45 protein-coding genes and 2 pseudogenes (1 of these 47 cut by a window edge) are annotated in these 57,671 nt (G+C 70.8%); 26 read left to right on the forward strand and 21 right to left on the reverse strand.

Annotated elements, in window-relative coordinates; translation table 11 throughout:
• Window positions 1–1,544, forward strand: partial view of an ATP-binding protein gene (locus ACZ7LU_RS10320; RefSeq protein ID WP_471916526.1) — the final stretch only. Its footprint begins 1,594 nt before the window's first position; 1,544 of the gene's 3,138 nt are visible here — the last part of the coding sequence; its start codon lies off the left edge, out of view; its stop codon occupies window positions 1,542–1,544.
• Here ACZ7LU_RS10320 and ACZ7LU_RS10325 read toward each other — a convergent pair.
• Together ACZ7LU_RS10325 and ACZ7LU_RS10330 are read right to left on the reverse strand one after the other, a co-directional pair.
• Entirely contained in the window at window positions 1,525–2,316 is a 792-nt protein-coding gene (locus ACZ7LU_RS10325) for an ABC transporter permease (protein WP_471916377.1), read from the reverse strand. The genes ACZ7LU_RS10320 and ACZ7LU_RS10325 overlap by 20 nt on opposite strands.
• Complete coding sequence (locus tag ACZ7LU_RS10330) at window positions 2,313–3,317, reverse strand: ATP-binding cassette domain-containing protein (RefSeq protein WP_471916378.1); 1,005 nt, start codon at window positions 3,315–3,317, stop codon at window positions 2,313–2,315. The genes ACZ7LU_RS10325 and ACZ7LU_RS10330 overlap by 4 nt, the downstream gene beginning before the upstream one ends.
• Before the next feature lie 395 nt (window positions 3,318–3,712).
• Between ACZ7LU_RS10330 and ACZ7LU_RS10335 the strand changes: the two genes are divergently transcribed.
• Both ACZ7LU_RS10335 and ACZ7LU_RS10340 read left to right on the forward strand, forming a co-directional pair.
• Entirely contained in the window at window positions 3,713–4,297 is a 585-nt protein-coding gene (locus ACZ7LU_RS10335) for a TetR/AcrR family transcriptional regulator (RefSeq protein WP_398311437.1), read from the forward strand.
• 43 nt (window positions 4,298–4,340) lie between these two features.
• Complete coding sequence (locus ACZ7LU_RS10340) at window positions 4,341–4,820, forward strand: diadenosine tetraphosphate hydrolase (protein WP_398311440.1); 480 nt, start codon at window positions 4,341–4,343, stop codon at window positions 4,818–4,820.
• A 92-nt stretch (window positions 4,821–4,912) separates the two neighbouring features.
• On the opposite strand, the gene ACZ7LU_RS10345 is transcribed toward ACZ7LU_RS10340, so the two are convergent.
• Window positions 4,913–5,740 (reverse strand): esterase/lipase family protein, encoded by an 828-nt coding sequence (locus ACZ7LU_RS10345; protein ID WP_471916379.1) that lies wholly within the window; start codon window positions 5,738–5,740, stop codon window positions 4,913–4,915.
• A 392-nt stretch (window positions 5,741–6,132) separates the two neighbouring features.
• Between ACZ7LU_RS10345 and ACZ7LU_RS10350 the strand changes: the two genes are divergently transcribed.
• The 7 genes and pseudogenes from ACZ7LU_RS10350 to ACZ7LU_RS10380 form a co-directional block, all read left to right on the forward strand.
• Entirely contained in the window at window positions 6,133–7,062 is a 930-nt protein-coding gene (locus ACZ7LU_RS10350) for a 3-hydroxyacyl-CoA dehydrogenase family protein (protein WP_471916380.1), read from the forward strand.
• Between the two features lie 18 nt (window positions 7,063–7,080).
• Window positions 7,081–8,961, forward strand: a complete 1,881-nt coding sequence (locus ACZ7LU_RS10355; protein WP_471916381.1) for a helix-turn-helix domain-containing protein — start codon at window positions 7,081–7,083, stop codon at window positions 8,959–8,961.
• A gap of 157 nt (window positions 8,962–9,118) precedes the next feature.
• A complete protein-coding gene (locus tag ACZ7LU_RS10360) occupies window positions 9,119–10,777 on the forward strand; it encodes a tannase/feruloyl esterase family alpha/beta hydrolase (RefSeq protein WP_471916382.1) in 1,659 nt (552 codons plus the stop codon).
• Between the two features lie 141 nt (window positions 10,778–10,918).
• Window positions 10,919–12,295 (forward strand): MFS transporter, encoded by a 1,377-nt coding sequence (locus ACZ7LU_RS10365; RefSeq protein WP_471916383.1) that lies wholly within the window; start codon window positions 10,919–10,921, stop codon window positions 12,293–12,295.
• 211 nt (window positions 12,296–12,506) lie between these two features.
• Entirely contained in the window at window positions 12,507–15,212 is a 2,706-nt protein-coding gene (locus ACZ7LU_RS10370) for an ATP-binding protein (protein ID WP_471916384.1), read from the forward strand.
• 4 nt (window positions 15,213–15,216) lie between these two features.
• Window positions 15,217–15,576: an ArsR/SmtB family transcription factor gene (locus tag ACZ7LU_RS10375; protein WP_471916385.1), complete on the forward strand. Its 360-nt coding sequence runs from the start codon at window positions 15,217–15,219 to the stop codon at window positions 15,574–15,576.
• A 109-nt stretch (window positions 15,577–15,685) separates the two neighbouring features.
• Window positions 15,686–17,008, forward strand: a pseudogene (locus ACZ7LU_RS10380) (MFS transporter); the annotation flags it as partial.
• Here the strand turns inward: ACZ7LU_RS10380 and ACZ7LU_RS10385 are convergent.
• On the reverse strand, window positions 16,986–19,007 hold the full coding sequence (locus ACZ7LU_RS10385) for a hypothetical protein (protein WP_471916386.1): 2,022 nt from the start codon (window positions 19,005–19,007) through the stop codon (window positions 16,986–16,988). The pseudogene ACZ7LU_RS10380 and the gene ACZ7LU_RS10385 overlap by 23 nt on opposite strands.
• 131 nt (window positions 19,008–19,138) lie before the next feature.
• Here ACZ7LU_RS10385 and ACZ7LU_RS10390 point away from each other — a divergent pair, with 131 nt between their 5' ends.
• The 9 genes from ACZ7LU_RS10390 (at window position 19,139) to ACZ7LU_RS10430 (ending at window position 27,190) form a co-directional block, all read left to right on the forward strand.
• Window positions 19,139–19,660 carry an HAD domain-containing protein gene (locus tag ACZ7LU_RS10390; protein ID WP_471916387.1) on the forward strand — a complete coding sequence of 174 codons (522 nt, stop codon included), beginning with the start codon at window positions 19,139–19,141 and terminating at the stop codon, window positions 19,658–19,660.
• A gap of 181 nt (window positions 19,661–19,841) precedes the next feature.
• Window positions 19,842–20,447 carry a hypothetical protein gene (locus ACZ7LU_RS10395; protein WP_398311692.1) on the forward strand — a complete coding sequence of 202 codons (606 nt, stop codon included), beginning with the start codon at window positions 19,842–19,844 and terminating at the stop codon, window positions 20,445–20,447.
• 281 nt (window positions 20,448–20,728) lie between these two features.
• Window positions 20,729–21,088, forward strand: a complete 360-nt coding sequence (locus tag ACZ7LU_RS10400) for a hypothetical protein (RefSeq protein WP_398311465.1) — start codon at window positions 20,729–20,731, stop codon at window positions 21,086–21,088.
• An 88-nt stretch (window positions 21,089–21,176) separates the two neighbouring features.
• A complete protein-coding gene (argG, locus tag ACZ7LU_RS10405) occupies window positions 21,177–22,634 on the forward strand; it encodes an argininosuccinate synthase (protein ID WP_398311467.1) in 1,458 nt (485 codons plus the stop codon).
• 305 nt (window positions 22,635–22,939) lie between these two features.
• Window positions 22,940–24,133: an acyltransferase family protein gene (locus tag ACZ7LU_RS10410; RefSeq protein ID WP_471916527.1), complete on the forward strand. Its 1,194-nt coding sequence runs from the start codon at window positions 22,940–22,942 to the stop codon at window positions 24,131–24,133.
• Window positions 24,130–24,579: a GNAT family N-acetyltransferase gene (locus ACZ7LU_RS10415; RefSeq protein ID WP_471916388.1), complete on the forward strand. Its 450-nt coding sequence runs from the start codon at window positions 24,130–24,132 to the stop codon at window positions 24,577–24,579. The genes ACZ7LU_RS10410 and ACZ7LU_RS10415 overlap by 4 nt, the downstream gene beginning before the upstream one ends.
• A gap of 53 nt (window positions 24,580–24,632) precedes the next feature.
• Window positions 24,633–25,751 (forward strand): winged helix DNA-binding domain-containing protein, encoded by a 1,119-nt coding sequence (locus ACZ7LU_RS10420; RefSeq protein ID WP_471916389.1) that lies wholly within the window; start codon window positions 24,633–24,635, stop codon window positions 25,749–25,751.
• A gap of 125 nt (window positions 25,752–25,876) precedes the next feature.
• On the forward strand, window positions 25,877–26,716 hold the full coding sequence (locus tag ACZ7LU_RS10425; protein WP_471916390.1) for a class I SAM-dependent methyltransferase: 840 nt from the start codon (window positions 25,877–25,879) through the stop codon (window positions 26,714–26,716).
• 168 nt (window positions 26,717–26,884) lie between these two features.
• On the forward strand, window positions 26,885–27,190 hold the full coding sequence (locus tag ACZ7LU_RS10430) for a DUF1330 domain-containing protein (protein ID WP_468084922.1): 306 nt from the start codon (window positions 26,885–26,887) through the stop codon (window positions 27,188–27,190).
• Window positions 27,191–27,267: 77 nt separating this feature from the next.
• On the opposite strand, the pseudogene ACZ7LU_RS10435 reads toward ACZ7LU_RS10430, so the two are convergent.
• A pseudogene (locus ACZ7LU_RS10435) lies at window positions 27,268–27,961 on the reverse strand (aldo/keto reductase).
• A 386-nt stretch (window positions 27,962–28,347) separates the two neighbouring features.
• Here ACZ7LU_RS10435 and ACZ7LU_RS10440 point away from each other — a divergent pair.
• Window positions 28,348–28,908, forward strand: coding sequence for an ArsR/SmtB family transcription factor (locus ACZ7LU_RS10440; protein ID WP_471916528.1), 561 nt, complete (start codon window positions 28,348–28,350; stop codon window positions 28,906–28,908).
• 20 nt (window positions 28,909–28,928) lie between these two features.
• On the opposite strand, the gene ACZ7LU_RS10445 is transcribed toward ACZ7LU_RS10440, so the two are convergent.
• On the reverse strand, window positions 28,929–29,315 hold the full coding sequence (locus ACZ7LU_RS10445; RefSeq protein WP_468315472.1) for a nuclear transport factor 2 family protein: 387 nt from the start codon (window positions 29,313–29,315) through the stop codon (window positions 28,929–28,931).
• Between the two features lie 99 nt (window positions 29,316–29,414).
• Here ACZ7LU_RS10445 and ACZ7LU_RS10450 point away from each other — a divergent pair, with 99 nt between their 5' ends.
• Window positions 29,415–29,993 (forward strand): TetR/AcrR family transcriptional regulator, encoded by a 579-nt coding sequence (locus tag ACZ7LU_RS10450; RefSeq protein WP_471151962.1) that lies wholly within the window; start codon window positions 29,415–29,417, stop codon window positions 29,991–29,993.
• A 12-nt stretch (window positions 29,994–30,005) separates the two neighbouring features.
• Here ACZ7LU_RS10450 and ACZ7LU_RS10455 read toward each other — a convergent pair whose 3' ends face one another.
• The 9 genes from ACZ7LU_RS10455 to ACZ7LU_RS10495 form a co-directional block, all read right to left on the reverse strand.
• Window positions 30,006–31,058 (reverse strand): hypothetical protein, encoded by a 1,053-nt coding sequence (locus ACZ7LU_RS10455; RefSeq protein ID WP_471916391.1) that lies wholly within the window; start codon window positions 31,056–31,058, stop codon window positions 30,006–30,008.
• 81 nt (window positions 31,059–31,139) lie between these two features.
• Window positions 31,140–33,323 carry a hypothetical protein gene (locus ACZ7LU_RS10460; protein ID WP_471916392.1) on the reverse strand — a complete coding sequence of 728 codons (2,184 nt, stop codon included), beginning with the start codon at window positions 33,321–33,323 and terminating at the stop codon, window positions 31,140–31,142.
• 167 nt (window positions 33,324–33,490) lie between these two features.
• Window positions 33,491–33,904 (reverse strand): hypothetical protein, encoded by a 414-nt coding sequence (locus ACZ7LU_RS10465; RefSeq protein WP_471916393.1) that lies wholly within the window; start codon window positions 33,902–33,904, stop codon window positions 33,491–33,493.
• Window positions 33,905–33,959: 55 nt separating this feature from the next.
• Window positions 33,960–35,288 (reverse strand): NAD(P)-binding domain-containing protein, encoded by a 1,329-nt coding sequence (locus tag ACZ7LU_RS10470; protein WP_471916529.1) that lies wholly within the window; start codon window positions 35,286–35,288, stop codon window positions 33,960–33,962.
• A 117-nt stretch (window positions 35,289–35,405) separates the two neighbouring features.
• Window positions 35,406–36,230 carry a TSUP family transporter gene (locus ACZ7LU_RS10475; RefSeq protein WP_471916394.1) on the reverse strand — a complete coding sequence of 275 codons (825 nt, stop codon included), beginning with the start codon at window positions 36,228–36,230 and terminating at the stop codon, window positions 35,406–35,408.
• Between the two features lie 154 nt (window positions 36,231–36,384).
• Window positions 36,385–36,729 (reverse strand): hypothetical protein, encoded by a 345-nt coding sequence (locus ACZ7LU_RS10480; protein ID WP_471916395.1) that lies wholly within the window; start codon window positions 36,727–36,729, stop codon window positions 36,385–36,387.
• Window positions 36,730–36,788: 59 nt separating this feature from the next.
• Window positions 36,789–37,655, reverse strand: coding sequence for a chymotrypsin family serine protease (locus tag ACZ7LU_RS10485; protein ID WP_471916396.1), 867 nt, complete (start codon window positions 37,653–37,655; stop codon window positions 36,789–36,791).
• A gap of 29 nt (window positions 37,656–37,684) precedes the next feature.
• Window positions 37,685–41,827 (reverse strand): hypothetical protein, encoded by a 4,143-nt coding sequence (locus ACZ7LU_RS10490; protein WP_471916397.1) that lies wholly within the window; start codon window positions 41,825–41,827, stop codon window positions 37,685–37,687.
• Between the two features lie 2 nt (window positions 41,828–41,829).
• Complete coding sequence (locus tag ACZ7LU_RS10495; protein WP_471916398.1) at window positions 41,830–45,537, reverse strand: hypothetical protein; 3,708 nt, start codon at window positions 45,535–45,537, stop codon at window positions 41,830–41,832.
• Between the two features lie 232 nt (window positions 45,538–45,769).
• Here ACZ7LU_RS10495 and ACZ7LU_RS10500 point away from each other — a divergent pair, with 232 nt between their 5' ends.
• Window positions 45,770–46,195 (forward strand): pyridoxamine 5'-phosphate oxidase family protein, encoded by a 426-nt coding sequence (locus tag ACZ7LU_RS10500; protein WP_471916399.1) that lies wholly within the window; start codon window positions 45,770–45,772, stop codon window positions 46,193–46,195.
• A gap of 41 nt (window positions 46,196–46,236) precedes the next feature.
• On the opposite strand, the gene ACZ7LU_RS10505 is transcribed toward ACZ7LU_RS10500, so the two are convergent.
• Both ACZ7LU_RS10505 and ACZ7LU_RS10510 read right to left on the reverse strand, forming a co-directional pair.
• Complete coding sequence (locus ACZ7LU_RS10505) at window positions 46,237–47,052, reverse strand: SAM-dependent methyltransferase (protein WP_471916400.1); 816 nt, start codon at window positions 47,050–47,052, stop codon at window positions 46,237–46,239.
• 94 nt (window positions 47,053–47,146) lie between these two features.
• The gene (locus tag ACZ7LU_RS10510) at window positions 47,147–47,896 is read right to left on the reverse strand and encodes an SDR family NAD(P)-dependent oxidoreductase (protein WP_471916401.1); all 750 of its coding nucleotides are present in this window, start codon (window positions 47,894–47,896) and stop codon (window positions 47,147–47,149) included.
• Window positions 47,897–48,068: 172 nt separating this feature from the next.
• Here ACZ7LU_RS10510 and ACZ7LU_RS10515 point away from each other — a divergent pair, with 172 nt between their 5' ends.
• Window positions 48,069–48,611: a MarR family winged helix-turn-helix transcriptional regulator gene (locus ACZ7LU_RS10515; protein WP_471916402.1), complete on the forward strand. Its 543-nt coding sequence runs from the start codon at window positions 48,069–48,071 to the stop codon at window positions 48,609–48,611.
• Between the two features lie 284 nt (window positions 48,612–48,895).
• Here the strand turns inward: ACZ7LU_RS10515 and ACZ7LU_RS10520 are convergent, their stop codons facing one another.
• Together ACZ7LU_RS10520 and ACZ7LU_RS10525 are read right to left on the reverse strand one after the other, a co-directional pair.
• The gene (locus ACZ7LU_RS10520; RefSeq protein ID WP_471916403.1) at window positions 48,896–49,366 is read right to left on the reverse strand and encodes a DIP1984 family protein; all 471 of its coding nucleotides are present in this window, start codon (window positions 49,364–49,366) and stop codon (window positions 48,896–48,898) included.
• A 95-nt stretch (window positions 49,367–49,461) separates the two neighbouring features.
• Complete coding sequence (locus ACZ7LU_RS10525) at window positions 49,462–50,613, reverse strand: hypothetical protein (RefSeq protein ID WP_398311529.1); 1,152 nt, start codon at window positions 50,611–50,613, stop codon at window positions 49,462–49,464.
• 235 nt (window positions 50,614–50,848) lie between these two features.
• On the opposite strand from ACZ7LU_RS10525, the gene ACZ7LU_RS10530 reads away from it, so the two are divergent.
• Window positions 50,849–52,801 (forward strand): ABC transporter ATP-binding protein, encoded by a 1,953-nt coding sequence (locus ACZ7LU_RS10530; protein ID WP_471916404.1) that lies wholly within the window; start codon window positions 50,849–50,851, stop codon window positions 52,799–52,801.
• Entirely contained in the window at window positions 52,798–54,504 is a 1,707-nt protein-coding gene (locus ACZ7LU_RS10535) for an ABC transporter ATP-binding protein (protein ID WP_471916405.1), read from the forward strand. The genes ACZ7LU_RS10530 and ACZ7LU_RS10535 overlap by 4 nt, the downstream gene beginning before the upstream one ends.
• Before the next feature lie 27 nt (window positions 54,505–54,531).
• Here ACZ7LU_RS10535 and ACZ7LU_RS10540 read toward each other — a convergent pair whose 3' ends face one another.
• The gene (locus ACZ7LU_RS10540) at window positions 54,532–54,915 is read right to left on the reverse strand and encodes a VOC family protein (protein ID WP_471916406.1); all 384 of its coding nucleotides are present in this window, start codon (window positions 54,913–54,915) and stop codon (window positions 54,532–54,534) included.
• 141 nt (window positions 54,916–55,056) lie between these two features.
• Here ACZ7LU_RS10540 and ACZ7LU_RS10545 point away from each other — a divergent pair, with 141 nt between their 5' ends.
• Window positions 55,057–55,857 carry a 2-phosphosulfolactate phosphatase gene (locus ACZ7LU_RS10545; protein ID WP_471916407.1) on the forward strand — a complete coding sequence of 267 codons (801 nt, stop codon included), beginning with the start codon at window positions 55,057–55,059 and terminating at the stop codon, window positions 55,855–55,857.
• Window positions 55,858–55,924: 67 nt separating this feature from the next.
• On the opposite strand, the gene ACZ7LU_RS10550 is transcribed toward ACZ7LU_RS10545, so the two are convergent.
• Window positions 55,925–57,478, reverse strand: coding sequence for an MFS transporter (locus tag ACZ7LU_RS10550; RefSeq protein ID WP_471916408.1), 1,554 nt, complete (start codon window positions 57,476–57,478; stop codon window positions 55,925–55,927).
• Window positions 57,479–57,671: the final 193 nt, after the last annotated feature.

Raw genomic sequence — 57,671 nt, forward strand, 5'->3', positions numbered from 1 at the left:
TGGAACAGCTGGCCGGTCAGTCGCTGCTCACCGTCGCCGACACCCCGACCGGCGTACGGTTCCGCATGCTGGAGACCGTACGGGAGTTCAGCGCGGCCCGGCGCGCGGCGGCGGGCGAGGAAGAAGCGGCCGTCGGACGGCTCCTCGCCTGGGCTCGGGACTTCGGAGTCGCGTACCACGACGTGCTCGCCGGCCCCGCGCCCCTGGCGGCCAGGGAACTCGTCAAGGCCGAGCAGGACAACCTCGTCGCCGCGCTGCGGCACGCCCTGTCCCGTACGGACGGCCCCACCACCGCCGCCGTCACCGCCGTCCTCGCCGCCCTGTGGTCGACCGACTCCAACTTCCCTCGCCTCACCGCCCTGGCCGCCGAGACCGGCCCACCGCTGTCGCACTACCACCCCGAACCGGAATACGTCGAAGTCACCCGCGCCGCCGCCGTGTTGTGCACACCCAGCCTGTTCACGGGCCATGGCGCGCACGTCGCACGGCAGCTCGTCATCCTGCGTCGCCTGCCCCCGGCCCCGCCCGACACCCTGCTGCGCGCCACCGCCGTCGTGCTGAGCGCGATCCCCGACATGCTCCCTCCGCACCACGAAGTTCTGCGTCGGCTCTGCGAGAGCGAACAGCCGCTCGTCGCCGCCGTCGCCGAGTGCGTCGCCACGTACGTCTGGGAGTACGAGCACGACATCGACCGCGCGCTGTCATCGGCTCGACGGATGAACACCGCACTGGAGCGGATCGACAATCCGTCCCTGCGGCTCTTGTGCCACTCCCGGCTGAGTGAGCTGTGCCTGAAGACGGGGCGGGGCGACGCCGCGTACGGATATCTCAAGGCCGCGCTCGCGCTGCTGCCGCGGCTCGGTGACGAGAACGACTACATCGGTATCCGCTCCGCCCTCGTCCTCGCCTGTCTGCAGCGCGGCGACCCCGACGAGGCCGAGTACTGGCTGCGGCAGGCCGAGGGCGACCGCACGCCGCGGCAGGACGCCTTCTACAGCCCCGACCTCGGCGGACGCGCCGAGATCGCACTCGCCCGCGGACACACGGAGGCCGGGCTCGGCCTGTGGCGGCGCGCCATGGAGCGGCTGCCGGAGGCCCGCCCACCGGGAGACGGAGACCCGTGGACCGACCCGTGGGCGCTGGTGATCCAGTCGGCGGCGGTGACGGCACACGCCCACGCCGGCCGCCTCGAACCGGTCACGGAACCGGTCGGCCGACTGCGACGGCTGCTGCGGACGCTGGTCGGCGACCCGTCCGGCTCGCCCATGGACCTCCCCGTGATCGGAACGGTCCTGCATGCCCTCGGCATGGCGGGTATCGCGTCCGGCGACGCCTCCGCCGTACGGATGATCGCGCTGGCCGAAAGGCTGCGGGTGCTGCGCGAGTTCCAGCCGACGATGTCGGAGCCCCGTGCCCGGCAGGCGGCCGAGGACGCCGGCAGGGCGGCGTACACCGACGCGGTGTCGGAGTACGCCGCCCTGGGGCGGGACGAGTTGCGGGCGGCGGCCCGCGCGCTCGTGCCGGCTACTTCAGTTCGCGGTTGAACAACGACGTCGACCAGAGGTAGCCGAGTCCGGCCAGGCCGAGGCACCAGCCGACGGCGAACCACCCGCTGTCCCCGATCGCGCTGCCGAGCAGCAGGCCGCGCAGGGTCTCGATGGCGGGGGTGAACGGCTGGTACTCGGCGATCGGCTGGAACCAGCCTGGCATCGCGTCGACGGGCACGAAGGCGCTGGAGATGAGCGGGAGGATCATCAGCGGCATCGCGTTGTTGCTGGCCGCCTCGGGGTGAGGGCTGGCCATACCCATCCCGACCGCGATCCAGGTGAACGCCAGGGCGACCAGCGTCATCAGCCCGAACGCCGCCAGCCACTCCACGACGGTGGCGTCCGTGGACCGGAAGCCGATGGCCACGGCGACCGCGCCGACGAGGGCCACGCTGAGGATCGTCTGGAGCACGCTGCCGACGACGTGCCCGATGAGCACGGAGCCGCGGTGGATCGCCATCGTGCGGAAGCGGGCGATGATGCCCTCGGTCATGTCCATCGAGACGGACACCGCGGTACCGGCCGGAGTGGCACCGATGGTCATCAGCAGGATGCCCGGGACGAGGTAGGCGATGTAGTCCGAGCGATCGGCGCTGCCGCCACCGATGCCGGCGCTCATCACGTCCCCGAAGACGTAGACGAAGAGCAGGAGCAGGACGATGGGCGTCAGCAGGATGTTCAGGGTGAGGGACGGGTAGCGGCGGGCGTGCAGGAGGTTGCGGCGGAGCATCGTGGACGAGTCGCGCACGGCGAGGGAGAGGGAGGTCATCGGGCGGCTTCCAGGTTCTGGTCGGATGCGGGGTTGCCGGTGAGGGCGAAGAAGACGTCGTCGAGGTCGGGGGTGTGGACGGTCAGTTCGTCGGCTTCGATGCCGGCTGCGTCGAGGCGGTCGAGGATGGCGCGCAGGGCGCGCTGGCTGCCGTCGCTGGGAATCCGGAGTGCCAGTGCCTTGTCGTCGCCGGTGACTTGGTCGAGGGTGCGGGCGGCGGTGCGGTAGGCGTCCGGATTGGTGAAGCGGAGCCGGACGTGTCCGCCCGGGACGAGCCGCTTCAGTTCCTCGGCGCTGCCTTGGGCGGCGATGGTGCCGTTGTGCAGGACGGCGATGCGGTCGGCGAGCTGGTCGGCTTCTTCGAGGTATTGGGTGGTGAGGAAGACGGTGACGCCGTCGGCGACGAGGCCGCGAATGATCTGCCACATGGTGTGGCGGGAGCGCGGGTCGAGGCCGGTGGTGGGTTCGTCGAGGAAGATGATGCGCGGGCTGCCGACGAGGGTCATGGCGATGTCGAGGCGGCGCTTCATGCCGCCGGAGTAGGTGGCGGCAGGCTTGTGGGCGGCTTCGGTGAGGCCGAAGCGCTCCAGCAGCTCGGCGGCGGTCCTCCGTCCTTCCTGCTTGGGGAGGTGGTGCAGGTCGGCCATGAGGAGCATGTTCTCCTCGCCGGTGATGAGGCCGTCGACGGCGGAGAACTGGCCGGTGACGCCGATGGTGGCGCGGACGGCCTGCGGGTCGGCGGTGACGTCGTGGCCGGCGATCCTGACCCGGCCGTCATCGGCTCTGATGAGGGTGGAGAGGATCTTGACGGCGGTGGTCTTGCCGGCGCCGTTGGGGCCGAGCAGGGAGAAGACGCTGCCGGTGGGCACGGTCAGGTCGATGCCGTCGAGGACGGTCTTGTCCCCGTACGCCTTGCGCAATCCGTACGCCGCGATGGCGAGCGAGTGCGAAGCGGTACGAGTCGTGGTGGATGGACTGGCAGTTCTCGTCGTAGGACTCATGCGGCAGAGGCTGCGGCACACCGCGTTCAGCGCGGTTTCACACCGGTTTCAGGACACCGGAACTCGCCGGAACCTCCGGAACCTGCCGGAACCCCCGGCACCTGCCGGAACCGTCTGGGCGCGTTCCCATCCGACGGATGGGGGCGATTCACCTGGCGGGAGGGGCGCGCCAGGGAACCCGCGCCCCCATCCGTCGGTCGGGTCCCGGTGGGGGCAGGCGCCGGTCTCTCCCGCGTTCGGCTGTCCTGCCGGTCGGTGCGTACACCGGAACCTGTGGTGGTGGTCGGGCCGGAATGCCACGGATCAGAAGGGGCAGAAAGACCAGTCTGTCTCGTGGCTTCTGCCTAGACCATGGCAGCGGGCGGGTGCTCTGTCCAGGGCTATTCTGGACGGTGATGGACAGTGAATCGCCGACTGGGACGGGCCAACTGACGCCTCGTGAACGGATATTGAGGACCGCGTACGAGCTCTTCTCGCGACGCGGTGTTCGCGATGTCGGCGTCGAGGAGGTCATCGCGCGGTCCGGCGTCGCCAAGGCGACTCTCTACCGGCACTTCCCGTCGAAGAACGAGCTCGTGCTCGCCTTCCTCGCCCTCCGGGAGCGGCAGTGGACGCTGGGCCTCGTCGCGGCGGGCGCCCGCAGCAGAGGGGGCACACCCGAAGAGCAACTCCTTGCCATCTTCGACGTCTTCGACGAGTGGTTCCGCAGCGACGAGTTCGACGCCTGCACGTTCATCAACGTCCTGCTGGAGATGGGCTGGGAGCACCCGCTGGGACTGGCCTGCATCAAGTACCTGCAGAACATCCGCTCTTTCGTACGCGGCATGGCCGAGGAGGCCGAGCTGCGCGACGCCGACTCGTTCGCCCGGTCGTGGCACATCCTGATGAAGGGCGCGATCATCTCGGCGGCCGAAGGCGACCCCGACGCGGCCCTCCGGGCCCAGTCGATGGCGCGCATGCTGATCGCGCACCACCGCTGACCGCGGTGGTCGGCCGGATGCCGCGATCACATAGGTTGCCGTCATGACGGGTGACTGGCGTACGGACCGCATCGGAAGTGCCCTGCGTGGCGAAAACCCCACCGTGCTGCGGCGGTTGACGGCGGGATTCGCGGCGATCGGGGACGTCCAGTTCCTGCCGGGCTACTCCGTGCTCCTGGTCGACGACCCGCGGGTGGAGCGGCTCTCCGATCTCCCGAAGGCGAAACGGCTGGCGTTCCTCTCCGACATGGACGTGCTCGGAGAGGCCGTCGAGCGGGCGTGCCGGCGCCTCGACCCGGAGTTCCGCAGGGTGAACCTGGAGATCCTCGGCAACACCGACGGGTTTCTCCACGCGCACGTGTGGCCGCGCTTCGCGTGGGAACCGGCCGACCTGGTGCGGATGCCGGTCTGGCTCTACCCCCGCGACAACTGGCACGACGAACGGTATGCGCTGACGTCCGAACACGACACGCTGCGAGCGGCGATCACCGACGAACTCGACCGACCGGCCGAACCGGACTAGGGCGTTTCCTGCGTCCCCGGCCCCTGACCGCGCGACATGGCGGGCCCCGCGCCGGTCTGGAGCGGGGCCCGCTCCTCGTCCTGTGGTCCGGATCAGGCGGTTTCGTGCGCGGTGATGAACGAGCGCATCTTGGCCAGAGCCGTGCTGTTGGAGACGATCTGGAAGTGGTTGGGGGCCATGGGGCCGCTCATGAGGTAGTTCTCGTCCGCGCCGGCGAGCACGGCGGTGTCGACGGGAACGGCGTTGATGTCGTTGGCCGACCTGATCGTCAAGTAGTCGATCTTGTCGTTGAAGGGGACTTCGGTGGGAGAGTTGAGCGCCCTGAGGAAGGGCGTGTTGGGGGAGGCGAACTGCTGGCAGGAGACGTACCACTGACAGCCGTTGTTGGTGGTGCCGTGCTGGGGCCCGGCGAAGCCGATGTACTGGGAGACCTTGTCGGCGCCGTCGAGGTTCTTGATGTAGTAACGGGCGGCCAGCGTGGAGGCGGACCACGTGGCCAGGACGACCTTGGAGGCGCCGGTCCTGCTGCGGACCTCATCGACCTTCGCGGAGAGTTCCCGCGCGGCCGTGGCCAGGTCCTGCGTCATCCTGCTGGTGTCGGTCCAGGTGAACAGCCTGCTCGCCGGCCAGCCGTTGGTCTGCAGGTTGGACTTCATCGAGTTCATGTAGCTCGTCGTCCCCGTCATTCCGGGGATCATGATGACGGGGTCGTGCTCACCGGCTGCGGCTCCCGCTGCCACGGGGGAGTGGGGTGTGGCGCTGGAGGTCTGGGACGCCAGCCCCAACAGGCCGGTGGTCAGCGCGGCCGCGATCGCGGCGGACAGCGTCCGACGGGACCATGAGCACCGTCGTACGCCTGCCGATGCCGGTGTCGCCCCGGACGGCGTCGTGAGCGCGGATGATGAAGAGCGGAACAGCATGATGCCTCCTTGGCCGAGGGGCTCCTCGGGGGTGTGGACGGCAGCACCGTAGAACCGCGTCCTACGACACCCTGATGGGAGGCGCACACATAGTTGTGCGGCTCGTGTGTCCACTCCACCCATTTCCGCGCTCGGTTGCTCGCCAGGGCACTTCCTGCTCGACCGCAGGTACCGGGGCCGAGCCTCCGCTGCTGGGGTGTGCGCGGACAGTGTGCTGTGCACGTATGGACCGGGGTGTGTATGTGTACTGCTCCCCTCGTTTCCGCTCTCGGCAGCGCCCTAGCGTCATAGCGGCTCGTCCGGTGAGCCGGGTCTGAAGGCGCTGGTGGCACTGGTGGCACCGGTGTGGTGGCACCGGTGTCGCCGGTGTCCAGCAACTCGGGAGGATGTAAATGTTCCGGTTCGGAATTGTCGGTGGCGGACTCATGGGGCACGGGATCGCCGTGGCCCTGGCCGAGGCCGACCACCGCGTGGTCGTCCACGACACGGATCCCGCGACGCTGGCCAGTCTTGGCGAGCGGGTCGTGCACGCCCTTGAGCGCTGCGGCATGACAGCGCAGGACGCGCGGGCCGTCGCGGAACGGGTCAGCGCGGCCCCGACCCTGGCGGAGCTCGCTCAACGCTCGGACATCGTCGTGGAAGCCGTCTCCGAGCGTCTGCGGGTCAAGCACCAGGTGCTGGCCGCGCTGGAGGAACGTGTCTCTGCCGCGACGCCGATCTGGTCCAACACGTCGGTGTTGTCGCTGACCGAAGTGGCCAGGGAGATGCGGCATCCGCAGCGGCTGGTCGGCGTCCACTGGTGGAATCCGCCTTATGTCATCCCGCTGGTCGAGGTCGCCCCGGGGGCGAAGACGGACCACCGGTTCGTACAGGAAGCCTGCGACGTGCTGGACGGCCTCGGCAAGACGACGGTGCGTCTCACCCGGGACGTGCCCGGGTTCATCGGAAACCGGCTGCAGTTCGCGCTGGTACGTGAAGCGCTGTACCTCCTGGAGCAGGGCGTGTGCGACGCGGTGACGATCGACGCGGTCGTACGGGCGAGCCTGGGCCTGCGCTGGCCGTCCGTGGGCCCCATGGAGAACGCGGACCTCATCGGACTGGAACTGACCAGGGACATCCTCAGCAGTCTCAGCCCGCACCTGGCGGCCTCATCGGACCACTTCCCCGTCCTGGACAAGCTCATCCGCGCCGGCCACCGGGGCCGCGCCACCGGAGCCGGGCTGCTGCCTTGGCCGGCGGGCCGGGACGAGGAAGTCTCCCGGCGCCTGGAAACGGGCGTCCGTTACAATCTCGCCTCGCTTCGGAGCGGGCCGACGCCGTAACGGTGTGACGGAGGAGCCATGGCAGGGACACACGGCGGCATCTTCCTGGACCTGCTGCTCAAGGACGCGGACATCAGCGAATTCGAGGACGTACTGGCAGCGGCACGGGCCGCGGGGGAGCCGCCCGACCGGCTCGCGGAGTTGGAGGAGGAACGCGCGATCGCCCTGCGGCTGCGCGAGCGACACCTGCGGCACCGGCGAAACGAGGCAGAGCTCCAACTCCTCAACGACACCGCCAACGATCTGGCCTCTCTGCGGGACCTGGACTCCATCCTCCAGGCGATATCCGATCGCGCACGGCGTCTGCTGGAGTGCGACCTGGCGTACATCAGCCTCAGCGACCGAGGGCGGGGAGACAGCTACATCAAGGCGGCGGCAGGCAACATATCCGGTCTGCTGCGCGAACTCCGGCTGCCCGTCGGGACCGGTGTCGGTGGCATCGTCGCGCGGACCGGTGAGCCCTGTGCCGTCAGCTCCTACCTCGGCGACGACTCGTTCATGCACACCGCGGAGATCGACCGGACGGTCTCCGCGGAACGGATCGAGTCCCTGCTCGGCGTGCCGGTGAAACGCAACCAGGAGGTCATCGGGGTTCTGCTCGCCGCACACCGCAGTCAACGGGACTTCAGCAGCCGCGACATCAGCGTGCTGGTCATGCTGGGCTCGCACGCGGCGGTGGCCATCGAGAACGCGCGTTTGCTCGGCGCCGCCCGGGCGGCCGTCGCCGAAGTGCAGGTCGCGCACGACACGATCAGCTCCCACATGGCCGACCTGGAGCGCACCGCCGACGTCCACGAACGCCTGACCCGACTGGTCATCCAGGGCAAGGGAGTGGACGAGGTGGCGCAGGCGACGGCGGCCTCCCTGTCCGGCACCGTGGTCGTCTTCGACGAGGACGGTGACGTCGCGGCTCAGTCGCACGGCCCCGGGGCGACGCCGGTCGAAGAGCTGCGGGCGGTCAGTGCGGACGCGTGGCACACCCGAGGCACGGTGGTCCGCGGCGCCCAGTGCGCCGTCCCCCTGATCACCGAGACCGAGGCGCTGGGCACCATCGTCCTCGCCGGCACGGGCACCGAGACCAACCCCACCGACCGCCGGATCCTGGAGCGGGCCGCTCTGGTCGCCTCCCTCGTGCTCGTCACCCGCAGACGGATGGCCGAGGCGGAAGCCCGCGTTCGCGGCGAGTTGTTGAGCGACCTCCTGGCGGCGCACCCCAAGGATTACGACCTCCTGCGGCAGCGAGCGGCTCTGATCGACGTGGACCTCGACGCGTGCCGGACCGTCGTGGTGGCCCAGTTGCACGACGAACCGCGGGAGCGGATCTACGCCTCCGCCGCGGCCTTCGCCCGGCGCTCCCACGGCCTCGCGACCCTCCGAGGCGACACCGTGATCCTGCTGCTGCCCGGGGACGACCCCCTGGAAGCGGCGCGCACCACCGCGCGCGAACTCTCCCGCACCACACGGCACTCCCTCACCGTCGGCACCGCGCAAGCCGGGGACACCGCCGGCATCCCCGCGGCCCACCGAGAGGCGGACGACTGTCTGCGCGCCCTGATCGCCCTGGGCAGGACCGGGGAGATCGCGGACACCCGCGGTCTCGGCTTCGTCGGCGCCCTGTTCAGCGGCCGGCCCGCCATCGAATCCTTCATCGAGTCCGTCATGGGCCCGGTGCTCGCCTACGACCGGGGACGCCGCTCCGACCTGGTGCGCACGCTCGACGTGTACTGCCGGACAGGCCAGCACGCCAGGAACACCGCACGCATGCTCCACCTGCACGTCAACACCGTCTCCCAGCGTCTCGCCCGCGTGAGCCACCTCCTCGGCGACGACTGGCGGGCCCCGGAGAGACTGCTGGAGATCCAGGTCGCTCTGAGACTGCTGAAGGTCAGCAACTCCTAGTGCGAGAGGGGTTCTTGGCCGCAGGGCATCGCCGGAGCCGGCCCGTCGGACCCACACCCTGCGGGCCGCCCGAGTGTGCCTCAGGGCCATACCCTCCGGGGTGCCGGACTCCATAGCCTGTGCGCCCGCAGTCTCAGGCGCACCCGTGGAGACCCACATGAAAAAGTTCGTCGCGGCATCAGGACTCACGTTGGCCTTGGTCGGTGGCACATGTCTGCCCGCCGCACCCGCCACTCACCTCCCCGCGGCCTGCAGCGACCTGCTCGGCTTGAAGATCCCCGCATCAGCGATCGGTTTGGCCACCAGCGGGGGAGAGGTGACCGCGGCGCAGTCGGTCCCCGCGGCCGGCAGCGGCACCACCGCGACAGGCTCCTACTGCCGGGTGGACGCCGCCCTGCACCCCGTGGATCCCCGTGCTCCGGACGTCAGGATGCGGGTCGCCCTGCCCGAGCGGTGGAACGGCAAGGCGATGATGTTCGGTGGCGGGGGCTACGACGGCACCATCCCCGATGTCACCGGCAACGTCCCCTTCGGCCCGACGGACGAGCCCCGGCCACTGAGCCGCGGTTACGCCACCTTCGCCGGCGATTCGGGACACCAGGCCGCACCGGATTTCAAGCCGGTCCCTTCGCTGGACGGGTCCTTCGGCCTCAACGACGAAGCGGTACGCAACTTCGCCGGCGACGCACTGAAGAAGACCAGCGACGCCGCACGCTTCCTCATGCGCACCTACTACGCGGGTGCTGCCCCCACCCACAGCTACTTCGCCGGCGGGTCGAGCGGCGGCCGCGAAGCGCTCGCCGTGGCTCAGCGGTGGCCCACGGACTTCGACGGCGTCATCGCCGTCTACCCGGCCTGGAACGCCGTCGCCCTCAACCTGTTCTTCGGCCACGAGGCCCACATCCTCTCCCGGCCAGGAGCCTTCCTCAACACCACCGAGCAGCACCTGCTCCACCGCGGTGTCATCGAGGCCTGTGACGGCGACGACGGGCTTCGCGACGGCGTCGTCGCCGACGAGCGCGGCTGCCGCTTCGACCCGCGCTCCGTGCGCTGCCCGCAAGGCCGGGACACCGCCGACACCTGTCTGTCCGACGCTCAGATCCACGCCGTACGGGCCCTGTCCTCCTCCCTGCGCTTCGGCCACCGCCTCGCCAGTGGCGAGACCGGGTACCCCGGATTCCCTTTCCTCTCCGGCGCCGACATGACCACGCCCCTGCTGGGCATGGGCACGCAGGCCCCCAGCCACCCCATGCCGAAGAACAGCGGCTACGGCGTCCAGTTCTGGGACCAGTGGGTGCGGTACTTCGTCACCCGCGACCCCGGGCACAACCCGCTGACCGTGAACCCCCGACGCCCGGGCGCCTGGCAGCAACGCATCAGCGAACTGTCCGCGATCCAGGAGGCGGGCAACCCCGACCTCACCCGGTTCGCCGAGGCCGGCGGCAAACTGCTGCTCCTGCACGGCACCGCCGACGAACTCGTCAGCCACCGCTCCACCGTCGACTACTTCCAGCGCGTGCGACAGCACATGGGCAAGCACGCCACGAGCGACTTCGCCCGGCTCTACCTCGTCCCCGGGGCCAACCACGTCAACGTCGACGCCACCTTCGCGGCGAGCTGGGACTCACTGAGCGCCCTGGAGGCGTGGGCGGAGAAGGGCACAGCGCCCTCACGACCGGTCGTCACCGACGCCAACCCCACCGCGGACGGCAGGACGCGGCCGCTGTGCGCCCATCCGTCCTGGCCGGAATACACCGGCAGCGGCGACCCCAACTCCGCGGACAGCTTCCGCTGCTCCCACGGGCCACGCCACTGAGCAGGCCGACAGGGGACATGGCTGCTCCGAGGACACCACGGCCGCAACTATGTCCGCCCCGCACATACGGCACCGGGGCCCGGACTTCCTACTTTGAGCGACGACCGCAACAACTCGGCCACCCCTACGGAAGTGGTGCACATGTCGTCGCCGATCGCCGCGCAACCCGAGGCCCCGGCCGGCCTGAAGAAGATCGTGGCCGCCAGTCTCATCGGAACCACCATCGAGTGGTACGACTTCTTCCTCTATGGAGCCGCCGCCGCGCTCGTCTTCAACGAACTGTTCTTCCCCGACTCCGACCCCCTGGTCGGCACGCTCCTGTCCTTCACGACCTACGCGGTCGGCTTCGCGGCCCGGCCCCTGGGCGCACTCGTCTTCGGACACTTCGGCGACCGCCTCGGACGCAAGAAACTCCTCGTCCTCAGCCTGCTGATGATGGGCGGCGCCACCTTCCTCATCGGACTGCTGCCCACCCAGGCCACGATCGGCACGGCCGCCCCCGTCCTGCTCACCGTCCTGCGGCTCATCCAGGGCTTCGCCCTCGGTGGTGAGTGGGGCGGGGCCGTCCTGCTGGTCTCCGAGCACGGCGACAGCCGACGGCGCGGCTTCTGGGCCTCCCGGCCCCAGACCGGCGCCCCGGCCGGACAACTGCTGGCGACGGGCGTCCTCGCCGCACTGACCGCCACCCTGTCCGAGTCGGCCTTCACCTCCTGGGGATGGCGGGTGCCGTTCCTGCTGTCGGGCCTGCTGGTCGTCGTCGGCCTGTGGATCCGGCTGTCCGTCGACGAATCGCCCGTCTTCAAGGCCGCCCTCGCGGCCGCACAGAGCCGCAGGACCGAACGGACCACGGCGGAGGAACTGCCGGCGCTCGCCGTGCTGCGCCACCATTGGAGAGACGTCCTCGTCGCCATGGGCGCGCGCATGGCCGAGAACATCTCCTACTACGTCATCACCGCCTTCATCCTCGTGTACGCGACGGAACACGCGGGCACCGACAAGCAGACCGCGCTCAACGCCGTACTGGTCGCCTCGGCAGTCCACTTCGTCACCATCCCGATGTGGGGCGCCCTCTCCGACCGGCTCGGACGACGCCCCGTCTACCTCGTGGGCGCCATCGGCACCGGCATCTGGATCTACCCGTTCTTCCTGCTCGTCGACAAGAGCACCTTCCCCGCCATCCTCGCCGCCGTCACCGTCGGACTCCTCTTCCACGGCGCCATGTACGCCCCCCAGGCAGCCTTCTTCTCGGAAATGTTCGCCACCCGCATGCGGTACTCCGGCGCGTCCATCGGCGCCCAGTTCTCCTCCGTGGCGGCGGGCGCCCCCGCCCCGCTGATCGCGACGGCACTGCTCGCCGAGTACGACACCGTCGCGCCGATCGTCCTCTACGTCATGGCCGCAGCCCTGCTGACGGTGATCGCCGTCGCCTTGGCCCAGGAGACCCGCGACCGGGACCTGGCCACCGTCGACCGCCCCGAGCCCGCGGTGCCCGGCGGACAACCAGCACGTACCACCTGAACCACTGCCGGGCACCCACCGCGGGACAAGCCGGAGCAGATCGCACGACGGGGCCCCGCCGCCCCCTCCTGCCTTCTACAGTGGCAGCAGGGCTTTGCCGGTGCGCTTCTCCGGTGGGGGTGGGAGATGGATCCGCGGGGCCGGACGTGGTGCAGTGCGCGGGACCGTCGGCGGGACGGTCAGCGGCACGACCAGCAGGACGAGAAGCGGCATGACCAGCGGCATGACCAGTGGTGAAGGCCCGCTGCCACCGTGGATCGGCCAGCACGCCACCGCGGAGGGCGCGGGGGAGACCACCCAGGCGGGCCGCGACGTCCACCGGACCACCCACGTCCACGAGGCCCCGGCCCCCGTGCGGCCCACCGTCATCCACGGACTGCGCAGAGACACCCTCTGCTTCACGGGCCGCGACGAGGAGTTGGGGCGCCTCCTCGGAGCCACCACGTCGGGCGAGGCGAGGATCCACACCGTCGACGGGATGCCAGGGGTGGGCAAGACCGCCCTGGTCACCAGGGCCGCACACCTCCTCGCCGGCCGGTTCCCCGACGGACAGTTCTTCGTCGACCTGCGCGCCCACTCACCGGGGCAGGCCGCCGCGGACCCGCTGGACGTGCTCGCCACGCTCCTCGCCGGACTGGGCATGGACCCCCGCAGCCTGCCCACGTCCCTGGACGGCCGCAGCGGCCTGTGGCGGGACCGGCTCGCGGGGCGCCGTGTCCTGCTCGTCCTGGACGACGCCGCGGACAGCGACCAGATCGAGTCGCTGCTGCCCGGCGGGCCGAGCTGTCTGACCCTGGTGACCAGCCGCAGCCGGTTGGTCGACCTCGACGGCGGCACGCCGTGGTCACTCGGCACGCTGTCCCACCCCGAGGCCATGACGCTGTTCAGGCGACTGGCGCACCGCGCCGCGCGGAGCACCCCGGATGACCCCGCCGACACCGAAGTGGTCCACGACATCGTGGAACTGTGCGGCCGGTTGCCCCTGGCCATCGTGCTGCTCGCAGGACGCCTGTCCCACCGGCCCACCTGGACGCCCGCCGACCTCGCCGCCGAGTTCACCGCCACGGCGGACCGGCTCGTCCACCTCGTCGCAGGCAAGCGCGCGGTCGACGCCGCCTTCACGCTCTCGTACCGAGACCTGCCTCCGGCCCGGAGGCGGCTCTTCCGCAGGCTCGGCCTGCACCCCGGACCGGACATCGACCCGCGCGCGGCGGCGGCACTGGACGAAATCACCGAGTCCCAGGCCAGGGACGGCCTGGAGGCCCTGTACACGGACCATCTGCTGGAGGAGATGGCCCCACGGCGGTACAGCCTCCACGGCCTCCTCCGGGAGTTCGCCGCCCGCCGCGGCGCCTCGGAGGACGCCGACACCGACCGCGCCGCCGCTCTCGCACGCCTGACGGCGTACTACCGGCGTACCGTCGAACTGGCCGAAGAGATCATCTCGGCACGCCGCCCCGGCGTCCCCGGGCTGCTGCCCGACGCGACGGGCGCCGTGACCTGGCTGCGGACCGAGCGGGCCAACCTCCTGGCCTGCCTCGACCACGCGGCCGACCACGACCGGCCGGAACAGGTCGTCGGCCTGACCGCGGCCATGGCCCCCTTCCTGCTCCGCGAAGGCCCTTGGTCGCAGGCCGTGGCGCTCCACGAGCGGGCCGTCGAGGCGGCCCGCCGGACGGGAGACCGGCACGGCGAGGCCCACGCCCTCGACGAACTCGGCTTCGTCCGGTACGCCACGGGCGACTTCGCGGTGGCGACCGCCTTCCACGAGCGCGCGCTGGCCCTGTTCGAGGAGATCGGCGACCGGCACGGGCAGGCGCAGGCACTCCACGGCCTCGGGCGGGTCCGCGCCACGGCCGACGACTACGCGGCGGCCACCGGTTTCCACGAGCGCGCCCTGACCCTGTACGAGGAGTTGGGCGACCGGCACGGCCAGGCCAACGCCCTCCACGGCCTCGGCCGGGTCCGGTACATGACCGCGGACTACGCGGCCTCGGCCGACCTCAGCGGGCGCGCCCTCGCGCTCTTCGACGCCTTGGGCGACCGCCGCGGACAGAGCGGCACGCTCCTCAGCCTCGGCTTCGTCCGGTACCTGACGGGTGAGTACAAAGAGGCGGCCGATCTCCACGGGCGCGCCCTGACCCTGTACGAGGAGTCGGGCGACCGCCATGGCCAGGCCAACGCCTTGCAGGACCTGGGGCGCGTCCGCTTCATCGTGGGGGACTATGCGGCGGCCGCGGCGCTGCACGAGCGGGCCCTGGAACTCTTCGAGGAGCTCGGAGACCGGCACGGCCGCGCGAACGGACTGAACAACCTGGGCCGCGTCCGCTTCGTGAGAGGGGATCACGCGGCGGCCGCGGCGCTGCACGAGCGAGCGCTGCACCTCTTCGAGGAACTGGCGGACCGGCACGGCCGGGCCAACGGACTGAACAACCTGGGGCGCGTCCGGTACGCGACCGGCGACCACGCGGCAGCCGCCGAACTCCACCGCCAGGCACTGGCCCTGTTCGAGGAGATCGGAAACGCCCACGGCCGGTGCAACGCCCTCCACGACCTCGGCCGCACCCACTACGCGGCCGGTGAGTACGCGGCCGCGGCCGACCTCTACGAACAGGCCCTCGCACTCTTCCAGCAGGTCGGCGACCCCCAGGGTGAGGCGGAGGTCTGGAACAGCGTGGGCGCCCTCCGCACCGCGGCCGTCGGCGCCGCGGACGGGCTCGCCGCCCACCGCAAGGCGCTGGACCTCGCCCGCCGGGCCGGCAGCCCGCTCGACGAGGCGACCGCACTGGAGGGCGCGGCGCGCAGCCAGGTGCTCATGGGTGACCTGGAAGCCGCGATGACCGACCTGCGGAAGGCGGCGTGCATCTACGACCGCATCGGCGCCAGAGCCACCCCGTCCGAATCCCCCCTACGATGAGGCCATGCCGGAGCGCGCCACATCCTCACCTGCACACCATGGGCACCAACGGAGTCCGGGCAAGGAGCAGTTGGAGACCGCCACGACCGTGTTCGCGCTGCTCGCCGACCCGACCCGGCTGCACCTGCTGTGGCTGCTGGCCGGGGGAGAGGCGGACGTGACCGAACTGGCCACCGTGAGTGAGGCGGCGCGGCCCGCCGTCAGCCAGCATCTGGCGAAGTTGCGGCTCGCGGGCCTCGTCCAGGCCCGCAAGGACGGCCGCCGCATGGTCTATTCGCTGCGCGACGGCCACTTGCGCCGCCTGGTCACCGAGGCGCTGAACCACGCGGACCACCAGGTCACCGGGACGCCCTGGCACCCCTGACCAGCGTATTTCCGTACAACCGGCGTGCGATTCTGTACGACGCGTGCGCAGGTGCGCACACGTCATCTACCGTGAGGGGGTCCGGGCCACCGACTCAGGGGGCGCTCCCATGCGCTCAGTGCTCCAGAACCGCACGTACCGCCGCCTGTTCACCGCTCAGGTCACGGCCCTGGTGGGCACGGGCCTGGCGACCGTCGCCCTGAGCCTGCTGGCGTACGACCTCGCGGGCGCGGACGCCTCCGCGGTCCTGGGCACCGCGCTGGCCATCAAGATGATCGCCTACGTGGGTCTCGCTCCGGTGATCGGCGCCTTCGCCGAACGCCTGCCCCGCAGGGCCCTGTTGGTGGCGATGGACAGCACCCGGGCCGGCGTCGCGCTCGCCCTGCCGTTCGTCGGCCACGTGGCGCAGGTGTACGTCCTGATCTTCCTCCTGCAGGCCGCTTCGGCCGCCTTCACCCCCACCTTCCAGGCCACCCTGCCCGAAATCCTGCCCGACGAGCGCGACTACCTCCGCGCCCTGTCCCTCGCCCGGCTCGCCCACGACTTGGAGAGCCTGCTCAGCCCGGTGCTCGCGGCCGGGCTGCTCACGCTGATCAGCTACAACTGGCTGTTCGCGGGTACCGCCCTCGGTTTTCTCGCCTCCGCCGCGCTTGTCCTGTCGGTCGTCCTGCCCGCGCCGCTCCCGGTCGAGCGCGATGGTGGCGTCCACGCCAAGGCGACGTTCGGCACGCGTCTGCACTGGGCCACGCCCCGGCTGCGCGCGCTGCTGGCGCTCGACCTCGCCGCGGCCGCCGGCGGCTCCATGGTCGTCATCAACACCGTCGTGCTCGTACGTGACCACCTGCACCGTGGGGCGGGCGATGTGTCGCTGGCCCTGGGCGCGTTCGGCGCCGGTTCCATGGTGGCCGCCCTGCTCGTGCCGCGCGCCGTGGAGCGCTTCGGCGACCGCCCGGTGATGCTGCCCGGCGGCTTCGTGCTCGGCACGGTCCTCGCGTCGTCCACCATCGGCCTCGCGCACGACTCGTGGTCCTGGCCCGGACTCCTGGCCGCCTGGGCACTGCTCGGCGCGGGCTCCTCCATGATCCTGACCGCGGCCGGCCGGCTGGTCCGCCGTTCCGCCGCGCCCGCCGACCTGCCCGCCGCGTTCGCCGCCCGGTTCGCCCTCACCCACGGCTGCTGGCTGCTCACCTACCCCCTGGCGGGCTGGCTGGCCTCCGCCGCCGGACTGACGACGGCCGCCGCGGTGCTCACCGGCGTCGCGTTCGCCGCCGCGACCTCGGCCGCGCTGCTGTGGCCGGCCCGGGACCCGGCCCGCCTCACCCACCTCCACACCACCCTGCCCGCCGACGACCCCCACCTCGCCGACGCCCACGCCGGACCGCACGGCTGGCGGCACGCGCACGACTACGTCATCGACGCCCGCCACCCGCGCTGGCCTGCCCCGGAGCACGCCCCCGGGCCGCGCCGGCACCCACCTCGGCCAGCTTCCCGCCGCCCACAAGACGTGCCCGCACCGTCACCCGTGCGTCCTCGGGGGCACGCACGGCCAGGAAGCGGCCGCGCTTCTCGGCGTCGACCTCACCTCTGACGGACGTCACGGAGATCCGGGTGACCTCGCGGCTGCCCGCGGCGAGGAGGTACCGGTGCCCGGAACCCGCCGTCCACCGAGCGCTCGCCACCACGTGCTGACCGAACCGGCTGCACGCGGCCGTGGACCCGGCCCGCCCGACGACCCGCGACGGCGTCGACTCCGAGGACCTGCGGAATCCGAGCAGTACGCTGCCGGATCCGCGCCACGTCGACGCGCGCGTGCAGGACCACACGGCGCGACCGCCGTCCTCGGGCAACTCCTGCGCGGCGAAGTCCCACTGATTGACGGCCCGTACGCCGTCGCCCCGCAGCTCGGGGAGGTGGCACGCGCCCCGCGCCCAGGCCGCAAGCGCCGCACTGCTGGTGGCCTCACGCGGCTGCCGGGCCGGCGCGCCGGTGCCGGGCAGCGGGGTGTAGCTGAGGTGGGCCGGAGTGAGGCCGCCCAGGTCGGCGACGAGGAAGGCGTGCTTCTCCACGATCCTGGCGGAGGAACGCAGTTGCATGACGGGCAGGCTGTCGCACGGCCCCGCGTCCGACGGGGCGTCGACCGCCTCGGTGAGACCCGCGCCGGACACGTCGAGCGGGCGGCCGGGCGCGTCGGGCCGCAGCAGGTCGCGGGACCGGGCCTCCGTGATCCACGGAGCGGTGAGATAGCGGGCCTTGCCACCGGCACGGCTGACGGCGAGCGCCGCCGCCGTGGTGACATCGGCGTCGTCGGCGCGGGAGAAGTCCAGGGACGCCGGTTCCGTCACGGCAAGCGGCTCGCCGTACCGGACCACGCGGCGGCCGTCGTGGAACAGCACGACGGCCTCTCCGTCCACGGCGTCGGCGTACAGCAACTGGGTTGTCCTGGGCGGTGGTTCGGTGGTCGTGGCCCCGGCGGCGCGGACACGGGTGCCGCGCGGCGGATCGGTCCACGCGGAGAGCGCGCGCGTGAGCAGGGCACGGTCGCCGGCGCGGGAGCCGCGGGCCGGCCACGCGGTGAAGTCCACCCGCGAGGTGTCGGCCCACACGGTGGGTGAGGTGCGGAGCAACGCGTCGGCAGTGATCGCGGGGCGGCCGCCCGAGGGCCGCGACGGGGCGCCCCCGGGCACGGGTACGGAGTCGAGCGTCGTCAGCACGGCGCAGCTGAGCGCGGCGATCCCCGCGGCGCACCAGCCGAGCCGGAACCGGCGCCTGCGGCGCAGCAGATCGGTGGGCCGGGTCTGGACGGAACAGGCGTCGAACTCCTGCGACCGCAGCAGCGCGCCCGCCGCGTCCCCCACGGCCTCCTCGACACGGCAGGCGGCACGCACGGCTTCCTCCGGATCGGACACGTCGGCGGCCGCGAGCAGTTCGACGACCTCGGAGCGGGCCAGACCGTCCAGACTGCCGAGGACGAACGCGGCGCGGGCGGGCGCGGAGACCCTGGAGAGGGTCTGCGCCAGCGCGATCTCCTCGGTGCCACCGGCGCGGGGGAAGAGCCGCAGGCCCCAGACGACCGGCAGCGTGGGGCGCAGCGCGCGGGGTGGCGGCAGGCGCTTCGGCCAGCCGCGCGGCCGACGCTCACGCGCCAGCGCCGCGCCCAGCACACGAGCCGTCATCCATGCCGTCTCCCGCGTGCGGTCGGCCGCCCGCGGCCGCGGAACCTGCGACGGCGCCCACCGCGCCGGGAAGCCGGGCAGGGCGCGCTGCACGAGGGCGTGCGCGGCGAGGACGCGCCGGTGTCGGCTGAGAGCGCTGGGCAGGGTGAGGTAGGCGAGGCGCACGAGCCGGGTGTACTGGTCGACGATGACGGCCTCGGCGCGCTCGAGGGTCACCGGCTGGGGCCCCTTCGCCCGGCGCCGTTGCGAAGTGCTCATCGATCGAAGGGCCTTCCGAAGGCTGACGGTGTGACGTCCTGACCTCCGTCAAACGAGTGAATCGTGCGATGGTCACCGCAGGGAGGAGCGGCCGCCGCCCCGGCCGTGGGACACACCGGTAACGTGCCCCCGTGCCCAGCCCGCAACAGCGCCCCCTCCTCTTCCTGGACGTCGACGGCCCCCTCATCCCGTTCGGTGCCACGTCGCGGGAGATGCCCGACGGCTATCCGACGTACCCCGCCGGCTCCGATGCGCGGGACGCCGGGGCGAATCCGCTGCTGGCCAGGGTCGATCCCCGACTCGGCGCCCGATTGCTGGCGCTGCCGTGCGACCCGGTCTGGGCGACGACTTGGATGGCGGACGCGAACGAGTACGTGGCCCCGCGGCTCGGCCTGCCCCGACTGCCGCTGGTGGACTGGCCCGAGCCGTCGGACGCGGACGGGCGGGGCGGTCTGCACTGGAAGACGCCGACGCTCGTGGCGTGGGCGGCGGGCCGGGACTTCGCGTGGCTCGACGACGAGATCGGCGAGGTGGACCGTGCCTGGGTCGCGGCGCATCACCCCGGGCGAGCTCTGCTGTGCCGGGTCGACGCGCGGTACGGCCTCGGTGACGCGGAATTTCTCGCGCTGGAGGAGTGGCTGCACGCGGGGTGACTCCCTTGCGGCAGGGGGTTGTTGCTGTTCGGTGACATGGCGGACAGAGCTGTGACGTCGGCGGGGGCAACGCGCGTAGGGGGTCGCTGGTCGTACGTGGCGTGGGACCAAAGGGCGGCATCGAACGCCCGAACAGGCACTGTGACCAAGTGAGATGGGGCAAACCGTGGAGACGAAGAAGATGAACAGGCGCGGGACCAAGGGGATGTTCGTCATGGGGGCCGCGCTGGCGGCGGCGGGTGTCGTGGCCGGGACGGTGCCGGCCGCCGCGGCCGACACACCCCGCTTCCTCTCGCCGTCCGAACTGCCGCCGCACTCCTCGTCGGAGTGGACCGCGGGGCCGGTGACGGCGGGACAGCCGGACCCGCTGCCGATGTGCGTCGGCGAGGCGCTGCCGTCGATCTCCGTGCACCGCGCCTACCGCACGGACCTCGACACCGGTGCGCTGCAGGTGACCGTGGTCGAGCGCAGCGAGCAGCGGGCCAAGGACTTCGCCGCCCTCCTGCGCAAGAACCTCGACGGCTGCGCGAAGAAGGTGATGCAGCAGTACCCCGACATCACCGCGAAGCAGAAGTACTACGGCAAGGTGAACGCCGAGGAGGGCGCACACGTCTACGGCGTCCACACCACCGCCACGTGGGGAGCCTCCGACATCAACATGTTCTCCGTCGGCCGGGACGGGAACACCGTGACGCTCGTGCAGTGGGGCCAGATGGGCAACTTCGCGAACGCCCAGGTCGCCGACTTCAAGACCACGACCGCGACGGCCGTCAACAAGCTGTACTGACATATCGACTCCTCGACACTCCTCGGCCCCGGCAGGGCCCCGCGTGTGACATCGGTCGCCGCGATCGACCTCGGCATTTCCGGAACGGGGTGGGAGAATCGGCCGACAGACCGTGACTCCGCCCCGCTCCTTGCCGGTGCGGTGCGACGGTCGTGTCGTACGAGGATTCGGCCGGGGAGAGGCCGGGAGCCGGTATCGCACCCGGTGCCCGGTGTGGGGAGGAATCGACGGTGGTGGAGTGGCGGTACATCGCCAAGGGCGCAAGAGCCGTTCCTGAACCCATGGGCACGCCGTTCGTCTGGACGACGGCCTGCTCGGGCTCCCTGGTCCTTGTGATCACGTTCGACCTGCTCGGCGCGCTCGACCGCACCGGCCTCGCCCTCGCGGCGCTGTCCGTGCTCGCGGCGCTGGTCGGCATGCTCGGCCGGTTCGTCGCGGCGCCGGGCACGGCCCTGCTGTGCTGGGCCCTGCTGAACGTCTTCGCCACCCACCCCACCGGGGAGCTCTCCTGGGCCGGGCACCGGGATCCCGGCTGGGTGGCGTGCCTGCTGGCCGCCGCCCTCATCGGCACGGCGACGGCCCGGGTGTGGTACGCCCGGGCCGCGTACCGCCGTATCACGCCGTTCGACGGCGCCGCCTGACCCCCGTCCCGCAGCCGTGCACCTGCTCCGGCGGCGGCCGGCCATGCACGTCTTTGCATGACCATGCGCGATGATGCATACTCTTCCTATGTCTAAGGTCCTCACCTCCCTCCCCGCCGGCGAGCGCGTCGGCATCGCCTTCTCGGGCGGTCTCGACACCTCGGTCGCGGTCGCGTGGATGCGCGACAAGGGCGCCGTCCCGTGCACCTACACGGCCGACATCGGGCAGTACGACGAGCCCGACATCGCCTCGGTGCCCGGCCGCGCCAAGACCTACGGCGCGGAGATCGCACGCCTGGTCGACTGCCGTGCGGCGCTGGTGGAAGAGGGCCTTGCCGCACTCACCTGCGGCGCGTTCCACATCCGCTCGGGCGGCCGCGCGTACTTCAACACCACGCCGCTCGGCCGCGCCGTCACGGGCACCCTCCTGGTCCGGGCGATGCTCGAGGACGACGTGCAGATCTGGGGCGACGGCTCCACCTTCAAGGGCAACGACATCGAGCGGTTCTACCGCTACGGCCTGCTGGCCAACCCGCAGCTGCGGATCTACAAGCCCTGGCTGGACGCCGACTTCGTGACCGAGCTCGGCGGCCGCAAGGAGATGTCGGAGTGGCTGCTCGCCCACGAGCTGCCCTACCGCGACAGCACGGAGAAGGCGTACTCCACGGACGCCAACATCTGGGGCGCCACCCACGAGGCCAAGACGCTGGAGCACCTGGACACCGGCGTGGAGACCGTGGAGCCCATCATGGGCGTGCGGTTCTGGGACCCCGAGGTCGAGATCGCCGCCGAGGACGTGACGATCGGCTTCGACCAGGGCCGCCCGGTGACGATCAACGGCAAGGAGTTCTCCTCCGCCGTCGACCTGGTGATGGAGGCCAACGCCATCGGCGGCCGCCACGGCATGGGCATGTCGGACCAGATCGAGAACCGGATCATCGAGGCCAAGAGCCGGGGCATCTACGAGGCGCCGGGCATGGCCCTGCTGCACGCCGCGTACGAACGTCTCGTCAACGCGATCCACAACGAGGACACCCTCGCCCAGTACCACAACGAGGGACGGCGACTCGGCCGGCTGATGTACGAAGGCCGCTGGCTGGACCCGCAGGCGCTGATGGTGCGCGAGTCGCTGCAGCGCTGGGTGGGCGCGGCCGTCACCGGCGAGGTGACGCTGCGGCTGCGGCGCGGCGAGGACTACTCGATCCTCGACACCACAGGACCGGCGTTCAGCTACCACCCGGACAAGCTCTCCATGGAGCGCACCGAGGACTCGGCGTTCGGCCCGGTGGACCGGATCGGCCAGCTCACCATGCGCAACCTCGACATCGCCGACTCGCGCGCCAAGCTGGAGCAGTACGCGGGCCTCGGCCTGATCGGTACCGCCGCGGGCACGCCCATCGGCGCCGCGCAGGCGGCCGCGACGGGCCTGATCGGCACGATGCCGGAGATGCCGGAGGGCGGCGCCGAGGCCATCGCCTCGCGCGGCCGGGTCTCCGCCGACGACGAGCTGCTGGACCGTGCCGCGATGGAGTTCGGCACGGACTGACCGGACGATCCCCGTCTCATCGGGGAGCTCATCGCGGACGCGCAGGGCCGGTTCGACACCTCGGGTGTCGGGCCGGCCCTGTTCCCTTGCCCGTTCTTCTGGGTACTCGTGACGCCTGGACCGCGTGGGGAGGGCTATGACCAGAGGGTTTTACGCGACTGTAGAAGTATCGCTAAGGTGCCCGAGATGTTCTGCGACGGCGCAACACCCGCATCTGACGCAAGACGCGATCTCGCAGGCCCGGGGTCACCGTGGGGGGCACCTTGAGTGAGACCTCACGGCCGACGGGCCGCCGTCGTCACGCGATGCCGCTGCCTCCTCTACGGCCCATCGAGCTCCCCCCGCCACCTGCTCGCGTCCCAGCCGCGTACACGGCCCCGAGCGCATCGAGGCGGGCGGCGAAGCCCGCCAAGCAACGTGACGCGTTCTTCGACAACGCCAAGTACCTGGCGATCGTCCTCGTCGCCATGGGACACGCGTGGGAACCACTCCGCGGTGACAGCAGGGCCGCCGCCGCCCTGTACATCACCGTCTACACCTTCCACATGCCGGCGTTCATCGTCATCTCCGGCTATTTCTCCCGCAGTTTCGACGCGAGCCCGAACCGGATCAAACGCCTGGTCACCGGAGTCGCCGTACCGTATGTGATCTTCGAAGTCGCGTACACCTTCTTCAAGAGGCGGGCGGGCGACGACCCGGACCACCCCATCAGCCTGCTCGACCCCTGGTACCTCACCTGGTTCCTGGCCGCGCTGTTCATCTGGCGGCTCACGACCCCGCTGTGGCAGATCGTGCGCTGGCCCCTGCCGCTCGCGCTCGCCATCGCCGCGCTCGCCTCCGTCTCCCCGGACATCGGCGACGACCTCGACCTGCAACGGGTCCTGCAGTTCCTCCCCTTCTTCGTCCTCGGCCTCGTCCTCAAGCCGGAGCACTTCCAGCTGGTGCGCCGCCGCGAGACCCGGATCCTGGCCGTACCGGTCTTCGCCATGGCGCTGGCCTTCGCCTACTGGGCCGCTCCGCGGATGAACGCCGCGTGGTTCTACCGCCGCGACAGCGCCCAGGAACTGGCAGCGCCCGGCTGGTCCGGCGCCGTCATGACGTTCGCGCTCTTCGGCTGCTCACTGGTCCTCGTCGCCTGCTTCTTCGCCTGGGTGCCGGGGCGCAAGCTGTGGTTCACGGCCCTGGGCGCCGGCACGCTCTACGGCTACCTCCTGCACGGCTTCCTCGCCAAGGGCTCCCGCTTCTGGGGCTGGTACGAGGCCGCCTGGGTCCACCGGCCGCTCGGCGAGATCACGGTGACTCTCGTCGCCGGGGCCGTGATCACCCTTTTGTGTACATCACCCGTACAGCGGATGTTCCGCTTCGCCATGGAGCCGAAGATGGCGTGGGCCTTCACGCAGGACGCCACCGCTCTCGCCAAGGGGGCCGGGGCGACGGGCAGAAGGGCCCATGCGAGGACCCGCACAAAGAAGCCAGGGCGAGAGGGCAGAGTCGAGTGAGTCGTCCGGCCCGGCCGCCCGCCATCCACTTCGAGCACGTCGTCGAGACGCTGCCGGCGGGCCGCCGGGCCGTCACCATGCTGGACCCCGACGACCGCCACGTGGGCAGCCTGGAGTACCAGATCTGTCACCCGTGCCGGCTCGGCCACATCGGCAACATCGCCGTCGCCGCCCACTGGCAGGGCCAGGGCCTCGGGCGGCACGCCGTCCACACGGCCCTCACCGCAGGCCCGGAGTACTCCTGGTCCACGTCGCGGCAGTCGTCCGAGGGGCGCCGCTTCTTCGCCGCCATGGAGGACGAGACGGGAGTCGCCTTCCCGCCGAAGGGGGAGCGGTGCCCGCACATGGACCCCCGCGTGCTTCCGCTCAGCACCGGGGACGGACGCCGCGTCGGGTGGCGTGCGGCGCTCTGGTGGTGCAAGCGGGGAATAGAGGACAGCACCTGACCGCGTCTCCTGCGACGGTGGTCCTCGACCCGAGAGATCCGAGGAGCGGCCCCATGCCCACCAACGCCCCGACCGTGCTCGACGCCCGAACACTCGGCCGCGCCACGCTCGCCCGGCAACTCCTCCTCGACCGCGCCGACATGCCGGCCCTGGACGCGGTCGCGCACCTCTGCGGGCTGCAGGCACAGGAACCGCAGGAGCCGTTCGTCGGACTCTGGTCGAGGCTGCGCGCCTTCGCACCTGGCGCCCTCTGTGACCTGCTCGTCGAGCGCCGTGTGGTCCGTACGCATCTCATGCGCCGTACGATCCACCTCGTCACCGCCGAGGATGCCCTGGCCTGGCGCTCCCGGCACGACGCGATGCTGCGCCAGCGGGTGCTCGGGGTCTACCGCCGGGACCTCGACGGCGTGGATTTCGACGAACTCGCCGCCGCGGGCCGGGCGGTGCTGGCCGACGGGGAGCCGCGCACCATGGCCGAGCTCACGCGAGCCGTCGCCGACCGCTGGCCGGCGCCACCGCCGCGCGCACTGGGGGAGATGCTGATCGGGGGTCTCGTGCCCATGGTCCAGGTGCCGCCCCGCGGCCTGTGGCGCACGAAGGCCGGCGTGCGCAACGCCCCGCTCTCCACTTGGCTGGGACGAGACATCGACCCGCCCTCCCCGGACGGCTCCGATCCCGTCGGCCAGAGTCTGCTGCGTCGCTACCTGGCCGCCTACGGCCCCGCCGCCACGGCCGACCTGCGCGCCTGGAGCGGCCTCGCCGGACTCCCGGCCGCGGTCGCCGCGGCCCGCGCGGAACTGGTCTCCTTCCGCGACGAGCGCGGGCGTGAACTCCTCGACCTGCCCGAAGCCCCGCGCCCGGATCCCGACACCCCGGCGCCGGTGCGCTTCCTGCCCGCGTTCGACAACGCGATCCTCGGCTACGACGACCGCAGCCGGATCATCGACGACGCCCACCGCGGCCTGTCGGTCGCCGGGGAACGCGTCGTCCTGGTCGACGCCCGGGTCGCGGCGACATGGACCGTGGAGAAGGAGACCGTGCTGGTGACTCCGCTGCGCCGCTTCTCCCGCGCGGAGCACGCCGAAGTCGAGGAGGAGGGCGGCGCGTTGGCGGCGTTCCTGTCGGACGGGACGAACGAACGCGTACGGGTGGACGCGCGGCTCCCACGTTGACCCGGCGGGCATGTGCTCGCGGTGAGGGGGTGACCGAATCGGGGACGGACCGTTGAGCAGGGCACTGAACTGGCGAAGTCGGCACCTGTGTGGGGGGCCGAGCAGGCCAGGAGGAGAGGTGCGCAATGCAGTCCACCGCCACGACAGACTTCACGGGAGTCGCAGAAACCGCGCTATGGACCCTGTACCACCGCGCGGCCGAGGCGGTCCGGAAAGACACCGTACTGCCGGACCCCCAAGCGGCCCGGCTGGTACGCGAGTTGGACTTCCCCTTCCGCCAACGCCTCGGACCCGCCCGGCCCTGGGTGGCCCAGACCCTCGCACTGCGAGCCCTCGCGTTCGACGGTGTGGTGCGCGCATTCCTCTCCACCCACCCCGAAGGCACCGTGATCGCACTCGGCGAAGGCCTGGAGACGACGTTCTGGCGGGTCGACAACGGTCAAGTGCGGTGGCTATCCGTCGACTTGGCCGACCCGCTCGCGCTGCGCACCCGCGTACTGCCGCACGGCAGGCGCCAGTGCCACGTCCCCTGCGACATCAGCCGCGACCCCGACAGCTGCTGGACGGAGCTCGTGGACCCCTCGCGAGGCGTACTGGTGACCGCCCAGGGGCTGTTGATGTACCTGGACGCTGCCCGGGTACACCAACTGATCGCCGCCTGCGCGGAAACCTTCCCCGGTGGCGCGATGGTCTTCGACACCGTCTCGCGCCGATTCAGCGCGCGCTGCCGGACCGGCGGAAAGGGCCCGGGAGGCTACCGTCTCCCCCCGATGCCCTGGGGAATGGACGCTGACGGACACCGGACCCTGCAAACGGTCCACCCCGCCATCACCGAGATCCGGGACGTCCCTCTCCCCGTCGGCCGCGGCCTCACGGGCCACGTGGTCTCCCGGGCCGCGACCCTGCCCGTCCTTCGGAGCAACCGGCCTCTCATCACCAGCCTGCGCTTCCGCGCGGCGGTCTAGGGCCTGTCCGGGCGCCCCTGTGCGAAGTCGTCAGCGCCAGGCGGCGCAAGCCCTCCCTGTCAATTGATAACGATGCGTTCTGGGTCCATCCCGGATTGATCTTTCCCCCGACCCCACATCAAGCCCTAGCCTGCGGATAACGCGTCCGGCCCAACACAGGAGGTTTCCATGGCCAAGGGCTACTGGGTCAGTGTCTACCCCGCCATTTCCGACCCTGAGACGCTGACTGCCTACGACAAGCTGGCCGGTCCGGCCGTCCAGGCCGGGGGCGGGCGTACCATCTCCCGGATCCCGTCCCGGGGCGGTCGAGTCGTCGCCCACGAGGCCGGAATCCCGCAACGCGTCGTTCTGGTCGAGTTCGACAGCTTTGAACAGGCCGTCGCGGCATACGAGAGCGAGGCGTACCAGAAGGCGCTGGTGGCGCTCCCCGCCGGCGTCGAGCGCGACTTCCGCATCGTCGACGGCATCGACTGACGGGCGGGGCGGGGCGGGCCCAGCCATCGCTGTCGTGAAAGTCTCCCGCGTGGGCCACTAAGCCACGTGAGTCCTGCTCATGTCGTCTCGTGGTGGCGGGGATCCAAGGCGGTGAGTTCTTCCGCCGACAGGCGCAGGGAGCCGACGGCGACGTTCTGGGCGAGGTGGTCGAGGTCGCCGGTGCCCGGGATGGCCAGGACGTGAGGGCCCTGGTGGAGTGTCCAGGCCAGCCGGATCTGGGCTGCGCTCACGCCGTGGGCGCGGGCGACGGCGTGCACCTCCGGGCTGTGGTCGGTGGTCGCGCCCCCATCGCGTCCGGTACCGGCGATCGAGTAGAACGGCACGAACGCGATGCAGGTTCACCACGTCGAGGTGGTCGCGGCCGAGCCGGCGCAGGTTCTCCTCGACCTGGCCGCGCAGCTGCTCGGGCGTGGCGTGCGGCAGCCATTGGCCTGAAGGGTCGCGGCCCGGTCCGACCTTCGTGGCGATGACGAGGTCGTCCGGGTAGATGGCCAGTGCCCGGTTGATCAGTTCGTTGGCACAGCGCAGCGACGAGAAGTAGAACGCGGCGGTGTCGATGTGGTTCACGCCGAGTTCGACCGCGCGGCGCAGCACTCTGATCGCCTGGTCGCGGTCGCGTGGGATGACATCGGCCGCGAATGCCTCGCCGTACTGCGTCAGGCGCATCGCGCCGAAACCGATCCGGTTGACCGTCAGGTCGCCGAGCTTCCAGGTGCCCGATGCCGCCGCGGTGACCGTGTGTGAGGTCATGGCGGGATGATCTACGCACGGTAGGCTGGCCCGCCATTGATTCACGCATGCCTGAATCCACTGAGGAGCGTTCATCGTGGCGGAGCTGGCGTTCTCTACGAGTGATCGGGCGCAGGTACGGTTCGCCGTCTCACCGATGTGGGAAGTCGCACCCAGCTTCCGACTGCTGACGTCCGCAGCCGCACATCCGATCCACCGGCCCTGGGTCGACCAGGTGCGCCCGCGCATGGTGGCCGCGGGGCTGGACCGGGGCTGGCTCCGCGAGTTGGTTCCGCCCACCGGCGGCTACGTCCCCGACTTCCTCAACCCCGCCCCTGTGAACTCAGCGCAACGACCCTCAAGGCCTCCTGGCCAGACTCGCAGAAGAGCTCGAAAAGTACTGGGAGCTGGTACTCGCCCCCTACTGGGCACGAATCCGGGCAGTCCTGGACGCAGACATCCTTTACCGTGCCCGCCTGGCCGCCGAGCACGGCACCGGTCACCTCCTCAACGACCTGCACACGTCGTTGAGCTGGGACGACGACGCGCTCCGGATGTCCAACCGAAAGCAGCCGCTGACCCGCACGACGGCAGGCACGGGACTGCTGCTGATCCCCTCGGTCTTCACCGGACCAGGGTTGCGCACCCGAACGACGCCGCCGGACCCGCCCCAACTCGCCTATCCGGCGCGCGGTGTCGGCTCACTGTGGGCGAAGCGCCCCGTAGCCCGGACCGACACGCTCTCCGCCGTGCTCGGCCGCTCACGGACCCTGCTGCTGTCCGAGTTGGAGATCCCGGCCTCCACCACACAGCTGGCCCACCGCACCGGACTCTCCCCCGCAGGGGTGTCCCAATACCTCACCGCACTCCGCAACGCGGGCCTGGTCAGCGCCCACCGCGCCGGCCGCTCAGTCCTCTACGCCCGCACCGCCGCAGCGGAATCCCTTCTCCAAGCCGCCTCCGCCTGACCTCACGCACCCTCTGGTCGTCAGACGAAGAAGGCGTTCATCCCGGGCACGTCGGAGAGATAGGTCTCGATGCTCGCGATCTTTCCATCGCGGAGCCGGCAGGCCGTCGTCAGGTGTTCGTCCAGCACGGCGTCCTCCCGCTGCGCGGTGTTGTGCAGCGAGAGCGCCATGTTCTCCCTGCTGACCAGGACGTGCAGCAGCTCGAAGTTGAGACCGTACGAGGCGATCCGCTGAGCGCGCTCCACCACGGCGTCGGCGCCTTCCGCCGTGCCGGAGATGGTGTTGTCGCCGGGCAGGGTCCAGGTGGCGTCGTCGTGCAGCAGGGCCCGGATGCCGTCCCAGTCGCCTGAGGCGAGGGCCCGGTGGAAGGTGCGCCCGAGGGCGAGGGCGGCTTCGTTGGTTGACATGGCATTCCCTTCGAAAACGCTAAAGCGGTGATCTCTGCTTTAGTGCGACTGTAGGCGCACCGCCCGCTAAGGCACAAGTCTTTGCTTTAGAGTGGAGGGGTGAACGCTGACGCATCGACGAAGCGGCCCGGCGGCCGCAGCAGCCGCGTCCGCGCCGACGTGCACAGCGCCGTGGTCGCGCTGGTGGGCGAGCGCGGCGCCGACCAGGTGACCCTCCCCGCTGTGGCCAAGCGCGCGGGGGTCAACTCCAGTACGCTCTACCGGCGTTGGGGCACGCTCGCCGCGCTGATGGCCGACGTCGCCGAGCACCGCGGTGAGGCCGGCGCGCCCCCGCTCGTCGGCGATCTGCGCACCGACCTGGAGAATCAGGCGGCCTGGACCTTGACGGAGCTCTCCCGGCCCGGCGGCATCGCGTTCTTCCGTGCCGAGGTCGCGCCCGACATCGACGAGCGGCACGCGGGACTGCGGGAGTGTCTGCGCAGGGTCAGCGCGCGCTTCGGTCCCGTCCTCGACGCGGCCCGGGAGCGCGGCGACACGCCTCCGCCCCCGTCTCTGGAGCAGATCCTGGACCGGATCGTCGCGCCGCTCTACTTCCGGGTGGTCTTCTCGATTCCCGATACGGACGAGGCGTACGTCCGCGACCTTGTAGCGGGGCTTCTCGTGGAGCCCCGGGCCTGAGTTCTGCGGGTGCTAATCGACGCGGCGCGCCCGGCGCCGCCGCAGCGGATGCGTCGCCCTGTCCCTGACGAGGAACAGGTGCAGCGCCAGCGGGACCAGGAAGAGGGGCAGGGCCGCCCACACCGGCCATGGCAGCCGGAACCGGCCCAACGGCGTCATGGAGTCTGCTTCGTAGCCGGTGGTCACGTACGCGTTGTCGTCGATGGCCCGGGTGTCAAGGGAGACCAGGGTCGGGTCGTTGGCGTCGCCCGGCTTGTAGAAGCCGCCGAGCGCGTAGTAGCGCCCGTAGCGGGACCGGCCCTCCGGGCTGAAGTGGACGGTGACTTCCTGGCCGTACTCAAAGGCGGGGGAGGGTCCGTGCTCCGTCTTGTTCCACGTGATCCCGCATGTCATCCCCTCATTTCCCACGCACCTGGTGGGCAACGCCATGCGCACCGGGTGGCCGTAGCGCATGGCGTATTCGGCCGAGTCGTGGACGGACTGTGCGACGGCGCCGAATACGGCCACCAGTACGGCGACAGCAACCGGCACCACGGTGAGCGTCACCTCGGCCAGGACCAGCGCCAGGACGGAAGTGGTCGCCACACCTGCTGCGACGACAGCGAGCAGGGCCAACCCGAGTCGGTAGGTCGGCGGCTCGGTGATGAACACACCGAGGGTCAGGCAGCCCACCGCCAGCGTCAGCGCGCCCGACACGTGGAGGGCCAGCGGCAGACCGCGTACGCCCTTGTAGTACCGCACGACCGGTACCGCCGCCACCATCACCACGGACAGGGCGGTGACCGTCCAGACGTAGCCGTTGTTGGGGCCGGGGTCGGCCACTGCCACTTCCACCAGGACGATGGCCAGGATGACGACGAGGAGCACACAGCACCCCTCTGTCGACTCCCTGTCCCAGCCGCTGTTCTCGTCCGTCGTGCCCTTCTCCAGCGTGACGCGTTCGGTATCGGCTCCAGCCGGTCCGGTTTCCGTGTCCCCTGTCGCCCACACAGCGAGCACTGCCATGAAGGGCACTCCGACCAGGGCCGTCACGATCGCCACCAAGATGCCCTGAGCCACTGACATGTGCCGTCCTTCTGTTCGTCGTGCAGATCGCTGGAAGTCATCGGAAGCCCCAGCCCGGCAAGGGCCGGACGCCGGGGAATATCAGGAGGAAATGCGCCTGGCGCGGCGCCGGCGGATCAGGAACCTCAGCACCAGCACCCCGAACAGCGAGACGCCCGCCACCCCGAGCCACCGCCCCGCCACGGCCACGAAGCCCTCGTCGTCCTCCTGCACAGACAGCCCCAGGGCTTCTGACGTGCCACCGCCCCTGCCTTCGCGGCTCTTTTCCTCGACGCTGTGGCTGTCCTCCGCCGGGACGCCTCCGCCGAGCCAGGCCTGTCCCTTCCCCCTGTCCCTCGTGGGCTCGTCGAGCGACCGGCTGACGCTTCGGGTCAGCCCGGGCCAGGAAGACTCCACCCGGTCGGCGCTCAGGGAGGTGAGTCGTACGTCGGTGAAGTCGACGCCGCCGTAGATGTACGTCTTCATGTACACCCGATCGTCCTTGCGGGTGCGGTGCGTCACCTTGAACTCGCCTTTGGTGTACGAGCGCACGTACGCGTCGAAGGTGTCCCTCGGCTTCCACTTCTCTCGCGTGACGTACGCGTCGACATCACCGTCGTCGATCATCGACCCGTAGGTCGTGCTCTTGCGCAGGCTCAGCTCCCGGTACCACTCGGCGGCGATCCTGCTGAGGTACACGCGTCGCAGCTCGGCGTACTCCGGAGCGGTGTTCACCGCCTTGACCACGTGGGGCAGGATCATCCGCCGGAACTGGGACTCGTTGTGCTCCTGCACCTGCGCGGACTGCTGAGGACAGGTGGCCTTGCCCGAGCCGTCGTGCTGCTTGAGGTACTGCGTCTCCATCTGGACGTCCAGCGGCGACTTGAGGATGTGCAGCTCGTCGCCCTCGGTGTACACTGTCGCGGGCGCAGGCACGATCCAGGTGCGGAACGACGTGCACTTGCCCGACAGCGACTGCCAGTACTCGGCGCCGCGTTCCGTGTCCGGGTGGATCAGCTTGCCGGTCGTCTTCTTGAGCATGAGGTCTGCTTCCAGCAGCACCCGTCCCGTCTCCGTGCGGCCGAGCCGGGAGTCGATGATCCGGTCCGGTTCGTTGGGGCTGAGGTTCACCCAGAACGTCGACGGGTTCAGCTGCAGCCAAGTGAAAAAGGAGTCGGAAGCGTTCCGCGCGTTCGCGAGGCCCGTGAGCGGACTCCCCTTGCTGGATGCCTCGACGGGTGCCTGGAAGGCGTACCGCAGGCCGTTGCCCGGGCCCGGGTCGGCCAGGTAGCGCAGTTCGAGCCGGGTGAAGTCGATACCGCCCGCGTCCCGCGCGCCGGCCGCGAGTCCCTGCGCGAGGCCGCCGGGCTTCGGCGAACTCTGCTCGCCGCAGTCTGCGGTGCGGCCCGCTGTGAAGGCGGCTCGCTGCACGCCGGAGCCGGAGCCGGAGCCGGAGCCGGGGGCAGGGCGCGGCACGCTGTGCGCCGGTGTCGGGGGGCAGTTCGACGGCCGGGCGGTGAACAGGTGGCCGGCCGCTTGCTTCAGTGCGGCGGTCCCGGCTTCGAATTCCCCGGTGTCGTACCGGGAGGCGGGGTGGATGATCCGGACATGGGGATTGCCCTGGTAGGCCTTCGCGAGGATCTCGGCCTGTCTTCTGTTCTCCGCGACGAACACCACATTGTCGGCCTGGTTGTCGTTGCCGGGCAGCTTCTTGTTGACCGTGTTGCTGTAGTGCCCGATGTTGACGGGGTCGATGTAGGAGCGGGAAGTGCCCGTCGCGTCGACGACGTCCACGCTGACGAGCCGCCCGCTGCTCCAGGCGAGCTTCAGCATGTCGGCGGTCGTTCCGGAGAGCGCGCCCGAGGCGATCCTCCCCTTGGGGACCAGCAGCTTCTTCTCGTCGTCCTCCTTGTCGTCCTGGTAGATGTACTCGAAACCGGTCCTGGTCCTGCGGTCGTAGGCCAGCCCCGCCTTCTCCAACTGCTCGTTCATGAAGGCGAGGGCGTCGATCGTGTACGTGTTGTCTCCCGTGTCACCGATGCGGTGCGGGACGCCGTTCGCGTCGATGATGAACTTGCCGCCGTCAATGGTCGTCTTCGTGAGTGGAGGGCCCCACTGGGTGTAGACGGGCGGGGTGGGCGAGGGGCCGCGGACGGCCCCCGGCGCCATCCCCGATCCGGCGCCGAGCAGGGCCGCGACACCAGCGACGACCACCACCAACAGGGCCGCCCAGCGCCGGCGTTCCGGTGAACCTGCCCGGGGCCAGATCACGTTCCGTCGACACATGACCGACCGCACCCCCTCATGTTGCACTGACGCGACATTCTTCTCAGGGGTGATCCATACACCGCGCTTCGTGCTTCAGGCAGGCAAAGTTGGGCCAGTTGGACCAGAAGGATGAGTCGGTGGTGGGCGCGGCCCGCTTCGGCCCCGGTCGGTCGACGCCGGTCGGCTCAGTCCGGGTCGGCCCGGTACCGGTCGGTCCTGCTCAGCGTCCCGGTCACGCTGATGCCGGGGGCGAAGTGCCGGGAGGTGTGCGGGAGAGGGACCTCGGTGAGCTTGCCGTCGTGGAGCATCCAGAGCCCGAAGCAGTCGTCCTCTTCGTCGCGGACGAGAACCTGGACGGAGTACGGGTCGGGCCACGGCAGGGACTCCAAGTGAGGCAACAGCCCGTACCAGTTGTGCCGGGTGAACTGGACGACCCAGGCGTAACACTCTCGCGAGCTGGAGTCGGCGCCCGCGAAGACGGAATTGTCGACGCGGGTGAAGCACTGGTACCACTCGCGGTCGGCGGACGGGCGGGTCAGCGGCTCCATCACCTCCTCGGCATCGCGAGCGAGGACGATGACCTCGGCGTATCTGCTCATCCCCGCAGTCTGCCCCGCCCTGCGACGTCTCGACGGCACACCACGCACGCGCCCGTCATGAGCCGCAGCAGCCGCCGGCGTCTTCCTGCTGGGCGTCGGGGGCGCCGGGGGTGTCGAACAGGCCGGCGCCGCCGCACACTCCGGTCTCGGGGAGGGTGAGCTCGACGCGGTCGGCGGAGTCGAGGTCGCCGGCGATCGCGGCGGCGACGGAGCGGACCTGCTCGTAACCGGTCATGGCGAGGAACGTGGGGGCGCGGCCGTAGGACTTCATCCCGACCAGGTACACGCCGGCTTCGGGGTGGGACAGCTCGCGGTGGCCGTGGGGGTAGACGGTGCCGCAGGAGTGCTGGTTGGGGTCGATCAGCGGCGCCAGCTCGACCGGTGCCTGGAGGCGCTCGTCGAGGCCCAGGCGCAGCTCGTCGAGGAAGGACAGGTCCGGGCGGAAGCCGGTCAGCACGATCACCTCGTCGACCGCGGTCAGGCGGCGTCCGTCCTCGCCGACCAGGGTCAGGTGGCCGTCGGCGTCGCGCCCGATCTCCTCGGTGCGGAAGCCGGTGACCGCCTCCGCGTGACCGTCGTCGACGGCGGCCTTCGCCGCCAGGCCCAGGGCGCCGCGTGCCGGGAGCTGGTCGGCCTCGCCGCCGCCGAAGGTGGCGCCCGAGATGCCCCGCCGCAGGATCCACACTCCCTTCGTGCCCGCGCCGTCGTCGGACGTGGCGAGGTCGGCGAGGGAGGCGAGGGCGGTGAAGGCGGAGGCTCCGGAGCCGATGACGGCGGTGCGCTTGCCCGCGTACCGGGCGCGGACGGCGGGGTCCTTGAGGTCGGGGACGCGGTAGGTGATCCGGTCGCTCGCCGCCTTCTCGCCGAGCGCGGGAAGGCCGCTGCCGCCGGCCGGTCCCGGCGTGGCCCAGGTGCCGGAGGCGTCGATGACGGCGCGGGCGAAGACGCGCTCCTCCCGGCCTTCGGCGGTGGTGACGTGCACGACGAACGGCTGGGTTTCGCGGTCGGCGTCGACGACGCGGTCGCGGCCGGTGCGGGAGACGCCGGTGACGGTGACGCCGAAGCGGACTCGTTCTCCAAGGACGTCGGCGAGGGGCTTGAGGTACCGCTCGGCCCAGTCACCGCCGGAGGGGTAGGTGTTCGCGTCGGGCTTGGTCCAGCCGGTGGGGGCCAGCAGCTTCTCGGCGGTCGGGTCGGTGACCTCGCCCCAGGTGGAGAACAGCCGCACATGCGCCCACTCGCGCACCGCGGCGCCCGCGGACGCTCCGGCCTCGAGGACCAGCGGCGTGAGGCCGCGCTCGGTGAGGTGGGCGGCGGCGGCCAGGCCGACCGGGCCGGCCCCGACGACCACGACGGGCAGCTCGGTGGTGGTGACGTGGTTGATCGGCGCAGTCACGGCGACTCCTCTGTTTCGACATCTGTCGATGACCTGGGCCGCCAGGATGCCACCTGCTTTGACGGGCGTCAACATAGACGTGTATCGAATTAGGGGAGCTGTGGCTCAGGCGCGGCGGGCGAGTTTCACCGCGGACACGAGCAGGATCAGGGCTAGTGCGGGGATGAGCACGAGGTCGGAGAACACGCCGAGCAGCAGCCCGCCCAGCAGCGCACCGGTGATCGACCCCGCGGCCATGACCAGGGCGAAGCGAAGATTGGCACCCAGCACCGCGAAGCTGCCGTCGCGGCTGTAGCGCGCGAAGGCGACCAGCATGGTCGGCAGCGACACCAGCAGCGACAGGCTTCCCGCCGTCTTGATGTCCACCGCGAAGAGCAGCACGATCGTCGGAATCAGCAGCTCACCGCCGGCCACGCCCATGATGGCGGCGACCACCCCGATGCCGAAACCTGCCACGACACCGCACGACACCTGAGCCCACAGCGGCAGTGCGAGCGTCTGTACCGTGGCGATGTGCGTGACCAGCAGCGCCGCCGCCATGAGCACCATCAGCGCCGCCAGCACCTTGTACAGGGTGGAGCCGCGCATCCGTACGGCCCAGGCCGCCCCGGCCCACGCGCCCAGCAGGCTCCCGGCCAGCAGGTTGACCGCCACCGGCCAGTGCCCTGCCACCTCGGCAGCGGACACCGCCCCCAGGCGGGCGGGCAGCGCGACCAGGACGACGACCAGGCTCATCGCCTTGTTCAGGATCGCCGCGGAGAGTGCCGCGAACCCGAACAGGCCGATCAGCAGCGGCAGGCGGAACTCCGCGCCGCCCAGGCCGATCATTCCGCCGAGCACGCCGATGACCGCGCCCGCGCCGAACACCAAGGGCATGGAGCGAGTCTTGCTCGCGGGGCGGGTCGGGTCGGATGCCGGAGACGAAGTCATGACCGGCAGTCTTCAACGATCATGTCGCCGCCCGGCAGTGGAGAAAGCGACGAAACGAGCGGGGCTCCCACGTCCTTTCCGCGCGCACAGTGCCGCGAGCCGCAGCGGACGCTCGGCTACCCAGGAAGTCTCGCCTACCGTGCGTACGCACGAATCAGCAGCACCGGCGTCCCATCTTCGCGAAGTGGCGGTTGGACCTCTTGAGGTCCCACCAGTCGGCCATGAGGCTGCGCACCAGCTGGACCAGTTGGCGAAGGCGCTCAGGGTCGGGGTTGGCCGAGGTGAACACGTCCGCGAAGGATTTGTCGCTCCACGGCAGTGTGAACACCCAGCACTCGTCGGCGTGACCCTTGCGCTCGACGCTGAGCCGGTAGGTCAACGTGACGCTGCGGTTCTGGTGGTGATCCACCGTCAGGTCGGTGACGTCGAACCTGGTCGCGCCGTCGTCGGAGGTGAATGAGCTTGCCAGGACGCGCTCGGCCGGTGTGTGAGCGACCATGTGCACCTCACGGCCTAGACTGCGGGCGGCTCACGTTAGTCGTCGGCACCTGGCATCTGCTACCGGGTTTCCGGTGGCAGTGGGGCAGCGCAATCCCCCCGCGGAGGTGGCGGCGTCGTGTCGCCCGATTCTGCCTCTGCTGTGGTCAGCACCCTCGCGTTCAGGGCGCACTCGACCTGCTTCACCGTGTGGAACGTCACCAGGTCCTCGGGTCCTCCCTGGCGCCGCGGACCGCCGCCGACCAGCATGCCGACGAGCATGGCGCCGTACACCTTGTGCCCGTCGATCTCCGTGTCGATCGGCACGAAGACGGGCGCGCCGGAGTCGCCCCCGTGCACGATGTTCACGCCTTCCTTCCCCGCGAGGACCAGACCTCGCGTGCACACGCGTCGGGGCGCCTCGTCGCCGCAGGACTCGCCGCCGGTGAGCTGGTACACCTCGATGTCGCAGACCAGCTTGGTCACCTTGCCGCTGACGCACACCTTCTGGCCGACCACCGGCCCGTCCACCTTGCCGAGGACGCGGCGGGCGACGGGTGTGCCCGGCGTACCGCCGTCCGTCCAGAGGGTCGGCGCGTACACCTGCGGCTTGATCCGGGTGCCGCTCAACAGCGCGGCGTCCACCGCGTCGTCGTAGAACGACCTGACGAACGTGCCGAACCGGAACTCTCCCGAGGTCGCCTCCGTCCCGGTCGGCGCGCAGTGTCCTGCCGTGGTCATGGCGCGCTTGCCGTCCTCGACCCTGCGCACGGCGAACCCCGACGAACAGGCGGCCGTCCGGCCGCCGTAGGTCATGCGGATCTCCGCGCCGCCACGATGCGGCTGCTGGTCGTTGAACCTGCTCACCGGGGCACCGGACGCCGGCGAGGACCACATCAGGGCCAGGACCAGTGCCATCAGGCAGCTGACGAAGGAGCGTCGTGTCATCGGCTTCCTCCCGAGGAGCGCGAAGTTGATCAGAGCTCGAAGTCGACGCGCCCGAGCAGGCCGACGGTCAGGCCGAAGTAGTCGGCGTGGACCAGTCGCCGGGCCGCGGGCAGCGCGGAGCCGTTCACCGGCACGGTGTCCGTGGCCGTGTCCTGGTCGGTGCGGTAGAGCTCGTACTCCTGCACGAGAAGCCGGTACGAGGTCAGCGGTTGACCGGTCGGCGCGGGGATTCCGCCGCTCCAGACGAACGCGCCGCCGTCGGGACGACATGTCAGCTCCACCGGCGCGCCCACCTGCCGCCAGTCCATCTCGTCCGACTGCAGACTCGCCCGGCTCTGCACGCTCACGACGACCCGGCGGCTCGCGCCCGCGGCCACCGCCCCGGTGCCGCTCAGCTCACCGAGTTCGTTGTACGTCACGGGGCCGCTCAGCCGGACGGCGAGCAGGTCACCCTCCCGGCGCCCGGTGACCGACCGTGGCGGGACCAGCTGCGCGAACTCGGCGCGCTCCACCTTCGAGAGGTGCAACGGGTCCACCGAGTACGGCTGGTAGCGGGCCAGCGCGAGCCGCACGTACGGGAAGTACGTCGTCCCGGCGACGGCCGCGTCGGCGAAGTCCACGTCGATGTCGACGTACCAGAGCCGCCGCTCCGAGTGGTACGCCGGCGAGAACGCCACCGCGTCGACCGCGACCGGCGCCGCGTCGGTCGACTCCGCGAGGCGCAGGCCGGTGAGGCGCTGCGCCGCGTTCGGGAAGTGGGCGGCCGCGGGGCTCGGCAGGACCGTCGTGTCGGCCCAGACGGGGTCCACGCCCCAGCGGGTGGCGAAGGTGTCCGGCAGGGCCGTGCCGACCGGGTCGAGGAGCACGGCCAGCATCTCGTCGTCCCCGGAGGAGAACCACGGCCGGTTCAGATAGACGCGGAGGCCCGCGGTCCTGCGGTGCCGGGTGACGGAGTCACGGGCCTCGTCGACGGTCCGCTGCCAGCGGAAGGTCGGCACGACATAGGCCACCGCCGGTGGCTCGGGGCGACGCGAACTGGGCACGGCCAGGGGCGCGGCGGTCGGCCCGACGCGGGTGACGTTGGCCCGGTCCTCGGTGATGCTGGGGTGGAAGTACTCGCGGAACCGGGTGACGGCCGTCGGGGTGTAGCGGACGTCGCGGTGCCTGGTGTCGCCGAACTCGTGGGTGCGGTCGACGTGTTCCTCGTCCGCCACGTAGGCCAGCTTGATGTCCTCCAGGTGGGTGTGCCCGGCGATCCGGGTGGGCGCGGGCTGGGTGACGTCGTCCAGCCACTCGCTCCAGTGCGCGTCCAGCTCGACGTGCCCGCTGCTCTCGGCATGGCCGGTCAGTGTTCCCGTCAGCTGCGCCGCGGTCTGCTCGGCCGTGCGGTGGCAGGCCAGTCCGTCGAGCCTGGGCGGGCGCACCGGCTTCTCCACCGCGTGCACCAGGGTCAGTTCGACCCACGGCGTCAGCATCCAGTTCTCCCCGTCGGCGCTCGCCCGCGTGACGAAGGTCTTGTCCGCGTCGGACAGGTCCGCCCAGAACGGCGAAGCGGTCAGCAGGTTCCACTGCCGCAGCAGCGGCAGCTTGTCCGCGTCGAGGTAGCAACTCAGCCTGACCGTGGCGATCTCGCCCTTCGTGAGGAACACGTCGAGCACGCGCTCGACCAGACCGTCGCGCCAACGGGGTTCTCCGTCACCCTCGTTGATACGGATCCTGAAGGGTTTGGCCTGCGGCCACGGGCCGGGGAACGGGACCTTGCGGTTCTCCGTGTCGCCGGGCAGACCGCGCAGCATGACGCCCTCGGCCAGCACGTCCGGCAGGTACGGCAGGATCAGCTGGTCTGCGCTGTGCACCACGAACTCGCCCTGCTCCAGGCAGGCGCCGCGGCGGGGGAGGGGCAGCCGGGTGAGTGGCAACGGGTCGTGCACGTCGTGCTTGGCGATGTGGATCTCGCCCGCACGCAGCAGATCGTGCTCCAGGTACGGCCACTCGGGGTCCCGCACCTTGGTGTCCAGGAAGGACCCGGACTCGCGCGACGCGACGGCGACGTACTCCTCACGCACCTGAGCGGGCTTGCCCGGGCCGAAGACGGCGTCGAACACGCCGTGTTCCTCGGCCATCTGCAGAGCGGTCTTCGGGGGCGCCACGTGCCGCTCCGAGACCGGCTTGTACCGCCGGTCCAGACCGTCGACCTCCGAGCGCGCGTCGTGGTCGGGGACGTCCGAGCGCCGCAGGGCGTACTCGTCGGTGGAGATCGCCCGGCCGTCGTCGGTGACGGTGCTGCGGATGACCAGGCGCTCGGTGGACTCGCCTTCGTTGAACGGCAGGAGCGGCATCACCACGGGCTGGGGCACCGGCTCCCAGCGGCCGTACGTGATCGCGTCCGAGTGCACGGCGTCCGGAGTGCTCGCCGTGTGGTCCAAGCCGTTGCCCGCCAGGTCGACGGCCCTGGCGCGCATGCGGTAGGTGCGGCCGAAGCGCAGCGCGGGCAGCGAGCCGGGCTCCGGGGTGAACTTGGTGTCCAGCGGCACGTCCGGCGACACCGGCGGGGCGGGCGCTTCCGGCTGGTCGTCCAGGCCGATGGTGCGGCCGGGGCGCGGAGCCGCCAGACTCCAGCCGTCCCAGCCGAACACGGCCTGGTGTCCGTACAGTTGGCGTTCGTCGGCCGCGTCGACGGTGACCGCGCTGGCACGCACCAAACCCTCGTCGGGGCGGACCTGGATCTCGACGGGCTGCTGTCCCGGCCGGCGGACGGTGTAGCGGCCCCTGCGCCGCAGCAGCGAACGCCACTGTGCCACCCGCCCGGTGGCGGGATCCACGACGCCGATGTCCACGCGGTAGCCGCGCAGCAGGTCCATGGCGGTCAGGACCGCGTCACCGGTGGCTGCCTGGCGGCTCACGTCGGCGCCGATGAGTCCGGCGAGATGCCGGTCGCGGTCCGTGTGCAGCAGGGTGATCCCGGCGCCGCGGGCCGCCGGTGTGCCGGTGCCCGACACCAGGTGGGCGACCGATTCCGGGTCCGTCGGCAGGTCGCTGTTCCACAGGCTGTCGATCGAACGGGCGTAGTCGACGTGCTTGAGCGCGGCGCCGTCCACGTCGAGCTCCGTGAGGTGCCAGGCCTCGCGGTCGCCGAGGTTCAGCATGCGGTCGCTGAGCGGCGCGCCGTCCGTGGCGGCCGCCTGGAACACACTGCCCCGGGTGAACCGGATCTGTGTCCACGGGCACTTGCCCGGAGCGTTCAGCGTGGCCGCGTCGGCGAGGCCGTCGTCGAAGTGCACACGGACCTTCGCGCCGTCCGCCACGCCGGCCGGCATCGCGAAGCTCAGGTCGAGCACTAGGCCGAACCGCCGCTGCAGCTCCGGATAGTCGCCCAGCAGCCCACATGCTTCGTGGAAGTCGATCCGGTGCGCCGGCTCCTCGGCGAGGTCCGGGGCGTCCGGCTCCTTCCCCCGGTCGTAGAAGCGGGCGGCTTCGGCCAGCGGCAGCATCCTCCTGTTGTCACCGGTGTACGCCTCGCTCGTGCGGTCCATGTACCGCGGCCGGTGACCGTCGTCGCCCACCGCGTGCACACCGCGCGGGCGCAGGGCGCTCTCCAGGATCTCGTACCCGCCCTTCAGGTCGCGTCCCAGTTCGAGCACCGTGTCCGGGATGATGTCGATGACCCGGTACAGCGCCGGGAGCTCCCAGCCGCGGTGGTCCGTCGGCGGCTCCTCGCACAGTGAGCGCTCGTCACGGGCCCATTCGGTCCGCAGCCTGCTCCGCGTGGTGTCCACCGCGACCGCCTCGTACAGGCCGGTGACCTCGTCGTGCACCAGCTTGCCCGGATATGAGCGCAGCGTGCGCCGCTCGTCGGCGGCGAGGGTGGTGGGCGGTCGCGGCGGAGGGCGGACGAAGGTGTCGTCGCGGAACAGGGCTCGCCACAGGGTGGGATCGGCGGCCGGGTAGCGGCCGGTCGGCCGGAACGTCGTGACGGTCGTGCCCGCCGGGCTGTCGAATTGCAGCCACAGCGCCGGCAGCAGAGCGGCGAGCCGCTCCGGCCACCGCGCGAAGTAGGCGGACTGACCGAGCGCGCCGATCCCGGTCAGGCTGGGGCTGACAAGCACGGACACACAAACGGTGTCGGCGTCGGCCACGCCGTCCGGCAGTACGGTCCATCGGATGCTGTCCATGGTCAGTCCACCTCCGCGAACGCGGTGCAGTAGTCGAGGACCGGATCGACCCGGGCGCCGGTCACCGGGTCGTCGTACGGGGACATGAGATCGACGAACGAGGGCGGGCTGATGGCGGGGCAGGGCGTGCCCGACGCGAAGGCGGCGGTCCCGGCGCCGCTGCCCGCGAACTTCTTCTCGCAGCGGATCGTCACCGACGTCTCGAAGAAGCCGATCTCGATGCTGATCGTCAGGCTGGCCCGGCCGATCGCGTAACCGTCCTTGTAGCCCAGCTCCATGTAGAGCTCGATGGAGGCGGAGACGATGCCGAGCACGTCGACCTCGCCGCGGGCCCGCAGGTAGCCGACGAGCGTCACGGTGTCCTTGGCCAGGTCGAGCCGGAAGTAAATTCCGGCCATCACCGACAGGCTGCCGCTGGCCACGCCGAAGTTCATCGACACGGCGGCCCCGAACTCGAGGGCGGCGTCCAGCACGGCGATCTCTTTGGGATTCAGTACGATCCCGAAATAGCCGCCGCCGCCCAGCATCGACACCGTGAGGCGGAAGGGCGCCTCCCGGCGGCAGAAGGCGAATCCGGCCTGGAGCGGTGTGTCACCGATGAACGGGACGGAGATCGCGGCGTTGAGCGAGAGGTTCTCCAGGCTGAAGACGCCGATGGCGGCGCTCGGCAGCTGCATGGAGTAGTTCGCGTGGATCCCGGACCCGTCGACCGTGATCGCCGGTGGATCACTGAAACCGTCGAGGGGGATGATGTTGCGCAGGGTCTGGACGAAGGCCAGGTTCCCCACGAAGTCGACGCCGCCGAACTTCACCTCGACGTCGGGCTTCTGCCCGGCGCGCATGCTGAAGCGGATCTGGTCGAAGTGCAGCACGACGGCGTCGAAGCCGGGCACCATGCGCAGGTCGAACTTGCCCAGGGTGCACGTCACGTCCGCGGCCTGCGGCACGTCCGGCCGCAGCGAGCCGCGCAGGTCGGTGACGAGCGTCAGCTTCCCCGTCGGCCAGAACACGGCGTCCTCCGCCTTGGTCGGCGTCGGCTTGCCCGGCGTCCACGCCTTGATGTCGGGCTGCCACTGAAGACGGGAGTTGACGACGTCCGGCAACTTGGCGCCGAGGGCGGCGAGCTCGACCGCCTTCTTCAGCGCGAGGGCCTGGCCGACCGCCCTGTCCCAGGTGGCGACCTGGTCGGCGATCCGGCCGAGCAACTGCCGCACCCCGGCGTCCACCCCGGCGGGCAGGCCGAGGCGCAGCGCGGCGAGTGCGTCGGAGAACGCGGTGAAGGCGTTCTCGACCTCCTCGATGGTGGTCGGGTCCTGTGCCCCCTCCAACTGGCTGGTGATGTAGTCCACGAGGATCTGCGCGAAGGCCGCCGCGGCGTCGGTCGCGCGCAGCACCAGGTCCACGGTCTCCGGGAACTGCTCCTCGACGGAGGCCAGGAGGTCGCGCAGACCGCGGAGGTCGCCGAGGAAGCCGGTGACCGCGTCGACGGTCGCGGTGAAGAAGTTCGGCGCCTTCAGGTTGTCGAGACCGATCTCGCTCAGGATCTCGGTGAGCGGGAACATCCCGAAGAGCTTCGCCCCGGCCAACTTCCCGAAATAGTCGAGGGGATTGAACCTGCCCTGCGCGAGCTTGGCCCACTTGTCGACGGGCGCGGCGCCCGCCGCCGTGACCGGAGTGGCGGCGACCGGTCCGGTGAGACGGGAGAGACCGGCGACGGGGAAGTTGGGCTGGGCGAGCGCGCCGGCGGTCTGACCGGAGTGCCGGAAGGACAGGTCGACGGGCGCGGCCAGTTCGACGAAGACCTGCCCTTTGTTCGCCTCGCCGAAGGCGTTCCGCACGTACGGCTCCGGGTAGAACACCGACTGCGTCACGTCACCTTCGAAGCCGCCGAACCGGGCGAGCGCGGGGATCACGGCCCGCGCCCAGCGCACGGTCGGCAGGAACCGCGGATGGTCCGTGGGATCCAGGGACAGGATGGCCTCGGTGGTCACGGCGCCCCAGATCAGCTGCCCGGTGGACAGAGTCGTGTCGCCGGGCTTGCGGCTGGGTGCGTAGGCGATGGACTGGCCGCGCACGTCGGCGACGGCGCGCCGGACCAGCGGACTGCTCAGGTCCGGCGGTTCCGGCGCAGGCTCCGACACCAGGCGCCGGTAGTAGTCGACGATGACCTGGACATCGGCCTCGTTCTCGTGGACGAGCTTGCCGACGAAGGCCATCGGCGTACGGAACTCGACGAGGCGCCCCTCCAGGTCGGTCATGCTCACCTGGAACTGGAAGGGGTCCTCGGTGGCGGAGGCGGGGAAGAAAGCGAGCTTTTCGTTCGGGTCGCCGCCGATCGGGGACAGGCCGGGGATCGTCTGCGGCTTCTGCAGATCCGGCGTGACCAGGGTGAGCAGCCGCACGCTGGTGAACGGGAAGAGCCGGCGCAGCCGCTTCTGGTCGGCGTTGTCATCCGACTGTCCATAGCTGCGCACCGGTTCCCGCACCATGATGAAGAACCGCTGGTTGAGATAGGCGGCGTGGTCGGGGCGGGTGTGGTCGAACTTGCGCTCGGTGACCTTGACGAGATCCGCGAGGTGTCCGAACGGCCACAGGCGGCCGCGGTACATGACGCGTACGTAGTGATCCCGGCCCAGCGCGGCGCGGTGCCGCCACTGGGTGACGTCGAAGCCGGTCGGGGGCCTGTTCCACTGGCCGAAGGAGTCGAGCCAGCCGCCCATGGCGGACAGGATGAGATGGTCGACGTCCAGCGGGGCGGGGGAGAAGCTGCCCGGCAGGTTCCGGTTGGAGCTCAGATGCACCACCGAGGACCGGTCCTTGCGGTCCAGTGCCATCGTGAACTCGCTGCCTCCGGCGGGCAGGGCGCGCGCGTCGGCCGGATCGAATTCAGGGTCACGGGTCCACACGGCACGGGCGTGCCCGGCCGGCATCCGGGTGTGCCACAGCTCGACCCGGCCGTCCGGGTCGGGCAGCGAGGTGGTGTGCGTCCAGGCAGCCGACCCGGGTGGGGAGAGGAGCAGTCGGTAGGGCAGTTCGATGCCGGTGCGCGGGTTGGCGGCGTCCGCCAGCGGGTTTTCCGGACCGGGGCCCGCGACGGTGTCCGGGAGTGCGTTCGTGGCGGTGTCCGGGGTGGCCTCAGAGGCGGCGGGCACGGCCAGGAGTCCGGCGGCGAGGGGCCCGCCCGGCCCGTACCGCGCGGTCAGTTCCGCCGTCGTACGGGCCAGCCGCAGCGCCTGGAAGACATCGAGGGGCCGACCGGTCACGGCACGGGCCGACCGGTCTGCCGAGGCGGGTTCGGCGGCGGCGTCCACCACCCGCATCGGGAGCGTCCGCATGGCGGTGAGCAGGCCGGATTCGGTGTACTCGACGATGTCGTCGGCGGCGACCGTGAACACCAGGAGGCTGCGGCCGCCGATGCGTGAGGCGACCGGTGGCGGCTTGGGGGGTTCGCTGCCGGCCCGTACCGCGCCGGACACCGGCGTCCCCGACTCGGGCAGCCCCGGGCTGACTTCGAAGAAGGCTTGTTCGGCGACATGCTGGGGGCCGAATGTGACCACCAGAAAGGCCGGTTGCCCCGGGTCCGCACGCACCAGCCGCCGGGGTCCGATGAGGGGGCGCTCCAGGCGCAGTCCGAGGAACGCGAAGTGCAGATCGAGCAAGTCGGTCGCCCGCAGCAGCCGGTACGGCTCGGGCGAGGGGGACGCGGCCATGTGACTCTCCCGTCAAGCGAGTCAGGAAACCTTCGAGCGTGCTGTCCCGTACTGCGAAGCGTGCTGTCCCGCACAAATGGCGCCTCCCCAGCCTCTCGGACCCGCCCGACGTCACACCGACCGGCCCCCCAACACCACCCGAACGAGTGAAGGCGCGGAGGGCTCGCGGAATACCGGCGGCAACAGGGGAGTTGGGGATCACCACCAGCAGACGCCGTCGAAGGAGATGCCCATGCCGCTCAGTGTCGAAGAGCGTGAACAGTTCCTTGCCGAGCCGCACATCGGAGCGCTGGCCGTGACGGCGGGGGAGGGGCGGGCGCCGCTCACCCTGCCGATCTGGTATCAGTACGCCCCGGGCGGCGAGCTGTGGGTGATGACGGGCCGGCACTCGAAGAAGGGCCGGCTGATCGCCGCCGCGGGACGCTTCTCGCTGATGGTCGACCGCCTGGAGCCGACCGTCCGGTACGTCTCCGTGGAGGGCCCGGTGGTCCGCTCCGAGGACGCGACCGTCGAGCGGCTGCGCGAGATCTCGGCGCGCTACCTCCCGGCCGACAAGGTCGAGTCGTACGTCGAGACCGCCTGGAAGGAGCACGGCGAGCAGGCCGTCTACTACCTGCGGCCCGAGCACTGGTATTCGTCGGACCTCGGTTCTGTCTGACCCTTGGTGCGGCCTGACCCCCGGTGCGGCTCACCGGGGCGTCACGGCTTGCGGGCGAGGCCTCCGTGCTCACCGATGGGTTCCTGGGCGGGAGAGCCGGGGTCGGGGCGCCAGAAGGGGACCGACACGACCCCGGGCGCGAGGAGCTCCAGGCCTTCGAAGAACGCCTCGATCTTGTCGACCGGGCGCAGGAAGTACGGGACGGCACCGGACGCGTTGTAGGCGTCCTGGGCCGCTTCGTACGCCGCGTCGACGCCCCGTGAGCCGTCGTTGACGGAGAGGTAGCTGCCGGACGGCAGGCCGTCCATCAGCCGGGCGACGATGGCGCGCGCCTCGTCGTAGTCGGCGATGTGCCCCAGGATGTTGCTGAGGATCAGGGCGGTGGGGCGGCTGAGGTCCAGTGTGTCGGCTGCGGCCGCCAGGATGCGGTCGGGGTCGGACAGGTCGGCGTCGATGTAGGCCGTGGCCCCCTCCGGGGTCGACGTGAGCAGCGCGCGGGCGTGGGTGAGGACCATGGGGTCGTGGTCCACGTAGACGATCCTGGCCTCCGGGGCGAGGCGCTGGGCGACCTCGTGCGTGTTGTCCACCGTCGGCAGACCGGTACCGATGTCCAGGAACTGCCGGATGCCCGCCTCGGAGACCAGGTGCGTGATGTTGCGGCGCAGGAAGGCACGGCTGCTGCGGGCGACGGTGACGATGCCGGGGAAGACGGCGCTGTACGCGTCGCCCGCCGCCTCGTCGACGGGGTAGTTGTCCTTGCCTCCCAGCCAGTAGTTCCAGATCCGGGCCGAGTGCGGCACCGATGTGTCGATCTTCTGGTGCGCCGCAGGACCGGGCGTCGTGGCGTGGTCGGTCATGGGTACCGTCCGTCTTCAACCGTGGCGTGGACTGTTCGACGCACAACCTACGTCGCAACAGCCGTGTTGCGCACATCAGTTCACCCGGGGAACCTCAACGGGTCATGTACGCGCCTCCGTTGACGTGCAGCACCTGACCGGTGATGTGACGGGCTCCGGGAGAGGCGAGGAAGGCGACCGTTTCCGCGATGTCCTCCGGCGAACCGGCGCGACCCGTCGAGGTCGCGGCCACGAGCTGCTCGCGCCGCTCGTCCGCGAGCCGGTCCCGGAAGAACTCGGTGTCCGCGATGTAGCCGGGCGCGACGATGTTGGCGGTGACGCCGCGCGGCCCGAGCGTACGGGCCAGATCCAGATTCCAGGCGGCGAGACCGGCCTTGGCGGCGCCGTAGGCCCCGGCCCCCGATCCCTGGGCGCCGGCGATCGACCCGATGTGCACGACGGCTCCACCGGCCGCGAGCCTGCTGTCCAGTGCCCTGGTGGTCAGCGCGGCCCCGACGAGGTTCGCGTCCAGGTTGTCGCGGAAGGCCTGCCCGTACGCGACGAGATCGGCCTCTTCGCCGACTTCGAGGTCCTCCTGCGGACCGGCGTCGAAGTCGGTGTTCCCGCCGGCGTTGTTGACGAGGACGTCGATCCGCTCCGGCAGCTGGGAGAGGAGCGCCGTGAGCGCCTCGGGCCGGGTGTGGTCGCACACCACGCCGCGTACACCGGTCTCGGCTGCCAGCAGGTGGAGGGGTTCGGGACGGCGGCCGGTGACGAACACGGTCTCGCCGCGCTCCGCGAAGTGCCGGGCGGCCGCGCGGCCGATCCCGGTGCCGCCGCCGGTGATCAGGATGGTGCGTGTCATAAGCTGAACTCCGAACATCCATTGAGGTCTAAATTTAGAGCTAAACGTAACACCGTGGAGGCGGCACATGAAAGAGGGGCCAGATATGATGGCGGCAGGCGCGAGGGGTGCAAAGGCAAAGGACGCGGGTCCGGAGGGGGCGGGAGCGGCCGGACGGGGGGAGGGTGACTCCGTGCCGGGCGGGACCGCCGCGTACACCGCACGGGACATCGCTGCCGCCTGGGAGCGCGAGCGCCCCGGCACCCCCGCCACGTCGATCGGCATCGTCACGCCGATCTGGCAACTGGCCAAGCTCTTCGGCGACGACCGGCGACGCGTTCTCGCCCGCGCCGGCGTGGACACGGCGACACTCGACCTGCTCAGCGTGTTGCGCCGCAGCGGCACGCCCTACACCCTGACCACCCGCGAGCTGGGGCACCTGTCGATGGTCACGGCGGGCGCGGTTTCCCAGCGGGTGGCCCGTGCCGAACGCGAAGGCCTGGTCACCCGCCGCCCCGGGGAAGGTCGGCCCCGTACGGTCGAGGTCACCCTCACCGAGGCCGGCCACGCACTCGTGGAGGCCACGGTGGACCAAGTGCTGGGCAGAGAAGCCGACTTGATCGGCGGCCTGACGCCCGCCCAGCAGGCACAGCTCACCGAACTGCTGGGCCTTCTCCTCGAAGACGTCCAGCGGAACCTCGGGGACGAACGGATCACGCAGGTGGGAGAGGTCTGATGCCTGCGCGGCGCCGACCGGAAATGTGTGATGGGGGAGACCCCGAACCCGCCCTCACTGCCCGGATCTGCACGTGGTGATGTGCTGTGCAAGGTGCACTGTCACCTGTACGCGGTGCTGAGCTGCACTGTCATCGGGGAATCGAACCCCTGCGTTGCTCTTCACGCGCCAGGCGTGGGCCGGAAACCCGCCGGCCCTCGGTGTGTGCACGCCTCCGGAACAGCTACCTGCTCCCCATCGTCCGTACGGCCGGACCGTCCGCTCAGTGCGGTCGGACCGTCCGCTCAGTCCAGCAGGTCGGCCTCCCAGTTCGCGCGCTGGATGCGCACGTCGACCTCACGGATCTCCCGGGCGAGCGCGTCCGCCTGGCCGCGCAGCTCCGCGACCGGGAGGGCCGAGAGCATCATCAGCTCCGACCGCAGCTGCCGCCCGTAGCCCCGTTCGCCCGTGCCGGCTGCCGCGTCCGCGGCCGCGGTGACCACCGAGTGGCGCAGCCGCAGCACGTCCCGGCGGGCGAGCGCGTCGGTGAGCGTGCCGTCCTCTCCCAGCTGCACGGACGCGTTGGTCCGGTTGATGCGCCGGATCAACGACTCGAGGGTGTTCAGCACCTCGCCGGCATCGGCCAGCAACTGGGCCGCGTCCTCAGGAGGCGTCTCACCCTCCTGGTACCGCGCACTGCTGACCACGCGCGCCCGCAGCTGCTCCACGCGGCGCGTCGCCTCCGCGCGCTCCGCCAGCGCCTCGGCAAGTTTCACCGTTGTCCCCCTGTCCTCTGAGCTCGCACGAGTATACGAAGGAGAGCCGCCCCGCCCGCACCGGGTTTTCCCGTGCCGCCTGCCGCCGACGGGTCCTACTTCTTCGGCTCACGGAAGCGGCCGAAAGCCTTCGTGAGCGCGCTCAGCGGGGAGCCCTCGGGTTTGGCCTGGCCTGCCGCGGGCGGCCGGGGCACACCGTCTCCGCCGGTCACCTCGGCCAGCGCCGCCTGCGCCGCCTCGGCCGCCTCCCGGTACAGATCGCGGGAGGTCGTCATGGCGTCGAGCGCCTCGGCGTACTTGGTGACCATGTCCTGGGCGTGGACCAGCTCCTCCTCGGGGGTGAGCAGGTGCCAGCCCTGGCGCAGCCGCGTCAGGACACTCTCGGCCTCGGGCGACATGGGCCGGGGGAGCGCGGCGAACTCCTTCACCCTGTCGAGGAGTTCGGTCGGCTCGGACCCGTCCAGGAAGACCGTCCGTACCGTGAAACGCTCCGCGTCGTAGTCCGGGCCCTGCGGAGCCGAGGGCAGGATGACGGCACCGCCGCGCGGCATCCGCACACCCAGCTCGCGCTTCATCGCGAAGTCGGCGATCTGCGCCTGCTCCGGCGTGCCCCGGTGCTCGACCACCTGGTGCCGCAGGCCGGGCGGCAGGAATGTCGAGACCGGCTGCTGCCCCTTCGCGTCCGGAGTCATCGCCTCGTGCACCACGACGTGGATGAACCAGCTCTGCCGGGTGCAGTCCCGCAGCAGGTGGCGGAGCTCGTCGTCGTCCTTCGGCAGGTGATTCGTCGACCGCAGGCGCACGCCCGCCACGGTGTCGTGATCCCAGGCGACCTGATCGCTGTCCGGCCAGAACATGAGGGCGGGAGAGGGCCAGTGATCGTCCCACGCCTGCTCCGCCTCGGCGGCGAGGGTCCACGTCACACCCTCGTCCTCCTTGCGGCGGGCCTCGGGATCGTACGTGGTCAGCTGTGCGCGCACCGTGACGTCGTCGGCCACGCGCCAGCGGGCCTCGAAGAGGCGGCGGGCCGACGGGCCGGGGTCGGCGGACTCGTCGCGCGGGTGCAGGACGGTGGAGGCGGCCGCCTCTACGGGGTCGAGGTCCAGGAAGTCGTCGAGCACCCCGGCCGCCTTCAGGGCGATCAGGTTGCGCCGGACGTCCTGTTCGGGTTCGGGCCCCAGGTGGCGCCCGCGCCCGAGCCACGCGGTGTCGGGGACGGCGGTCGAGGAGGTGCTGTTCTTGGCCATGGATTCGTTCTGTAGGCGATCGGGGCCCGACCAGTATGGTCCGTCGAGCTGTCGATGGAAGACGTCGGTGCAGGCCAGTGTCACGGTTTGTGGGTTCTCGTTCGACTTCTCCGGTGCCAGTACGAGTACGAGTTCGGGGCCCGCGGGGCGGCAGCGCCGATCGGTGCGTGAACCGGGAGGTATGCCCGACGGTTGGCGGGTGATCTCTGGGCGGGCGCCGATGAGGATGGCGGCCATGCATCCCGACCTCACGGCTGCCACGCACCCCGACCTCACGGCCGCCCCGCCCCCCGACCTCGAAGTGCCGCATCCAAGACAGACCGCACCACCACCGGACACGGGCCCGCCGAGCGTCGCGGCGCTGCTCCGCCCGTACGCCTGGAAATTCGCCGCCGTCGTATCTCTGCAGGTCATCGGCGCCCTCGCGGGTCTCGCGCCGCTGTTGGCAGTCGTCGAACTGGGCCGGGCGCTGCTGTCACCCGACCCGATCGACCATGATCACGTCTGGTTCGCGGTGATCGCCGGAGCGGTCGGCCTGTTCGTCCGCCTGCTGTGCACGGCCGCGGCGTCCGGGATCGGGCATCTGCTCGACGGCCAGGTGCAGCTGTCGTTCCGCCGTCGGCTGGCCGCGAGCCTCGGACGCGTACCCATCGGCTGGTTCTCCCGGCGCGGGACGGGCGAGCTGGCCAAGGTGGTGGGGGAGGACGTCGGCGCCGTGCACCCGTTCATCGCGCACGCCCCCGGCGAACTCGTCTCCGCGTTCGTGGTCCCGCTGGCGTCGCTGATCTACCTGTTCACGGTCGACTGGCTGCTCACCCTGATCACGCTGATACCGGTGGTACTCGCGGTGGCGCTGGTGCCCCTGATGATGACGCCGACCCGGCTGCGCGAGCAGGAGGAGTTCGACGCGGCCATGGGGCGGATCTCGAGCTCCGTCGTCGAGTTCGTGCAGGGCATAGCGGTGGTGAAGACCTTCGGCGCCTCCGGCCGCGCCCACCGCAGGTTCCTGACGGCCACCGACGCGTTCGTCACCACCTTCCACCGGTGGGTGCACGGCCTCTCCAGGGTCGCCGCGGGCATGCAGCTCGTACTCTCCCCACCCTTCGTACTCCTGGTCGTCCTCATCGGCGGCACGACCCTGATCACGAGCGGCGACCTGGCCCCGGCCGACCTGCTGCCCTTCCTGCTGCTCGGCCTCGGCCTCACCGCTCCGGTGGAGGCACTCGGCCACGGCTTCGACGACATGCAGGCCGCGAGACGCGCGGTCGGCCGCATCCGCGACGTCCTGGCGGTGCGGCCACTGCCGGAACCCGCACACCCCGTCGCGCCCCAGGGGCACCGAGTGGAACTGCGGGACGTCCGATTCGCCTACGAAGCCGAAGCCGGAACCGGGGCCGGAACTGAAGCCGACATCGGTCACGAGGTGCTGCGAGGGATCGACCTGGTACTCGAACCGGGCACGGTCACCGCGATCGTCGGCCCGTCCGGCAGCGGTAAGTCGACGCTGGTCCAGCTGTTGCCACGGTTCTTCGACCCCACACATGGCTCGGTCCTTCTCGGCGGCGTCGACCTGCGTGAGCTCGACAGCCGAGAGCTCTACCGGACGGTCTCCTTCGTCTTCCAGGACGTACGGCTGCTGCGCGCCTCCGTCGCCGACAACATCGCCCTGGCGGTGCCGCATGCCAACCATGACGACGTGGTGCGCGCCGCCCGGTCGGCGAACATCCACGACAGGATCCTCGAACTGCCCCGCGGCTACGACTCCGTGATCGGTGAGGACGCCGGACTGTCGGGCGGCGAGGCACAGCGGATCGCCCTCGCCCGCGCACTGCTCGCGGACACACCCGTACTCGTGCTCGACGAGGCGACCGCCTTCGCCGACCCGAAGACGGAACAGGCGGTACGCCGGGCCCTGGCGACGCTGAAGGGCGAGCGCACGACCGTGATCATCGCCCACCGCCTGGAGACCATCGCGGACGCCGACACCGTCGTGATGCTGGACGGCGGAGTGATCGTCGAACGCGGCAGCCCGACCGAACTACGGGCACGGGGCGGGAAATTCGCCGAATTCTGGTACGCGCAGCATTCTGCTGCGTGTCCTGATCCGCCTTCGGCCCCGCAGGCGGTCGCGGCGTCTGTCGAGCCCGGAGCACAAGGGAACGTACACGAGGAGGGCGAGTCCCGATGATCCAGCTGCTGCTCCGCGTTCTGGGACGCGAGTACGGCCGGCCGCTGCGCCGCGCGGTGGCCCTGATGACGACGACAGCGGTGGCCGAGGGCCTGTCCTACGCCTTGCTGGTCCCGGTACTGCGGTCACTGTTCGGGAGCACGCCCGAAGACGCCTGGCCGTGGCTGCTGGCCTTCGGGGTCGCGGTGGCGGCCTACGGCGGGCTGCGCTACATGAGTGACCTGTCCGGGTTCCGCGTCGGCACCGCGCTGCTCCGCGGCATGTACCACCGGCTCGGGGACCACCTGGCCCGACTGCCCATCGGCTGGTACAGCGCGGGCCGCCTCGGAGAGGTCTCCGTCCTGGCCAGTCGCGGGGTCCTGGAGGCGATGGGCGTGATCGCGCACCTGCTGGTGCCGCTGATCTCCGCCAGTGTCACCCCTCTGACCATCGTCGCCGTGATGCTCGCGTTCAACTGGCAGATGGGGCTGGCCGCGCTGGCCGCCGTGCCGGTCGTGGCGGCGATCCAGCTCTGGACGGCGCGCTCGATGGCCGCGGGCGACGCGGAACGGTCCGCACGCGACGACGAGGCCACCGGGCGGGTCATCGAATACCTGCAGGCCCAGCCGGTGCTGCGGGCCGGCGGGCGTACGGCAGAACGTTTCCGGCTGCTCGACGACTCGCTCCGCGCAGTCGAGCGCGCCGCTCGCCGATCCACCCTGACCGCGCTGCCCGGAGTCGTCGGACTGACGCTCGTGGTGCAGGCGGTGTTCACCGGTTCGCTGGTGCTGGGCACCTATCTCTCGCTGGGCGGGGACATCGGGACGGCGGAGGTCCTGACGCTCCTGGTCCTGGCCGCCCGCTGCGCGGACCCACTGCTCTCGCTGGCCGACCTGGGCGGCCAACTGCGCGCCGCACGCGCCGTGTTGACCCGGATCGACACGGTGCTGCGCACCGAGCCGCTGCCCGAACCCGCCGCGCCGGTCGCGCCGGTACGCCATGATCTGGAATTCGAGTCCGTCTCCTTCCGGCACGGCGACCGCACGGTGATCGACGACGTGTCGCTGTCCGTGGCCCAGGGGCAGCGCCTCGCCGTCGTCGGCCCGTCGGGCGCGGGCAAGAGCACGCTGCTGCACCTCCTCGCGCGCTTCTACGACGTGGACGCGGGCGCGGTACGCGTAGGAGGCGTGGACGTACGCGCGATCGACACGGAGGTGCTGATGGCACGGATCTCGTTCGTCTTCCAGGACGTCTACCTCTTCGACGGCACGATCGAGGAGAACGTACGCCTCGGCCGCCCCGACGCCGACGAGGCCGACGTACGAGCGGCAGCCACCGCGGCGCGGCTGGACGAGGTGATCGAACGGCTGCCCGCCGGGTGGGCGACGAACGTCGGCGAGGGCGGCGCCCTGCTGTCGGGCGGCGAACGCCAGCGCGTATCGATCGCGCGAGCGCTGCTGAAGGACGCCCCCGTCGTGCTGCTGGACGAGGTCACCTCCGCACTGGACCCGGTGAACGAGGCGGCCGTCCACGAAGGCATCGAACGCCTGATGGCGGGCCGGACGGTCGTGATGGTCGCGCACCGGATGCGGACGGTCCGACGCGCCGACCGCGTCGTCTTCCTCGACGACGGCCGAGTCGTGGAGGAGGGCAGCCATGACGAATTGCTGCGCCGCGGTCGCCGTTACGCCGAGTTCTGGAACCTTTCGCTGCAATCGGGGTGAGCCCAATGTGCCTGCGACGTGACGGCGTCAGGAGGAGGCGGCGGCACGTTCGGACGCGCTGCGCAGGACGCAGAACTCGTTGCCTTCGGGGTCGGCGAGGACGACCCATCCGGAGCCGACCGGTTCCCGACGGTCGCTGACCAGGGTGGCGCCGAGACCCAGCAGCCGTTCCACCTCGGCCTCGCGGGTGGTGTCCGGGCGCAGGCACAGGTGGAGCCGGTTCTTCGTCGTCTTGGGCTCGGGCACCTGATTGAAGAACAGCAGCGGCCCCGTCGGCAGCATCACCTGGGTCTCCTTGTCGCCCGGCTTGTCCTCCGGGTGCAGCGGATGCCCGGTCACCTCGCTCCAGAACCAGGCCAGTTGGTAGGCATCCGCACAGTCGATCGCTACGTTCTGCACCTCTGAGATCATTGGGCGAGCTTGCCTCAGCGAACTCGGATCCTCCAGCCGTTTTCATCTGTACCCGGTGGAGGGGTGGGCCGATTCCAGCCTGCGCCCAGTCCGGCAGGCCACCCACGCTGGAACCATCGCCTGCTGGAATCATCGTCGGCCATGGATGATGACGACTGGTATCTGCAGAAGGGCCACGGTGTCCGGTTCGAGTGGGGACCCACCGGCGCGGAACGGCTGGCAGCGGATGTCGCCTGCATGGTGGTCGTGGACGTGCTCTCGTTCACCACCTCGGTGACGGTCGCCGTCGAGGCGGGGACACGGGTCTTCCCCTACCGGTGGCGCGACGCGACCGCGACCGCGTTCGCCGGGCGGGTGGGGGCGGACCTGGCGGTCGGACGCAGCATGGCCACCGAGTCGTCCCCCTGGACCCTCTCTCCCGCCGCCCTGCGACGTGCCCCCTTCACGCCCCGCCTGGTACTTCCCTCACCCAACGGCTCCGCCATCGCGGCCTCGGCCGGTGAATCACCCGTGATAGCCGGCGCCCTCAGGAACGCGACAGCCGTGAGCCGCTGGCTCGTCCGCCACGGCTACGGGACGGCCGAACGCCCGGTCGCGGTGATCGCCTCCGGCGAACGCTGGCCGGACGGAAGCCTCAGGCCCGCCATGGAGGACCTCTTGGGCGCAGGAGCGATCATCTCCGGACTGCTGTCCCACCTCTCCCTGCCGTCACCGCTGCCTCGTGAACACGAACAACTCGGAAACGCGCTCTCGCCGGAAGCGACGCTGGCAGCAGCCGCCTTCCAGACGGCATCGGATGTCGCCGCCGCTGTGACCGCAAGCGCCTCCGGGCGCCAACTCATCAACGGGGGTTACGCCGATGACGTCGCCGTCGCCACCGAAGTGGACGCCTGCACCGCGGTCCCTGTCCTCGTCGACGGGGCGTTCACCCTCGCCGAGTGAACCGCCGGGCCGCGCCTGGCCATGCCCAGGTGCAGCCCGGCGAGTACGGGCGCGTACGAGACGACGGTCAGGCTCGGCCTGCCGCGAGCGGCTCGGCCGGCTCCTCGGTGCTGTCCGGCGGAGTGGGCAGGGGACCGCTGCGCAGCAGTACGGCGGCCACGATGGCGCCGAAGACCAGGGCGTAACCGGCCCAGCAGAACACCGCGGCGTAGCCTTCGAGCGCCGCTTGGCGCAGTTCGCCGGGGGACGGCCGGCCCTGGACGTTGCCCGCCAGCCAACTGGCGGTCTTGTCTGCGGCGATCGTGTTGAACAGCGCGGTACCGACGGCACCGCCGATCTGCTGCCCGGTGTTGACACACGCCGAGGCGACCCCGGCGTCCTTCGGCGCCACCCCCGAGGTGCCGGTGTTCGCCACGGCGGAGTAGATCAGCCCCGTGCCGATGCCGATCACGACGAGCGGCCCGAGCAGAGCCCCGGCGTAACTGGAGTCCACCTCGATGTACCAGAGCCAGCCCATGCCGATCCCGCTGACCACCAGGCCGGTGGGAATCAGTGGCCTGGGTCCGAACTTGGGCACCAGCTTCGAGCCTCCCACGCCGGTCACCAGGATGGTGCACGCGACCGTCGGCAGCATGGCGCAGCCCGCGACGACGGCCGAGTAACCCAGGACGGTCTGCATGTAGTAGACGAGGAAGAGCAGCAGGCTGAAGAAGCCGGCCCCGACGAACAGCATCGTGAGGTAGGCGCCGCCGCGATTGCGGTCCACGACCACCCGGGGCGGCAACAGCGGATTCCCGGCGCGTGTCTGCCACACCCCGAAGACGCACAGCAGCGCGGCACCGGCCACGAGGAAGCCCCACGTCGAGGCCAGGCCCCAGCCGTCCTCGGCGTTGGCGAAGCCGTAGACCAGGCAGAACATACCGCCGGACGCGGTGACCACGCCCGGGACGTCCATGCGGGCGCCCGCCCTGGGCTGCTTGGTCAGCAGAGTCACGCCGCCGATGAACGCCACACCGGCGAAGAGCAGGTTGATGTACATGCACCAGCGCCAGTCGAGACTGTCCGTCAGCGCACCGCCGATGATCAGCCCCAGGCCGCCACCGGCAGCCATCACACCGCCGACGGCACCGAAGGCCTTGCCGCGCTCCTTCGGGTCGGTGAAGGTGGTGGCCACCACGGACAGGCAGGCAGGCGACAACAGTGCGGCGAAGGCTCCCTGGAAGGCCCGGGCCGTCACCAGCACGCCGAAGCTGTCCGCGGCACCGCCGACGGCGGAGGCGATCGCGAAACCGGCAAGCCCGATGAGGAAGGCCTGCTTGCGGCCGATCAAGTCGGTCAGCCGCCCACAGAACAGGAGCAGGCTTCCCAACGGCAGCGCGTACGCGGTCACGACCCACTGCCGGTCGCCGTCCGAGAAGCCGAGATCTTGCTGCGCGTCCGGCAGCGCGAGGTTCATCACGGCCAGGTCGAGGCCGACCATGAGGTAGGCGCAGCAGATGACAGCGAGGACGAGCCAGCGTCTGGGGTGCGCGGCCGGTGTCGGATCCGCGGCTGCTCCGGAGTGCGGCCCGGCTCCTCCCGACTGCGGCCTAGCCGCTGAAGCTGCGCTCTGTGTTGCCATGATCGTCCCTTTCTGTGGGGCTGGTTGGTGTCCGGGCCTTCCGACGAGGCGGGGTCGCGGAATGTGCGACGGGAGGAGGGATGGGGCGGGCGACGGCACAGTTCGGGGCGCGGTCTCGTCGTACGACTAAGAGAGCCGCCATCAGCGATCCGCCATCTGGCAATTGGCGCCCGCCATCTGTCATCGAGGGAGT

The sequence above is a fragment of the Streptomyces sp. NPDC039462 genome (assembly GCF_055639375.1).

Bases quoted from the DNA above. Each gene is read 5' to 3' on its own strand.
- ACZ7LU_RS10325 (WP_471916377.1), bottom strand. From the start codon at position 2,316: ATGACCTCCCTCTCCCTCGCCGTGCGCGACTCGTCCACGATGCTCCGC.
- ACZ7LU_RS10330 (WP_471916378.1), bottom strand. From the start codon at position 3,317: ATGAGTCCTACGACGAGAACTGCCAGTCCATCCACCACGACTCGTACC.
- ACZ7LU_RS10335 (WP_398311437.1), top strand. From the start codon at position 3,713: ATGGACAGTGAATCGCCGACTGGGACGGGCCAACTGACGCCTCGTGAA.
- ACZ7LU_RS10340 (WP_398311440.1), top strand. From the start codon at position 4,341: ATGACGGGTGACTGGCGTACGGACCGCATCGGAAGTGCCCTGCGTGGC.
- ACZ7LU_RS10345 (WP_471916379.1), bottom strand. From the start codon at position 5,740: ATGCTGTTCCGCTCTTCATCATCCGCGCTCACGACGCCGTCCGGGGCG.
- ACZ7LU_RS10350 (WP_471916380.1), top strand. From the start codon at position 6,133: ATGTTCCGGTTCGGAATTGTCGGTGGCGGACTCATGGGGCACGGGATC.
- ACZ7LU_RS10355 (WP_471916381.1), top strand. From the start codon at position 7,081: ATGGCAGGGACACACGGCGGCATCTTCCTGGACCTGCTGCTCAAGGAC.
- ACZ7LU_RS10360 (WP_471916382.1), top strand. From the start codon at position 9,119: ATGAAAAAGTTCGTCGCGGCATCAGGACTCACGTTGGCCTTGGTCGGT.
- ACZ7LU_RS10365 (WP_471916383.1), top strand. From the start codon at position 10,919: ATGTCGTCGCCGATCGCCGCGCAACCCGAGGCCCCGGCCGGCCTGAAG.
- ACZ7LU_RS10370 (WP_471916384.1), top strand. From the start codon at position 12,507: ATGACCAGCGGCATGACCAGTGGTGAAGGCCCGCTGCCACCGTGGATC.
- ACZ7LU_RS10375 (WP_471916385.1), top strand. From the start codon at position 15,217: ATGCCGGAGCGCGCCACATCCTCACCTGCACACCATGGGCACCAACGG.
- ACZ7LU_RS10385 (WP_471916386.1), bottom strand. From the start codon at position 19,007: ATGAGCACTTCGCAACGGCGCCGGGCGAAGGGGCCCCAGCCGGTGACC.
- ACZ7LU_RS10395 (WP_398311692.1), top strand. From the start codon at position 19,842: ATGAACAGGCGCGGGACCAAGGGGATGTTCGTCATGGGGGCCGCGCTG.
- ACZ7LU_RS10400 (WP_398311465.1), top strand. From the start codon at position 20,729: ATGGGCACGCCGTTCGTCTGGACGACGGCCTGCTCGGGCTCCCTGGTC.
- argG (WP_398311467.1), top strand. From the start codon at position 21,177: ATGTCTAAGGTCCTCACCTCCCTCCCCGCCGGCGAGCGCGTCGGCATC.
- ACZ7LU_RS10410 (WP_471916527.1), top strand. From the start codon at position 22,940: ATGCCGCTGCCTCCTCTACGGCCCATCGAGCTCCCCCCGCCACCTGCT.
- ACZ7LU_RS10420 (WP_471916389.1), top strand. From the start codon at position 24,633: ATGCCCACCAACGCCCCGACCGTGCTCGACGCCCGAACACTCGGCCGC.
- ACZ7LU_RS10425 (WP_471916390.1), top strand. From the start codon at position 25,877: ATGCAGTCCACCGCCACGACAGACTTCACGGGAGTCGCAGAAACCGCG.
- ACZ7LU_RS10430 (WP_468084922.1), top strand. From the start codon at position 26,885: ATGGCCAAGGGCTACTGGGTCAGTGTCTACCCCGCCATTTCCGACCCT.
- ACZ7LU_RS10445 (WP_468315472.1), bottom strand. From the start codon at position 29,315: ATGTCAACCAACGAAGCCGCCCTCGCCCTCGGGCGCACCTTCCACCGG.
- ACZ7LU_RS10455 (WP_471916391.1), bottom strand. From the start codon at position 31,058: ATGTCAGTGGCTCAGGGCATCTTGGTGGCGATCGTGACGGCCCTGGTC.
- ACZ7LU_RS10460 (WP_471916392.1), bottom strand. From the start codon at position 33,323: ATGTGTCGACGGAACGTGATCTGGCCCCGGGCAGGTTCACCGGAACGC.
- ACZ7LU_RS10465 (WP_471916393.1), bottom strand. From the start codon at position 33,904: ATGAGCAGATACGCCGAGGTCATCGTCCTCGCTCGCGATGCCGAGGAG.
- ACZ7LU_RS10475 (WP_471916394.1), bottom strand. From the start codon at position 36,230: ATGACTTCGTCTCCGGCATCCGACCCGACCCGCCCCGCGAGCAAGACT.
- ACZ7LU_RS10480 (WP_471916395.1), bottom strand. From the start codon at position 36,729: ATGGTCGCTCACACACCGGCCGAGCGCGTCCTGGCAAGCTCATTCACC.
- ACZ7LU_RS10485 (WP_471916396.1), bottom strand. From the start codon at position 37,655: ATGACACGACGCTCCTTCGTCAGCTGCCTGATGGCACTGGTCCTGGCC.
- ACZ7LU_RS10490 (WP_471916397.1), bottom strand. From the start codon at position 41,827: ATGGACAGCATCCGATGGACCGTACTGCCGGACGGCGTGGCCGACGCC.
- ACZ7LU_RS10495 (WP_471916398.1), bottom strand. From the start codon at position 45,537: ATGGCCGCGTCCCCCTCGCCCGAGCCGTACCGGCTGCTGCGGGCGACC.
- ACZ7LU_RS10500 (WP_471916399.1), top strand. From the start codon at position 45,770: ATGCCGCTCAGTGTCGAAGAGCGTGAACAGTTCCTTGCCGAGCCGCAC.
- ACZ7LU_RS10505 (WP_471916400.1), bottom strand. From the start codon at position 47,052: ATGACCGACCACGCCACGACGCCCGGTCCTGCGGCGCACCAGAAGATC.
- ACZ7LU_RS10510 (WP_471916401.1), bottom strand. From the start codon at position 47,896: ATGACACGCACCATCCTGATCACCGGCGGCGGCACCGGGATCGGCCGC.
- ACZ7LU_RS10525 (WP_398311529.1), bottom strand. From the start codon at position 50,613: ATGGCCAAGAACAGCACCTCCTCGACCGCCGTCCCCGACACCGCGTGG.
- ACZ7LU_RS10530 (WP_471916404.1), top strand. From the start codon at position 50,849: ATGCATCCCGACCTCACGGCTGCCACGCACCCCGACCTCACGGCCGCC.
- ACZ7LU_RS10535 (WP_471916405.1), top strand. From the start codon at position 52,798: ATGATCCAGCTGCTGCTCCGCGTTCTGGGACGCGAGTACGGCCGGCCG.
- ACZ7LU_RS10540 (WP_471916406.1), bottom strand. From the start codon at position 54,915: ATGATCTCAGAGGTGCAGAACGTAGCGATCGACTGTGCGGATGCCTAC.
- ACZ7LU_RS10545 (WP_471916407.1), top strand. From the start codon at position 55,057: ATGGATGATGACGACTGGTATCTGCAGAAGGGCCACGGTGTCCGGTTC.
- ACZ7LU_RS10550 (WP_471916408.1), bottom strand. From the start codon at position 57,478: ATGGCAACACAGAGCGCAGCTTCAGCGGCTAGGCCGCAGTCGGGAGGA.